The organism is Aquipseudomonas ullengensis (assembly GCF_014174475.1).
Classification (GTDB): domain Bacteria; phylum Pseudomonadota; class Gammaproteobacteria; order Pseudomonadales; family Pseudomonadaceae; genus Aquipseudomonas; species Aquipseudomonas ullengensis.
Map to the genome: position 1 here is coordinate 1 of NZ_JACJUD010000010.1, position 47172 is coordinate 47172.

Here is a 47172-nt window from a genome sequence, read left to right on the forward strand (position 1 = left end):
TACCTGACGGATTACTACAACCATCAACGACCACACAGCTACAACGGATACAGAACGCCAGCGGAAACCGAATCACTGGCCGGATAAACCTAAACCAGTGTCCAGTTCTCGTTGACCACAACAGTCAGTTCAGGCGAAGAAGCTGCGTGGCCACGGGACGTCCTCCCCTCACCCCAACCCTCTCCCCAGAGGGGAGAGGGAGTCTCCAGTCGCTAGCGGCAGAGCAGCACCACCACCGCCACGGCCAATAGCAGCGATACGCTCTTCCAGAAAAGCAACGGGTTGCGTTCCAGCAGTGGCGCGCGGGTCTTGTTGAGGAAGGCTGCGCTGGGGTGGCGCAGCTCGTGGACGAATTCGGAAATGTCTTCGTAGCGCTTGTAGGGGTTGGGGTGGGTGGCCTTGCGCAGCACGTCGTCGATCCACGCCGGGACTTCGCGCTCGGTGTGCCGGGCGCTGTGGTAGACCAGTCGATTCTGCGCCGCCTGGCTGCGTGATTTCGCCACCTGTGCGCCATACGGCAGCTCACCGGTGAGCATCTGATAAGTGATCACTGCCAGGGAAAACTGGTCCGAACGTGGCGTGCCGCTTTCACCGAGGAAGTATTCCGGCGCGGTGTACTGCGCGGTGCCGAGCAGGTGGTCGCGGGCCAGTGGCGTGGTGATTTCCATCAGCCCGGCGACGCGGGTGGAGCCGAAGTCGATGATCTTCACCGTGCCGCTGCTGTCGATCATCACATTGTCTGGGCGCAGGTCCTGGTGCAGCATTTCCAGGCGATGGAAGGCGCGCAGGCCCTTGGCGATCTGTTCGACGATGCCGCGCACGGTTTCCAGGTCGGGTCTCGGGTGGTCGATCATCCACTGGCGCAGGGTCTGGCCTTCGACGAATTCACTGACGCTGTACAGGTAGTGGCGCTTGCGCGTCTGCGTGCAGGGCTTGAGCACGTGGGCGCTGTCGATGCGTCGGGCAATCCACTCCTCGGTGAGGAAGCGCTCCAGGTATGCCGCGTCGTGCTGCATGTCGATGGATGGGGTTTTCAGCACCACCGGCGTGTCGCCATCGCGCGCCAGGTACACGTGGCTGCGGCTGCTGGCATGCAGCTCGCGGACGATGGTGAAACCGTCGAACTCCATTCGCGCATCCAGCAACGGCGGGCAGGGCAATTCGCTGAGGGTCTGGTACAGCTCGCCGGCATCCTGCACCGGCAGCTCGTCGATGCGCACCAGCTGCGCCGTGAGGTTGTCCGTGCTGCCTCGGGCGTAGGCCAGGGCGACGATAGCGCGCGCGGCGGCGTCGAGGTCGGCGTGACTGTTGATCAACTCGACCATTTGCCGTGGGTCGAGGTGCTCGTGCACGCCATCGGTGGCGAGCAGGAACAGGTCGCCGACCTCCACTGGCACGGCGTGGTAGTCGAGCTCCAGTTGCGGGTTGATGCCCAGCGCCCGGCTCAGGTAGCTGACGTCCTGGCCGACCCACAGGCGATGGTCGTTGGTCAGCTGCTCCAGCGCGCCGCCGTGCAGGCGATAGATGCGCGCGTCGCCGCAGTGGAACAGGTGCGCGGTGGTGGATTTCAGCACCAGTGCGCTGAAGGTGCACACGTAGCCGCGATCCTGCTCGTAGCGGTACTGGCCCTGGCGCGTCTGCGCGTGCAGCCAGGAGTTGGTGGCGCTCAGCACGCGCTCGGCGGACTGCTTCACCGACCAGGCGTCTGAGGTGCAGAAGTAATCGGCAAGAAAACTGCTCACCGCGGTTTCACTAGCGATGTGGCTGACTTCGCTGCTGCTGATGCCGTCCGCCAGGGCGATGGCGATGCCCTTGGCGCCGAGCTGTAGCTCGGGCGGGATGTGCAGGCCGTGGAAGTCCTGGTTGCTGGGCTTGCGGCCCTTGTCGGAGTGCTGCCCGGTAGAAACGCGCAGTTGGCTGGGCATGGTTTCGCTCGGGCGCGGGTGGTGTAGGAGCGCGCTCTGCTCGCGAAGCCAGTCGCGGCAGAAGATCGCGAGCAGAGCTCGCTCCTACAGGGGGTTAGTTATAGGCGCGCTTGGCAGCGGTCTTCACGTGGGTGGTGTAGAGGGTCAGGCCGGTGAAGGCAATACCGCCGACCAGGTTGCCGAGGGCGGTGGGGATCTCGTTCCAGATCATGTAGTCCATCACCGAGAAATCGCCGCCCATGATCATGCCGAAGGGGAACAGGAACATGTTCACCACCGAATGCTCGAAGCCCATGTAGAAGAACAGCATGATCGGCATCCACATGGCGATGGTCTTGCCGCTGACGGTGGTGGAGATCATCGCGCCGACCACGCCCAGGGAGACCATCCAGTTGCACAGCATGCCGCGCAGGAAGATGGTCAGCCAGCCGGCGGTGCCGTACTCGGCGTAGCCCAGGGTACGGGCTTCACCGATGTGCGAGATCTTCTCGCCGATGGCGCCGGGGCCGGTGGAGAAACCGTAGGTGAAGACGAAGGCCATCATCAGGGCCACGGTCAGTGCGCCGGCGAAGTTGCCGGTGAACACCAGGCCCCAGTTGCGCAGTACGCCGCCCACGGTGACGCCCGGACGCTTGTCGATCAGGGCCAGCGGCGTCAGCACGAACACCCCGGTGAGCAGGTCGAAACCCATCAGGTAGAGCATCACGAAGCCGACCGGGAACAGCATGGCACCCACCAGCGGCGAGCCGGTCTGCACGCTGATGGAGATGGCGAATACGGCTGCCAGGGCCAGGATCGCACCGGCCATGAAGGCGCGGATCAGGGTGTCGCGGGTCGACATGAAAATCTTCGACTCGCCGGCGTCGACCATCTTGGTGACGAATTCGGCAGGGATCAGGTAGGACATCGGGGGTACTCGCTGTGTCGTTCGGGGTGGCCGCTCGCGGGCGAGCGGCCAGGAGGGTGCAGTTCTATGCGGTGACGCCGATTTCCACGGCATCGCCGTTGAGGCGCACCGGCCACACACGCAGGCGCTGCTCGGGGTATTCCAGGCAAGTGCCGTCGGCCAGGCGGAAGTGCTGCTTGTACAACGGCGAGGCGATCACCAGATCCCCCTTGAGCTGGCCGACGATGCCGCGGCCGATGACGTTGGCGCCGGATTTCGGGTCGCGGTTCTCGATGGCGAAGAGTTTCTCGCCCTCGAGCGTCTGCGGCAGGTGGAAGAGGGCGATCTGCTCGCCATCGAGCCAGGCGACCACGCCCGAGTTGGCGACCAGGTCTTGCGTGCTGCACAGCGGTTGCCAGGCAGTAGCCGGCAGGGATTGAGCGCGTACGGCGTTGGGCTGGCTCATCAGAGCACCTCCTCGAAGACGGGAATCAGGTGGAGTTCGCTGGCAGAAATGGGACGGCGTTGGCCGCGTTCCTTGACGAAGTGAATGTCCGGATCGGCGCGTTTGTCGTTGACGAAGGTGCGGAAGCGTTTGAGTTTTTCCGGGTCCTTGAGCGCGTTGGCCCACTCGCATTCGTAGCGGTCGACCACCAGTTGCATCTGCGCTTCCAGTTCGCCGGCCAGGCCCAGGCTGTCGTCGAGGATCACTGCCTTGAGGTAGTCCAGGCCGCCTTCCAGCGACTCGCGCCAGACCGAGGTGCGCTGCAGCTTGTCGGCGGTGCGCACGTAGAACATCAGCACGCGGTCGATCAGGCGGACCAGCGTTTCGTCATCCAGGTCGGTGGCGAACAGCTCGGCGTGGCGCGGACGCATGCCGCCGTTGCCGCATACATAGAGGTTCCAGCCCTTGTCGGTGGCGATCACGCCGATGTCCTTGCTCTGCGCCTCGGCGCATTCGCGGGTGCAACCGCTGACCGCGAACTTGATCTTGTGCGGCGAGCGCAGACCCTTGTAGCGGTCCTCCAGGCGCAGCGCCATGCCGACGCTGTCCTGCACGCCATAGCGGCACCAGGTGCTGCCGACGCAGGATTTCACCGTGCGCAGTGACTTGCCGTAGGCGTGGCCGGTTTCAAAGCCGGCGGCGATCAGCTCGGCCCAGATGTCCGGCAGTTCGTGCAGTTGCGCGCCGAACAGGTCGATGCGCTGGCCGCCGGTGATCTTGGTGTAGAGGTCGTATTTCTTCGCCACCGCGCCGATGGCGATCAGCCCGTCCGGGGTGACCTCGCCGCCGGGAATGCGCGGCACCACGGAGTAGGTGCCGTTCTTCTGCATGTTGGCCATGAAGGTGTCGTTGGTGTCCTGCAGCGGCACCAGCGTGGGGTCGGTGATCGACTGGTTCCAGCAGGACGCGAGGATCGAGCCCACCGCCGGTTTGCAGATGTCGCAACCGGTGTGGCCACGGCCGTGATGGGTCAGCAGCTCTTCGAAACTGATGATGCCTTCCACTCGCACGATGCCGTACAGCTCCTGGCGGGTGTAGGCGAAGTGCTCGCACAGGCTCTTGTCGACGGCCACGCCGCGGGCGCTCAGCTCGTGCTCGAAGACCTGCTTGAGCAGTGCACTGCAGCCGCCGCAGCCGGTGCCGGCCTTGGTCACGGCCTTGAGGTCGCCGAGGTCGGTGATGCCGGCGTCGACCTGGCAGCACACCGCGCCCTTGCTGACGTTGTGGCAGGAGCAGATGGTCGCGGTGTCCGGCAGGGCGTCGGCGCCCAGGGTCGGCGCGCCATCGGACAGCGGCAGGATCAGGCTGGACGGCTCCTGCGGCAGCTTGATGCCGTTTTGCGCGTACTGCAGCAGGGTGTCGTAGTAGCTGTTGTCGCCGACCAGTACGGCGCCGATCACATGCTGGCCGTCGCCGGAAACGACCAGGCGGCGGTAGCTGGCGCTGGCCTCGTCGATGAAGCGGTAGCTCTTCGCACCAGGGGTGGCGGCGTGAGCGTCACCGATGGAGCCTACATCCACGCCGAGCAGCTTGAGCTTGGTCGACATGTCGGCGCCGGTGAACGGCTCGTGGGCCTGGCCGACCAGTTGCGCGGCGAGGTTGCGCGCCATGGTGTAGCCGGGGGCGACCAGGCCGAACACGCTGCCGTTCCAGGAAGCGCACTCGCCGATGGCGAAGATCGCCGGGTCGCTGGTGCGGCAGTCGTTGTCGATCACCACGCCGCCGCGCGGGGCGACTTCCAGGCCCGAGCTGCGGCCCAGGGCGTCCTGCGGGCGGATGCCGGCGGAGAACACGATCAGGTCGGTTTCCAGGTATTCGCCGTCGTTGAAGTTCATCCGGTAGGCGTATTCCTCACCGATGACGATGTCCTGGGTGGCGCGCGACAGGTGCACACCCACGCCCAGGGCTTCGATGCGTGCACGCAGTGCGGCGCCGCCGTCGACATCCAGCTGCACTGGCATCAGCCGTGGGGCGAACTCGACCACGTGGGCTTCGAGGCCGAGGGATTTCAGCGCGTTGGCCGCTTCCAGGCCGAGCAGACCGCCGCCGACCACCACGCCACGGCGCGCGCTGCTGGCGGCCGTGCGGATGCCGTCGAGGTCGTCGAGGGTGCGGTAGACCAGGCGCGAATTGCCCTCGGCGCCCGGAATCGGCGGCACGAACGGGTAGGAGCCGGTGGCCAGCACCAGGCGGTCGTAGGCGCGGCGGCCGTGATGGGTAACCACTTCCTTGCGCTCGCGGTCGATCTCCAGCACCTGCTCGCCAAGGTGCAGGTGCACGCCGTTGCGGGCATACAGGTCGGCGTCGCCAAGGGCCAGGGCTTCGGCATCCTTGCCGCCGAAGTATTCGGAGAGGTGCACGCGGTCGTAGGCACGTTGGCGTTCTTCGCCATACACATGGATCTGGTACTGCGCCAGCGCGCCGCGCTCGATCAGTTGCTCGACACAGTGGTGGCCGACCATCCCGTTGCCGATGACGATCAGTGTTTCGCTTTTGATCGGAGTGACGATGGAGTTCATAGCCTGTCCTCGGTGGAAGCCGCTGCCGGGGCAACGCGGTTTAAAAAGCACAAAAAAAGCGCCTGGAGCTGGTGGGCAGCTCCAGGCGCCTTTGCCTGGTATTCAAGAATGTGTGGAGTGAGAGCCAGGGCCACGTTGCCCGGTTCACTCGTCTCGTGCCTGTGCAGGCTGTTGGTCGGCGGTGACCAAACGAGATGCACCGCCTGAAGGTCTGGCGGGCTTTGACAGGGCAATAGCAGATTGCGTGCCAGAGTTTTGGTTGGGTAGTTTCAAGTGGGGCGGGTGGGGTGCTGCAGCGCTTGTGTGGTGGGCTTTTGCGGTGATTAGCGCCAGGTGGTGCGCGGTTGTTTTTTGCGGTCTCTTTGGGGCTTTGTTTGGGGTGGCGAGCTGAACCAGAAGGGTGCGCAAGGGGTGTGCATTCCCTTTTTTGGGGCGATTCGTGCTGGGCGGAGCTCCAGCTTCCTCGTCGTCCTCGCGAAGGCGGGGGCCCAGGGCCGGCAGCTCGATTTATTCCGTATCACCGAGTCGGCTAGAGCCTTTCTGGTTTCCCGCCTGCGCGGGAACGACGGGGTGGGTATGGAAAGTTGCGCGGGAGCGTTGCGCTTCTCCGCGATAAAGCCCCTACGCAGAGCGTGGGAGCGATCATCGAGTGTGGGAGCCATCATGGCCGCGTGGATAGAACCCTCTCCCTCTGGGGAGAGGGCAGGGCGAGGGGGCAGGCCGTGCAGCTCGGGAAGAATGCTGTGGCCGATGCCCGCGTTCGGGTAGGGCGGGTGAAACCCGCGAATGCCCCTAGTTAAGCCGGTAGCGGGCCAGTTCCTGGTGGCTGAGCACGCGCATTTTGCTGGGTTCGATGCGTTGCATGTCGTCTGCCAGGCTGGCGGGGATGTTCATCTCGCGGAAGTAGGCTGCGGCGTTGTAGTGGGCGCCGGAATAGTTGCGTGCGGCCATGGCCGAGTCACCCTGGGGGAAGTAGGGGCGGTGAATGCCGACGTAGCCTTTCACGGTTTTCTTGTGCCCGGCGGCGAGCAGGTAGACGCACGTGCCCTGGCACACGCCGGTAGAGGGCACCAGGGCATCGAAACCGGTTTCGCGCAGCAGGCGACCCATGCGGATGGCCTCGGGCACGGCGCCGCCAATGCTGTCGAGCATGAGGATCTTCTGCGCGAACTTGCCGGGGTTGGCGCGCAAGCCCTTGAGCAGCGCCTCATAGTCGCCGGGGGATATTTCCTCGGACACCTTGGCCACCAGGATCAGGCCGATGCTCGGGTGCTTGACGGGCTCCACCTCGACCTTGGCCAGGGCCGTGGTTGAGCAAAGGGCGATGAGGCAGGCGAGTGCGCTGCGAAGTGCGGTACTGATCATGAAACGGGCGAATCTCTGACGAAGGCGGTGGAAGGCGCAGAAGATACCTGCCTCGGCGCCTTTGTGCACCGCTGCGTCGGCCCGGCAGTCGAGCTCACCGACCAGCAACCGCCGTCCGCAGCAAGCGCTCCAGCTGCTCATGCTCCCAGCGACTCAATAGCTGCACGGGGTCTGTGCCAAAGCGCTGCCAGGTGTCGGCGCCAGCGGCTCGGCCATCCGGCGCCTGGCACTCGGCGCAGTAACCGAGGGCAGTACCGTCGGTGCACAGCGTGAGCCGCCAGCCATCGATCAGCACCGCTATCTGGCCGTCATGGCATTGGCTGCAGCTTGTGTCCAGCACACGGGTGCCGAGCGCCACGTCGCGCAGTAGCTGGTACACCTCGCGTGCGCTGAGGGGCGAAGGGTTATTCACTCGGGACATTCCGGTGGGGCCATACACCGGCGGGATCGGCGTTTGTCGCGCGCCAATCCCGCCGTTGCTCAGGCGTGCGGCAAGGCTGGCGTGCGGGGCGGGATCAGGCGTTTCGAGCCGGTCGACTCATACGCCGCCGCCAAGCGCAGCAGGGCCGAGTCGTCGTAGGCGCGACCGGCGAAGGTCAGCCCGACGGGCATGCCGATATCCGCCATCACCCCCATCGGCACCGTGACCGTGGGCACGCCGAGGTGGCGGATGGCGAGGTTGCCGTTGGCGACCCAGATGCCGTTGCTCCAGGCAATGTCGGCAGACGCCAGGTTCACATCGGCGTCTGCCGGGCCCACGTCGGCGACGGTGGGGAACAGCACGGCGTCGAGGCCGAGGCCGTCCATCCACTCCTCCAGGTCGAGGCGTCGCGTCGCTTCCAGCCCGCGCAGGCCGTCCGCCAGGGTGGCGATCTGGTCCCAGGGGGTGATGCCGCGCTGCGCCATCTTCACGTATTCGTCCATGCCGGCGGCCAGCTCGTCTTCGCGATTGGGCAGGGTGCCCGGGTCATGCGGGAAGATCTGCGGGCCGTCAACATCGGCCAGTTGGTTGAGCTTCGGGTCGCCGTTGGCACGCAGGAAGTCATCGAAGGCCCAGCCGGACAGTTCCCACAGCTCGTCATGCAGGAACTCCCTGGACACCAGACCGCGGTTGTACACGGTCGGCGCGCCGGGACGGTCGCCTTCGCAGTTGGACACCAGCGGGAAGTCGACCTCCACCACTTCGGCGCCGGCGTCTTCCAGGGCCTTGCGGGCGGCTTCCCAGAGGGCGATCACTGTGTCGCGGGTGTGGATGCGCTGGCCGGTCGGGCCGCCGATGCCCGGCTTGTCGCTGGTTCCGGCTTCTTCGTCCTTATTGATGAACATGCGTGGCACGCCAAAGCGCTTGCCCGCCAGCGCGTCGGCCGTCGCGGCCAGTTCCAGGTAGGACGCCGGGCGCACCGAGGCGACGCTGGGGATCGGCACCCAGGGCTGCAGTCGCCACAGATCGCCGCGTTTGTCTGCGTCTTCGGCGACCACCACATCGAGTACTTCGAGCAGGTCGGCCATGGTCCGCGCATAGGGCACCACCACGTCCATGGTCGGTGTCAGCGGCCAGTTGCCGCGTACCGAAATCACCCCGCGCGATGGCGTGTAGGCGCACAGGCCGTTGTTCGAGGCCGGGCCGCGCCCGCTTGACCAGGTTTCCTCGGCCAGGCCGAAGGCGGCGAAGCTGGCAGCGGTGGCGGTGCCGGCGCCATTGGAGGAGCCGGAGGCGAAGGGTGCGGTGAGGTAATCCGCGTTATACGGGCTTTCCGCGCGGCCATAGACGCCGCGCTGCATGCCGCCGTTGGCCATGGGCGGCATGTTGGTCTTGCCCAGGCAGATGGCGCCGGCAGCGCGCAGGCGTTCGATGGTGAAGGCATCACGGTAGGCGACCAGGTCCTTGAAGGCCGGGCTGCCGGAGGCGGCGGTCAGGCCTTTGACCAGGTAGCTGTCCTTGGCCGTGTAGGGGATGCCATCCAGCGGGCCGAGGGTTTCGCCACGGGCGCGGCGGGCGTCGGCAGCCTGCGCCTCGGCGAGTGCCTCGGGGTTGCGCACCACCACGGCATTCAGCGCGGTGGCGGTAGCAGGGCCGTCGTAGGCGTCGATCCGGGCGAGATAGGCCTGGACCAGCTCAACCGCCGTGGTGCGACCGGATTCGAGCGCGGCGCGCAGTTCGGCAATGGAAACTTCGGTTACTTCAATCATGCTGTCACCGCTGACTTTTATGAATGTGGGCCACAAATTCTCGGGGGAGCAGGCGCTCGATCATTGCAAACGCGGCACGCCTATCACGCCTCGTCGCATGCTATGACGTGATGGCGCCGGGCTTGCAACCTGGGCCGATGAGGCTCCCCGGTGGGCTATTTTGCACCAAACAAGAGCGCAGCCGCTGCAGCGATTCGTTCGCCATCGCCTGGCCAGGAGGGCGGCGCGCCATTACTGGCCGTCACGCCGCCAGTTCCGTAATATCCGCAGCTTTTTGGCGGCGTGCCAGGCCGTTCTCTCGGGGGTGAAACATGCAAGTAAAACGTCTGCGCGCCGATGTGCTGGCCGGGCTCACCACCTCGTTCGCCCTGGTGCCCGAGTGCATTGCCTTCGCCCTGGTGGCTCACCTCAATCCGCTGATGGGGCTCTATGGTGCCTTCATCATCTGCACCCTCACCGCGCTGTTCGGCGGTCGACCGGGGATGGTTTCCGGCGCCGCCGGCTCGATGGCCGTGGTGATCGTCGCCCTGGTGGTGCAGCACGGCGTGCAGTACCTGCTCGCCACCGTGCTGCTCGGTGGTTTGCTGATGGTCGCGTTCGGCCTGTTGCGTCTGGGCAAACTGGTGCGCATGGTGCCGCACTCGGTGATGCTGGGTTTCGTCAACGGCCTGGCGATCATCATTGCCTTGGCCCAGTTGGAGCACTTCAAAGATGGCGAGGCCTGGCTCAGCGGTAATGCGCTGTACCTGATGCTCGGCCTGGTGGCGCTGACCATGGCCATCGTCTACCTGTTGCCGCGCCTGACCCGCAGCGTGCCGCCGGCGTTGGTGGCGATCCTTGGCGTGGGGCTGGCGGTGTACCTGCTCGGCCTGCCAACCCGCACCCTGGGCGACATGGCGCATATCGCCGGTGGCCTGCCGGCTTTTGCCCTGCCGGACATCCCCTGGAACCTCGACACCCTGCGCATCATTGCCCCCTATGCAGTGCTGATGGCCCTGGTCGGCCTGCTGGAAACCCTGCTGACGCTGAACCTGACCGACGAAATCACCGAGAGCCGTGGCTACCCGGACCGTGAATGCGTGACCCTGGGTGCGGCCAATATGGTGTCCGGCGTGTTTGGCGGCATGGGTGGCTGCGCGATGATCGGCCAGACCGTGATCAACCTCAGCTCCGGCGGCCGTGGCCGGCTTTCCGGCGTGGTTGCCGGGGTGATGATCCTGCTGTTCGTGCTGTTTCTCTCGCCGCTGATCGAGCGCATCCCGCTGGCCGCGCTGGTCGGGGTGATGTTCGTGGTGTCGCAGCAGACCTTCGCCTGGGCCTCGCTGCGGGTGCTGAACAAGGTACCGCGCAACGATGTGCTGGTGATCATCGCCGTGACCACCATCACCGTATTCACCGACCTGGCCACCGCCGTGCTCTGCGGTATCGTCATCGCCGCGCTCAACTTCGCCTGGCAGCACGCCCGCGAGCTGTATGCCGAGAGCCATCTGCAGGCCGACGGCAGCAAGCTCTACAGCCTGCACGGCACGCTGTTCTTCGCCTCGACCACTGCGTTTCTCAACCTGTTCGATACCGCCAACGATCCGGATCGGGTGACCCTCGACTGTCGCCACCTGAGCTTTGTCGACTACTCGGCCATCGCCGCGCTGAAAACCCTGCGCGAGCGCTACAGCAAAGCCGGCAAACACCTGCGCGTGCTGCACCTGTCCGAGCGCTGCAAGCAACTGCTCAAACGTTCCGGTGTGCAGCACGACTGAGTCGCGCGCTGGCCCACGCGCTTCCCGGCGCAACGCCCCGGCGTGTGTTGGCACGGGTGTATTCGAGGTTTTGCCATTCAGGAAAAAGGCTTTTGCGCGACCTGTGCGTTCTGCCAGGCCCTGTTGCTTGCGTAGGCTCCCGGCGACACCAAGAAAAACAAGGGAACTCACGATGAACCGGTTCATCCCGAACCTGCTGGCACTCGCAGTCGCTTTTTCCTCTCTGGAAGCCATGGCCGCCGCCGATCTGGTACTGGTCAACGGCAAAATCTTCACCGCCGACCGCGCCCAACCCCAGGTACAGGCCATCGCCGTGGAAAACGGCAAGGTCCTGCAAGTGGGCAGCAATGCCCAGATCAAGGCCCTGGCCGATGGCAGCACGCGGGTCATCGACCTGGCGGGCAAGCGCCTGATGCCGGGCCTGATCGACTCCCACTCCCACGCCATCTTCGGTGGCCTGGAACTGGCCTCGGCGAACATGGCCGACGAGAAGGTCGACCTGGCCGAGCTGGAAAAACGCCTGCGCACCTGGCGTGACGACGGCACCGCCCGGCATGGCGATGTGCTCAACGTGGGCGGCATGAGTTCCAGCTACTGGTCCCAGGCCGAAGACCTGGGCAAACGCTTCAACCAGGGCGAGTGGGCGCAAGAGCCGGTCGTGCTGGCCGGTAGCGACCACCACACCGGCTGGGCCAACCAGGTGATGCTCAAGCGCGCCGGCATCGACAAGGCGCTGATCGCCAGCCTGCCCAAGGCCGAGCGCGACACCATCGGCACCCTGAAAAATGGCGAGCCCAACGGCTTTGTCGTCGACGCCGGCTGGGACCGTGTGGCCAAGGTGCTGCCGGCGCCCAGTGATGCAGAGCTGCTGCGCGCTGCCGAAGCGGCCGTGCACTTCAACAACAGCCAGGGCATCACCGCCTGGATGGACCCAGCGGCCAACGCCGCACCGGGCGAGGCGGTGTTCAACCTCACGCCAACCGAGAAAAGTGTCGGCATCATCCCGGCCTACAAGGCCCTGGCCGAGAAGGGGGGCCTGAATGCCCACGTCGCGGCGCTGATGGTGGCCAACCCGAAAAGCCGCCCGGCAGACCTGGAGGTGCTGGAGAAAGTGCGTCAGCAGTTCCAGGGCGTGCCCAACCTGACCCTGCCCGGCATCAAGATCTTCGCCGACGGCGTGCTGGAGTTCCCGGCGCAGAGCGCGGCGTTGCTCAGCCACTATCACAACTCGGAAAAGCAGGGCGAGCTGCTGATCGACCCGGCCCACTTCGGTGAACTGGTCAGCGCCGCCGATGCCCGCGGCTGGCTGGTGCACATCCACGCCATCGGCGACCGCGCCGTGCGTGAATCGCTCAACGGCATCGAGCAGGCGCGCAAGGACCGGCAAAGCGGCGTGACCCACTCGATCACCCACCTGCAGCTGGTCAATCCGCAGGAATTCGCGCGCTTCAAACCGCTCGGGGTGATCGCCTCGATGCAGCTGCTGTGGGCTTCGGCGGATGACTACACCATGGACCTGGTCAAACCCTATGTGAGCGCCGAGGCGTTCCGCTACCAGTACCCGGCGCACTCGCTGCTGGCCCAGGGCGCGACCATTGCCGGTGCCAGCGACTGGCCGGTGTCCTCGCCGAGCCCGTGGTACGCCATCGCCCAGGCCGTGACCCGCGAAGGGCCGAAAGGCGTGCTCAACGCCGACGAGCGCATCGACCGCGAAACCATGCTCTACGCCTACACCCTCAACGCTGCCAAGGCCATCGGCCTGGAGCAGCAGATCGGCTCGCTGAGCGCTGGCAAGCAGGCTGACTTCGTGATCCTCGACCGCGATGTATTCAAGGTCACCGACGCGGAGCTGGCCGAGACCCAGGTGCTGTCCACCTACTTCGCCGGCCGTGAGGTGTACACCCCGGCCAAGTAAGCGCCCGCAACACCCACAACGCCACCTTGCCGCACTGCCGGCAAGGTGGCGTTGTGCTTTCTGGCTGGGGCAGGGCTAGCCGAATGCCAGCGGGGTGTTCCGCGTGTTGCTGGACAGCTTGCAGGCAACACCATATTTTTCGGTCTGGTCTTGTCTGGTGCTGCTTTCCCTTCAGCGGAAATTGCATTTGTCTGGGGTGGCTCTAGAAGTAGAGGCGGTTTAGCGTGGATAAGGGACGTTATCCGACATTTGTTCGGATGTTATGCGGCAGTGATGTAGATTAACTATGGAAAAGGAAATCAGCGTTGGAAGCTACGCTAAGACGATACACAGAAATCCCCTATGTCATAGATCTTTTACAGACAAGAGAGCTGACATTAGTTAATCCCAAAGCATGGGATGATCGAAATGATTCATTCTACATAGAGCAGTATGCGCGAGCAGCTGGAGTCTCAAGTACTTATGCTTTATGTCTGGCTGAGGCGCCGGAAACCTATCATCACTGGCGAGTTTTCTCACATGGCAGTGGAGGTGCATGCATCACCTTCGACAAAAGCAAAATCATAAAATATGCAACGAAGCATCATGGGGTTCGCGCCGAAAGCGTCCAGTACTGCACTATATCGGATCTTAGGGGCGAGCCTCCCCAAACCGAAGAGCTCCCCTTTCTAAAACGCTATGCGTATGCAGATGAAAAGGAATTTAGGCTTTTCTACGGAGCCAAGAGTAAAGGTGAGCCTATATATAGGATTCCAATTCCACTTTCGGCAATTGATCGAATAACGCTTAGTCCTTGGCTTCCAAGAGCTGTCGCCATTCATGTCAAGAGCACTTTGAAGTCAATAAATGGTTGCAGCAATCTGCGCATTTCTAGATCTACACTTGTTGAAAATGAAACCTGGAAAGAGTTTGCAGGAAATGGCATATAACAATGCAGCTCGCTGGGGCTGGCTAAAGCCAGCTCCTTAGCTCAATCGTTAGGTAACAGAGGCTAATCATGAGTCGCCTAGACACAAGGCTAGAAAGTGAAGGTGCTGAGTTCCTTGTTCTTGGTCAGCTACTGATTCACCGCATTCCTACCTATAAAACATATACAAACATGCCTGGGTACGATCTCGTTGCAACGAATCCAGAGAAAAATACATCTGCCCGCATACAGGTGAAAAGCCGTTGGAATACAGGGGCAATCGACTTTCCAATTAAAAGCTTTGATTGTGAATTTGTTGTCGCAGTTTTTCTTAATCGTGGCTCCAAAGATGGTCGGAAGGAAGTTATGGCCCCTGATTACTACGTTTTACCAGTAAGCCTCATAACCTCTTTACCCCGCAGCGCAAACTGGGGGAAAGTAAGCATGAAAAATGTAGCGGATTTAGATCGGTACCGAGAGGCTTGGCACCTAATATCATCATTCATGGAGTCTGTGACCTAAGTACTGGTTCAAGTCGCTCGTTTCGCTCACTCGGGCCGGCTAAATCCGGACCCTTAGCTTAATCATTAGGTGCTTGATGAAAATAGCAGCAGATTTCTTCAATGAAATGAAGCGCAATGAGTCGCGCGGTCGATGCCTTCATTTCGAACGCGGAGAGCGCTGTAATGAAATAATCAGTGCCCACTCAATTCAAAAAAGCAATCAATTGGGAGAGATAGCTGAAGCCGGTCATGTATACCGAATAACTGCTGAGATGTCGGTCCTGCGAGATAATAATTGGCAACCTGCGCCCCAAAAAATCGGATGGAAAAAAGCATCTACATTTTCCGGATTTTGCAAATACCACGACAATGAGCTTTTTAAGCCCATTGATAACTACCCTTTGGAACCCAATTCAGAGCAAGTAGCACTTTATGCTTATCGCTGCATGTGTCGAGAATATTTTACAAAAGAAAATGTCGCGACTTCATTAAAGAATTTTATAAATAATTCAGCGCTGCATGCGGAGCAAAAAAACTTTCTTGAGGCCTCTTATATGGGGCATTCACTCGGCTTTCAGCGCCTGCAGTATCACAAAAAATATTTCGATGCAGCGTTGCTTTCCAAAAGCTATAGTGAGTTTCAGTTCCTAACGCTGACATCTAATTCGCCTTGGCATCTACAGTTGTCAGGCGTGCTATATCCTGACTTCGATTTTCTCGGAGGAGGCCTACAAGATCTTGGCGACTTTAAATCACCATTGGATTTTATTACATTTTTTACCGCTCCTTTAGCTCAAGGGTGGTCATTCACTTTGTGCTGGCACGCAAGCAGTAATAATTCATGTGTAGCACTCGCAAGGTCTTTGGCGAGTGCGGTAAGTTGCGGAGCAAGCCCACAAGATGCATTGCTCAGATTCTCGTTCTCATGTTGTGAAAACCACGCATTTCGTATTACTTGGTGGGATAGTTTGCCTGTCTTGGCGAGAGAAGCCATTTTGAGCCGAGTAGCCTTAATGGCAGATCCAGAGGCTCCGGTACCGTCAGATTACTTAGCTAAAGGGTTAGAGGGAATAGCAGGCTGGGAAGTTGAAAATATATTCACTACGCTTACTGCTACCTCATGATTCGCACGCTAACAAACGTTTCAAATAGCTCATTTGGGCCAGCTAAAGCCGGTCTCTCGGTTTAATCGTTGGATAAAAAATGAATCTGACACTACGCACGGACGCAATCACCACCGCACTAGCCATTGCTTTCTTCATGGCAATCACTCTCGCGAAAGGCGATGTCCTTTTCATTGGCTACTGGTACTACGCAGCAGTCTTTCTAGGGATTTTTATTCTCTCTGCACTTGTAAAGGCAAAGCCTCTGTTTATCTCCGGCGCAGTTCTGGCTGCGGGGTTGGCTTTTGGTGTTTACATTCGTGCCAATTGGGTTCCGGTCACTACCAACGATCTACTGGCGCTAGGGCATGTCTTTTCACTGCCGGGCGCGGCGGTTGGTCTGCTGGTGTTCGGTGTTGTCAGCCGCTTTTCAACTCGCAATAAGCCAGCCCTTGCCTTTGCTGCTGGCTTCCTGGGGTTCGGGATAGGGTTTTTGGCGAATCAAGCCATTTTATGCAGCACTGTCTTGTACTGCGGTGCACTCCTGGGGGTCTGAGTGCACTCTGCCGAGCCGTCATTCTCACAGCAGCGCTTGCACTGGCCTGTAGGGGAATAAACCAGAGGCTCCGTGGCACCTGGGCTCCCGCCTGCGCGGGAGCGACGGCATGGTGGGTTTTCCCTAGGACACATTCTTGAGGTTGATCAAGTTCTGTCCCGCCGCCTGCAGCGCCTGGTAGCGGTGCACGCAGGCGATCGAGGCGTAGACGTTCTGCACGGTGGGGCTGTCGTTGGGCGGGCTGCTGCGCTGGATCAGGCGGATGATGTTGCCGGAGCTGCGGGCGATGACGAAGTAGGCGGAGTACATAGGGTGCCTCGCTGGCCGGGGGTTACCTGGCCGGGGTGTCGGGGTCAGGTGGTTCTGTGGCGTTCGAAGAAGCTCATCACCTGTTTTTCCGCGTCGTCGTGGGGCATGTCGTAGCGCTGCTGAACCAGCTTGGTCAGCTTTTGCGCGTCACCTTCGGACTTGATCAGTTCGTCCAGGGTCAGTTCGTCCCAGACGACCCGCGCCAGGCTGGCGAGGTGGCGCCAGTTTTTGCGGATGATTTCGGCGAGTGGCCTGCTCATTTTCTGGCTCCTTGGGGTTGCGTGAGTGGGTCTGCAATCAGCGTCGCAGTGATTGCCTTTGCGGTCGGTGCGCTGGCGCGCTTAGGCGGCTGGCTTGTTGCGGCCTTGGTGGATAAGCAGAGCGTTATCCACCCTACGGCGGCCTGAACTCCCTCTCCCTGCGGGAGAGGGTTGGGGTGAGGGGTTTGGCGAGTTTGGCGCTGCGGGTCAGAGCGGCCGGCAGCGCAGGGCTATGTGGTGTTCCTGACCGTCGTCGATGAGGGGGACTTCCAGGCCTTCGATCAATACGCCGTCCAGCTGCAACGAGGGCTCTGCGTCGGCCTGTTGCTGCACCTCGATACGGTACAGCGCGCTGCCGAAGCGGTAATCCAGGCTGAAGCCCGGCCAGTCGGCCGGCAGCACCGGTTGTAGGCGAAGGCTGGCGCCGCTGCGCTGCAGGCCGAGCAAGGACTCGACGATCAGCCGGTACATCCAGCCGGCCGCGCCGGTGTACCAGCTCCAGCCGCCGCGCCCGGCATGGGGCGCCACGCCATAGACGTCGGCAGACACCACATAAGGCTCGACCTTGTACTGCTCAATGGTCGCGGGATTGCCGTGGCTGACCGGGTTGATCAGGCGCAGCAGTTCCCAGGCGCGGGCGCTGTCGCCCAGGCCGGCGAAGGCCATGCTCGCCCACACGGCGGCGTGGGTGTACTGGCCGCCGTTCTCGCGCACGCCGGGCACGTAGCCCTTGATATAGCCGGGGTCGAGCGCGCCCTTGTCGAAGGGCGGGTCGAGCAGTTGCACCAGGCCCAGGTCGCGGCGCAGCAGATGTTGCTCCAAGGCGTCCATGGCGCTGCGCTGGCGCTCGGGTGCGGCGGCGCCGGAGAGCACCGACCAGCTCTGGGCGATGGAGTCGATGCGGCACTCCTCGTTACCCGCCGAGCCCAGTGGCGTGCCGTCGTCGAAGTAGGCGCGGCGGTACCAGGCGCCGTCCCAGCCGTGCTCTTCCAGGCTGATACGCAGCAGCGCGGCCTGTTCGGTGCAGCGCTGGGCGAAGGGTGCGTCGTCCTGGCTGTGGGCGATGGCGACGAACTGCTGCAACACCTCATAGAGGAAGAAACCCAGCCACACGCTTTCGCCCTGGCCTTGTTCGCCGACGCGGTTCATGCCGTCGTTCCAGTCGCCGCAGCCGATCAGCGGCAGGCCGTGGGCGCCGCGCGCCATGCCGTGTTCGATGGCGCGCACGCAGTGCTGGTAGAGGCTTTCCTGCAGGGACGAGGGTTGCGGCAGGTCGTAGTAGGACTCTTCGCCGGCATTCAGCGCACGGCCCTCGATATAGCTCACCGGCTCATCGAGTACGCCGTGGTCGCCGGTGATGCGCACATAGCGGCTGGCGGCCAGGGGCAGCCACAGGTAGTCGTCGGAGCAGCCGGTGCGCACGCCGCGATCCAGCGGTGGATGCCACCAGTGCTGCACATCGCCCTCGCTGAACTGGTGCGCCGCGCACAGCAACAGGTGCTGGCGGCTGGCGGCCGGGCTGGCATGGATCATCGCCATGCTGTCCTGCAACTGGTCGCGGAAGCCGTAGGCGCCGCCGGACTGGTAATAGCCGCTGCGCGCCCAGAAGCGGCTGGCGATCACCTGGTACATCAGCCAGCCGTTGACCATGACGTTGATGGCCGGCTCCGGGGTGTTGATCTGGATCGCGCCCAGGGTTGCGCGCCAGTGCGCGCGCACCTCGTCCAGTGCGCTGCTGGCCGCGCTGGCTCCGCGAAAGCGCTGGGCCAGGCGTGCGGCGGCCCTGGCGTCGTGGCCTGCACCGAGGCGGAAGACGACTTCCTGGCTCTCGCCATCGGCCAGCTCGAACGCCACCTGGATCGCCGCGCAGGGGTCCAGGCCGCCACCGGTGCGCCCGGACAGGCGCGGCTTGGCCAGCGCCGCGGGGGCATTCAGGTTGCCGTTGCGGCCGAGGAATTCGCTGCGGTCGCCGCTGACGCTGCGCGCCGGCGAGTCGACATCGAAGAACGCCACGCGACCGGGGAACTCGATGGAGTAGGCGTTGCGCGCGAACAGCGCGCCGCTGACCGGGTCCTGCTCGGTGATCACGTGCATCGCCGACTTCTCGCGCAGGTCGCCGAGCACCCAGGCCACGTAGCCGGTGGCGGACAGGCTGCGCTCACGCCCCGAGTGGTTGCGTACTTTCAGGCGCGAGAATTTGATCGACGCATCCAGCGCCACATACACCCACAGCTCGCTGTGGATGCCGCCTTCATCGTGCTCGAAAACGCTGTAGCCGAAGCCGTGGCGGGTGGTGTAGCTGCCCGTGCCGGGGCGCGGCAGCGGGGTGGGCGACCAGTAGTGGCCGGTTTCGTCATCGCGCAGGTACAGCGCTTCGTCGCTGGCATCGCCAACCGGCTCGTTGTGCCAGGGCGTCAGGCGGTACTCGTGGGCGTTTTCGCTCCAGGTGTAGGCGCCGCCGCTTTCGCTGAGCACCGTGCCGAAGTGCGGGTTGGCCAGCACGTTGGCCCAGGGCGCCGGGGTGCTGACGCCTTGGCCCAGACGAATGACGTACTCGCTGCCATCGGCGCTGAAGCCGCCGTACGGGTTGCCCAGCAACAGCGCCGGGTTGCTGGAGGGTGGGCTGGCTGACAGGCGCGGCGGGGTGCGCATCTGCTCCGCATCGAAACGCGGCAGCGCCGGCTCGCTGGAACGCCGGTGCACCTGCTCGGCCAGGCTGCCGTTGCTGTCGCTGAGCACCAGGCGCGCCACGGCGAGCATCAGCAGGCGGTCCTCGTTGGACAGTTGCTGGGCCGGGCGGACGAAGATGCCGCCCGGACGGTCGACCAGATTGGCCTCGCTGCCGGAAGTGACCAGCGCCATGATCTGGTCTTGCAGTTGCTGGCGATAGCCGACCTGGTCCTCGTTCCAGATCACCAGGTCCACCGCCAGGCCTTTTTGCCGCCAGTAGGCGTGGGCCTGCACCAGTTGCTGCACCAGCTCGATATTGGCCGGGTCGGCGATCTGCACCAAGACGATCGGCAGGTCGCCGGAAATCGCCTGGCCCCAGAGGTCGGACTGGTTGCGCTGGTTGCCGGTCAGCACGCTGGCATCGGCGCGCAGCGCGGCATTGGCGTAGAGGATCGAGGCGGCCATCTGCTCGAACAGGCGAGCATCGGCCAGCGAGGCGTTGAGTTGGCGCAGCAGCACCTGGCTGTGGGTCCAGGCCAGGCCGAACACGCGGTCGGCCAGGTGGCGGTCGCGGTATTTGTCGATCAGATGCAGGCAGCTGTCGCGGGTGTCGCCGACACCGGTGACCAGGTCGATGATGGCGGTCTGGCCGGGGTCCAGGGTGATGCGGCAGCGGATCGCCACAACCGGGTCGAGCACCGAGCCGGCGCTGCCGGACAAGCTGTCTACGCCTGCATCCAGTGCCGCTGGGTGGGCCACGCTGCGGCCACGGCCGATAAAGCGCGCGCGGTCGGTTTCGTAGGAAATCGCGTCGATGTCCACGCCGTGGGCCGCCAGCAGGTGACACATCCACGGCACGCTTTCCTGGCTGGAACGCGGCCGCCGCGAACACAGAATCGCTTGCAGCGACGGCAGCAATTCGGTCTGCACGAACAGCTTGCTGAAGGCCGGGTGCAGGGCGTCGGCGATGGCCGGGGCGAGCACCACTTCGGCGTAGCTGGTGAGCTCCAGGGTGCGCCGCACACGGGCGCGGTTGGTCAGGTGCAGGCGGCGCAGTTCGATGTCGTCTTCGGGTGAGACGACGATCTCGGTGTGGCTGTCGAAGTCGCGCTCGCGCACGCGGAATTCGGCGCGGGCGTCGGTGAAGATCGCCTCGTAGCCGGCCGTGCGGCGCAGCGTTGGCTGGTGCGCGGCGGACCAGAAGTCGCCGCTGGCGACATCGCGCAGGTAACAGAACATGCCCCAGTGGTCGCGGCTGATGTCTTCCTGCCAGCGCGTCACGGCAGTGCCGTTGCAGCGGCTGTAGCCACCGCCGGCGCTGCTGAGCATGACGTGGTAGCGGCCGTTGGAGAGCAGTTGCACGGCGGGGCGGCGGCGATCCGGGTCGCTGAACACCCGCAGCTTGGTTTCGGTGACCCGCGCGGCCGCATCGGCGGCGGGCGAGTGGGCGGCATGCAGGTACTGCGCGGCGGTTTTCGGGATGCGCTCCTGCAGCAGCAGGGCGGTGGCCTGGAACTGCGGGTCGGACTCGAAGCGCCGTTGCATCGGCCGGTCCAGCAGGACATAGACCAGCGCCAGCAGGCTCATGCCCTGGTGGTGAGCCATGAACGACTGGATCACCGCTGCACTTTGCCCGCGCGGCAGCCGCGCCGGGGTGTAATCGACTGCCTCGTACAGGCCGAAGGTGCCGGCCAGCCCCTGGCTGGCCAGGCGCTGCAGGTTCTTGCAGGCGGCTTGCGGGTCGACCATCAGCGCCAGGACCGAGGCGTAGGGCGCGATCACGATGTCTTCACCGAGCCCGCGCTTGAGGCCCAGGCCGGGGACGCCGAAGGCGCGGTACTGGTAATTGAAGTGCGCATCCTGGGTGTTGTAGCCAGACTCGGAAACGCCCCAGGGCAGGCCCAGCTGGTTGCCGTGCTCGATCTGCCTGGCTACGGCGGCGCGGCAGGTCTGGTCGAGCAGGGTGCCGGCGTAGTTGGGCATCACCAGCATCGGCATCAGGTACTCGAACATCGACCCGGACCAGGACAGCAGCACCGGCACCCCGGCGTTGCTGGTGAGCAGGCGGCCGAGGGTGAACCAGCCTTCCTGGGGCAACTGGCCCTGGGCGATCACCACGAAATTGGTCAGCCGCACCTCGGAGGCCAGCAGGTCGTAATAGGCGCTGTCCAGGCGGTTCTCCTCGGCGTTGTAGCCGATGGCGAACAGGTCGCGGCGCGGTTCGTAGAGGAAGCTGAAGTCCATCTGCGCCAGGCTGCCGGCGACGTGGGCGAGGCGCTCGGCACAGGCGATGCGTTCCCTGGCGCGGTGCTGCACCGCCTGCACCTGGGCCTGGCTGGCGTCGGGCCATTGCCGGCTGTCCAGTTGCGCCAGCTGGCGCCAGGTCCCTGCGGCAGGCTGTTCGCTGCTGTCCCGGGGCGGCAGGCAGAACAGGCTCAGCTCGCTGTGCAGGTCGTCGCAATGCGCCACCAGCGCCTGCAGCCAGCGCTCGGTTTCGCTGTCCAGCGCGGGCTGCAGGCTCTTGCGCAGCAGGCGGCTGTAGTCGAGCAGGCGTTGCAGGCGCTGGCAGGTGGCTTCCAGGCTTTGCGGCGCGGCGGCCTGGGCGGCGTCCAGCTCGCCTTGCAGCTCGCGCAGGGCATGTTCGTTGAGGCGCGCGCCGCGCACGGCGTCGTGCAGCAGGGCGAGGGTGTCGCTGAGGCCGGCAAACAGTTGCGGGCTGAGCAGGGGTTGCTCGGCCAGTTCCAGCAGGCCGGGGCGCAGGGTCAGCAGCAGGCCGGCCAGGTTGCCGCTGTCCACCGTCGACACGTAGTGCGGCGGCAGGGGCTTGAGCGTCTGCGTGTCGTACCAGTTGAAGAAGTGCCGGCGATGGCGCTCCAGGCTGGCCATGCTGGTCAGCGACTGGTCGAGGCGCGCCAGCAGGCGGCCGGCGCTCAGGTAACCGAAGTCGTAGGCGGCCAGGTGCGAGAGCAGGGCCATGCCCATGTTGGTGGGCGAGGTGCGGTGGGCGATCACCAGGCTCGGCTGTTCCTGGATGTTGTCGGGCGGCAGCCAGTTGTCCAGCGGGCCGACATGCTGGTCGAAGAAGGCCCAGGTCTTGCGCGCCAGGTTGCGTAGAAAGCGCAGGTCATCGTCGGACGGGGTGAAGGCCTGCCGCGCCGACGGCCGACTGAGCCACCAGGCGACGGCCGGGCCAGCCAGCCACAGCAGGAGTAACGGGCTGGCCACCGCCAGCACCCACGGCGTGTGCAGCAGCAGGGCGGCGCTGCCGAGTGCGGTCGCCGGGGCGACCCACATCAGCCGGTACAGGCCGGGCAGGTCGTTGCGGCTGCTGCGCTCCACTTCACGCGAGGGGTTCCATTGCAGCAGGCGCTTGCGGCTGACCAGCATGCGCCACAGGCTGCGGCTGATGGCGTCCAGGCTGAGCGCCGCCTCGAAGGGCAGCCACACCAGGCTCAGCAGGGCGCGGCTGAAATGCAGCGCGGCCGAACCCGAGGTGGCGTGCAGGTGCTGGCCGAGGGGAATGTCGTGGGGCTTGCGCAGCAGTTCCAGTAGGGCGCTGAGCAAGGGTTGGGTCAGCACCAGGGCGAGTACGGCCAGGGTCCAGGGCAGCGCCTGGTCGATGGCGAACCAGCCCCACAGCAGCATCGCCAGGAAGGCGGCTGGCTCCAGGCTGCGGCGCAGGTTGTCGAGGATCTTCCAGCGCGCCAGGGCATTCAGCCGGTTGCGCTCCACGCCGCCTTGCGGCTTCGGTGTCCACGGCAGCAGCCAGGGCAGCAGTTGCCAGTCACCGCGCATCCAGCGGTGGCGGCGCTTGCAGTCGGCGCTGTAGCGGGCCGGGTGTTCTTCGTACAACTGCACGTCGCTGAGCAGGCCGGAGCGGGCGTAGCAGCCTTCGATCAGGTCGTGGCTGAGGATGCGGTTATCCGGGAAGCAGCCTTCGAGCGCCTGCTCGAAGGCATCCACCGCGTAGATGCCCTTGCCGATGAACGAGCCGTGCTGGAACAGGTCCTGGTACACGTCGGAGACGGCGCGGGTATAGGGGGCGACCCCGGCGTCGCTGCCGAACAGTTGCGCATAGGGTGAGCGCGCGGTGCTCGGCAGGCTGATGCCGACCCGTGGCTGGAGGATCGCGTAACCGTTGCTGATGCGCCTCTGCACGGGGTCGAACACCGCCCGGTTGAGCGGGTGGGCAAGGGCGCCGACCAGTTGCCGGGCGACATCGCGCGGCAACTGGGTGTCGGTGTCCAGGCTGATGACGTAGTTCACCGGCGGCAGCGCGGTGATATCGCCGACGATCAGCGCGAAGTGATCCTGGCCCTGGCCGCGCAGCAGGGCATTCAATGCGGCGAGCTTGCCGCGTTTGCGTTCGTGGCCCATCCACACGCCCTCGGCGGGGTTCCAGCGACGTGGGCGATGCAGCAGGTAGAAGCGCTCGGCACCGCTTGGCGGGTACTTGAGGTTGAGCGCTTCGATCAGTTGGCGGGCCAGCTGGAGCAGGGCGGCGTCCTGGTCCAGCACCTCGCTGGGCGCATCCATGAAGTCGGTGAGCAGGGCGAAGTGCAGGTTGGCGTCGCGGTTGGCCAGGAAGCGTACCTCCAGGCCTTCGACCAGTTCCTCGATATCCCGCGCGCTGCCCATCAGCGTCGGCACCACCACCAGGCTGCGCGCCTGTTCGGGAATGCCGTCGCTGTAGTCCAGACGCGGCAGGATGTCCGGCGTCACGGTCAGGGTCACCAGCCAGTTGACCAGGCCCAGGGCCAGGCAACTGGTCATCAGCAGGGCCGGTATGCACAGCAGTACCAGCAGCGGGTCGCTGAGTCCGGCACTGCGTGCGGCGGCGAGGAACGGCCAGGCCAGTAGCACGCTGAGAATCAGTGCCGGGCCGAGGAAGAAGGCCAGCGGTGCACGGCGCAGCAGGCGCTGCCAGGCCTCGGCGATGGGCGGGCGCGCGCCGAGCTGTTGCTCCAGCTCGCCGAGGCCAGGACCCAGTAGGTAGAAACCGACATGGCTGGCGAGGCCCTGACTGGCCGCTGCCAGGTCGATGGCGCGGCGGGCGATGGCTTCTTCCGCGTGGCTGCAGTGTTTCGCCAGGCGCTCGACCACGTGGCGGTAGTGGTCGCGGGTGGCGAAATCCATGCTCGGGTAGATCGCCGCCGGGTCTTCGTGCAGCACCTGTTCGACCCGGCTCATGCTCTCGACGAAGCTGCGCCAGTCACTGGCGGACAGCTTGCGCAGGCTGTTGATGCTGTTGCTGATGGACACCTGCTCGGCGGCCTGCTGCTGGGCATCCAGTTGCACCAGGCGTTCGATGTTCAGCCCGCTTTCGCTGAGGGTCTGTTCGATCCAGGTCAGTGGCAGGATCAGCGCCGCGCTTTGTCCCTGCAGGCGCCGGGCCAGCTCGGCGACGAAGGAGCTGGTCAGCGGTGGTTGCGAGCGGGCCATGTCGGCGACGGTCAGCAGCACGCTTTTGGCATCGTGTTCGGCGGTGTCGCGCAGGCGGTCGGCCCAGTCGTTGGCCAGGTTGCGGTCGTCCCAGTTGGCCATTACCCGTGAGGCGACGCGGCGCAGGTTTTCGATCAGCGCCAGGCGCAGCATGATCGGGATCGCCCACAGCTCGCCGAGGGTCAGTGGCATGACCGACTGGTAGGACGCGACGAAGCGACTCAGGCTCTCGCTGTCGACCCGGCCGTCACCGTGGGAAATGGTTTCCAGGGCGATGTCGTAGACCCGTGGCAGACCGCTCGACGGACCGCTGGCCAGGCGCGGCAGTTCGCGGCTGTAGCCTTTGGGCAGGTGTTTGCGGGCGGTGCGGATCTGTTCTTCGATCAGGTAGAAGTTGTCCAGCAGCCACTCCGCCGCCGGGGTGGCGCGGCGGGTGTCCAGCGGCACGTCGCCGAGCATGGCGCAGCTGCGGACCAGCAAGGCTTCGTTGTCGGTCAGGCGAGTGAGCAGTGCGCCGGCAGCCGCGCGCGGGTTGAGCTGATGCTGTTTGGCCAATTCATGGCCGTGGTTGGCCATCTGTTCGGCGCTGAACAGTTCAGCCCGCAGGACGGGTTCGTAAGCAAACTTACGCGGTGAACTGCGCAGCTGCGAGAGAGCGCGGAGCCATGAGCTGGGCATTGTTTCCTTGACCGGCTACGTCGAGTTGCAGCGACCTGGCCTGAGTGAAGCGAGACAGGCAGCGGTCTGCCGGGTCATGCCGACGCGGCGTTGTGGGGTGAAACTCTGCTGCGCATGACGGTGCACCGGCGTCGGGTTGGCGTCTGTCCGTTAGCGCACATAGGGCGGGCTGGCCGTTCAATGGCGCGGGTTTGGCGGTAGTCGGTGTTGGCTCTGGTTGGGTTCGCTGACTACCCGCGGTGGCCCTGGGGGCTGGCTCGCTAAGCGTGCTGGCGCACCGACGCCCGGCCTGGTTCTGGCCATGGTGGCGCTCCTGTTATCGCGCCATTCGGTGCGATGCGGCCAGCGAGGTCACCATGAACAAGTCCAATGAGAGCAACCCCGGCAACGTCCAGCCCAAGCCCACCGGCCAGGCCAAAAAGGTGCAAGACGGCAACATCACCGTGCCGTTCAACAAGGTGGAGCGCAAACCAGAGCACAAGCCTGCGGCTAAACCCATGGTCGGCAATGTGGCGGAGCCGCCGGTGTCCAAAGCGCCGTTGGCCGAGCAGCGCTCCGAACGCGGCGACCGCCGTGTGAGCCCAGAGCCGCACACTTCGTGATCAGCTTCGGTGCCCCCGTGCGCAAGGGCCAGTGGCTGCAACAGATCGCTGCGGCCAAGGCGACCTGGGGCAAGCTCAGTGAGGTTGAGCTGCGCCAATGCCAGGGCCATGCGCCGACGCTGGCCGGCATGGTGCGCCAGTGCTATGCGATCAGCCACGAAGCGGCGGAAAAACAGGTCGACCGGTTTTTCGACAAGTATTGCGTCTAACCACCAGCGCCCGGGGCAGGGCGGCCTCGGGCGCTATGCGCGGCAACGCACCGACAGCGGGCGTGAGCGACTGCCATCGTCCTCTTCCCGGCCCCCGGCACATTCGCCGGTATCGGGACTGCGCAGAGGTCACCATGAGCAAGCCTACCGAACAGCGTTACCCCAGCGGCCCCGTCAGGGTCGGTGAGCAGAAATCCGGAAGCCCACGCCAGCCGTTCTACAAGGCCAAAGAGGTCATCCATGACCCGGTTCCAGCTCCCGCCAACGAGGCCGGCAAACCCCCGCTGCGTGCGGCCAGGGGCGATGACGACCTGATGAGCCAGGAACCGAAAAAATCGTGATGCCGGATAGCGATGCCCTCGAAGGCAGTGTTGCGCTGTCTCAAGAGACGCAGGGCGCGCTTGCCGACACCGCGTTGCAGGCACACCAGCCCGAAGATCGCCGGATGAACACCTGGCAGGCCGGCTATCCACGGCCGCTGCACCAGCGCGAGCGCGATAGCTGGCTGAAGCTGAAACACCAGGAAAGCCGGCCTCAACAGGCCGTGGCGCCGATGCCCGAGGTTGATTCACCGCTCAGTGGCCCAACCTGATTGTGTAGGAGCCAGCTTGCTGGCGATGCTGGTCGGCGCCGATGGGCAGCGGATCGCCAGCAAGCTGGCTCCTACAAAGGCGGGATCTCCGCCGAGTGCGAGGCGGACGGCTGGGGCGCCATTCGGGCAGCCCAGGCGCTGGAATCAAGCCGTGGCAGCCGCCATGTCGATGTCTTTATAGAGCCCCGATGAGGCTTTGATCACTTCCCGGGCGATGGCGGTTTCCCGCTCGCTACGGGTGTCTGCCAGCAGCACCACGTCACCCTGACTAGCGGCATCGCTGACCTGTGCGCAGGTGCGTTCGGCATGCTTGCCCGCGTCGCTGCCGGCGCCGATCACGCTGCCGAGGAAGCCGCCGATGAGGGCGCCCCAGCCGGGCAATATCAATGGCGTGATCAGCGGGCCGGTGCTGAACAGGCTGATGTGGTTGATCAGCAACACCACTTCCGCCAGGGCGCCAAGGCCGATGCCGATGCTGGCGCCGATTCCACCAGGGATCAGCACGTCCTGCAGCGTCCGGTTGCTCCTGGTGTCTGGCGCGGGCGGGGCATCGGCATCGTCGGCGATGATCTGCAGGCGGTCGCTGTGCAGGCCACGGCGCACCAGTTGCAACAGGGTGTCTTCGGCGGGAGCACGGTGGGGGAAAAAGCCCCATACGGTGTGGTGGTAGCTATCCATGGTGATGCTCCTGAGCGTAAGCCGATGCCGAGTGTCGAGGCTGTTAGCTTGGAGCGTGGCGCAACCGCCAGTCTGTGCGCTCGCGTACGCAGGGGCGCAATAAGGCTCAGGCCGCCGCCCGAGGTTGATTCACCGGCTCAACCTGACCCTGTAGGAGCGAGCTCTGCTCGCGAAGCTTTTGCGCGGGCGGGTTCGCGAGCAGAGCTCGCTCCTACCGGTTGCCGCGCCACACACCGCGCGTGGGTTGTGGTTGAACCCAACCCTGTAGGAGCCAGCTTGCTGGCGATGCTTGTCGGCGCCGATGGGCAGCGGATCGCCAGCAAGCTGGCTCCTACAGGTTCCCGGGCCACACAACCCGCAGCGAAGCCCATCCCGGGCGACGGTCTACGGACTGCGGCGCGGCTTACATCAGCTGGTCGATCAGGATCGCGTTGCTGTAGATCAGGCTGCCGTCGCTGGCGCGGTGGCCAACCAGGTGGAACTGGCCGCGCTGGTCGCTGGGGCGCAGGTAGACGCGCAACTGGCAGTCGGACAGCGGGCCGCACTCCTCGGGTAGCTGCAACTCCAGAGTGTCCATGTCGACATCGACCATGACCTCTTTTCCCTGGGTTTTCTGCAGGTGTTCTTCCGCCTGCTCCAGGTGCTTGTGATCGACGCCGTTGATGTAAAACTCGATGAGTCCCAGCGGCGTGGATTTTTCTGCGTTGCCGGTTTTGCACCAGCCTTCGATGCTGAAGCTGCTCATGGCGAGGCCTCCTGAAATGATGGCGTGGCACTGCCATGCCCTGCCTGTTAAGGGTGGACAGCCATGGCGGCGAGCTGATTCAGCGTTTGCGATGAGTGGCAGGTGAGCCGGGAGGGCGCCTGCGCCTAGGGCAGCAATTGCCAGACCTCGGCATTGGCCAGCTCCTTGACGCTGGCATGCCGCACCGCCCCGTGGATGGGGGTGAGCGCGTAGCTGCTGGCCGACTCGAAGGTGGCCGAGTAACGCACGCCGCTGAGCCGGTGCAGGTAGAGCAGCTGGGCGTTGATGGGCTGGGCGCGCTGGGTTTCGCTCATACCGTTCATTGCGTGGCCTGCGGCGGTGTCGGATAGGCCTCGATCCTGAGCCGGCCACTGCCGCGCGTCTGTACGCCATCGAACCCAATGGCAGGTCGGTGCGTCAGCGAACGCTGCCCGGTATTGGCTGAAAAAACCCTGCTATGCGCGGCAACGTACGGACGTGCGTGTGTACGGCTGTCATGGTGACTTCCCGAGCCCCGCCATTTGCGCGCGCCCGTGTGCTTTTCTGTGGAGGTCATGATGAGCGTGCCTATTGATCCGAATGTGCCGACCGGTCCGCCGGAACCGCCTGTGCCGGGTTTCACCGAGCCGGATACCGACCAGCCCGATGATGCAGAACTCCCCGAGCAGACACCGCAGGACGACCCGTTGGACAGCGACCTGAGCCCTGGGAGGGGCAATGGCGCCCTCGGCGAGCCAGAGCCGTCATGAGCCTGCCCAGCGTCGAACAGCTCAAGGGCCAATGGCAGCAGCACCTCGGTGCGGCCAAGGTGTCCTGGGGCAACCTGATCGACGACCAGCCACTCTGCGCCGCCGGTCGTGCGCAACGCCTGGCGGGCTTGCTGCAGGCGCGTTACGCCTTCTCCCGGGATGACGCCGAGGCGCAGGTAAAGCGTCTTTTGGCCACGCACAAAGGCTGATCTGAGCCAGGCCAGCTGCCGTTTCGTCAGATGCAGTGGGCAGGGCACCTGGGGTTTTCAGCGACGTTTCGACACGGGTACCCATGGCGCCAACGGAGCCAGGCTAGAGGGAGAAACACAATGAAAGCCTATTCCCGCGCGTTACTGATCGTCCTTGGCATTGTCCTGGCTCTGCTGACCCTGAGCGGCCTGGTTACCATCTGGAACCTGTCGCAGGAGCTGGTTGAGGCGCGCCAGCAGTCCCAGGCCTGGAAAATCTACGCCCTGGGCCTGCCCACCCATAGCCTGCAGGCAGTCCAGGGCATGGCCGATGCATGCCGCTACGTACCCTGTTGCCTGGCTGCGGGTGCAGCCCACGGATTACCGAACACCTTTGCCGTGCTGGGTGCGCACTTCAGTGCCACCCGGTTGGCAGTCGAACTGCATGAGCACGTGCCTGGCAGCGCCGTTGAACAACTGCCCAGGTTGAGTTTTTGATTCCGGGAATGCTCGGCAGCGGCGATGGAGAGGTGCGATGACTTATCGGGTGCTGATCGTCACGGCGGATGCCGGCGATTGCAGCGGGTTGCAGGAGATGCTTGGGCAAGCCCGAGACGGGCCTTTCAGCAGCGAACGGGTGCGGTTGTTGTCCGCCGCCCTGGCGCGCTTGCCGGCGGGGGGGATTGATGCGGTGCTGCTGGACCTGTCGTTGCCCGACAGCCAGGGCATCGACACCTTCCTGCGCTTGCATGCAGCCGCCTCGTCGATACCGATCCTGACTCTGTGCGCCCTGGAGGACGAGGCCCTGGCGCTGCAGGCCCTGGACTGCGGCGCCCAGGGCTATTTGCTCAAGGGGCAGTTCGCCAGTTACCTGGTGGCCCAGTCACTGCGCAACATCATCCAGCGGCAAAACCTGGAGGAGCGCCTGAGCCAGGAGCGCGCGCGGGCGGAAATCACCCTCAACTCGATCAGCGACGCGGTCATCGGCACGGACATGCTGGGCAATGTCGACTACCTGAATATCGCCGCGGAACACATGACCGGCTGGCTGCGCGAAGAGGCCCGCGGCCATCACATCGACCAGGTCATGCACCTGGTCGATAGCGAAACCTCGGCGGTGGCGGTGAACCCGGTTGGCCTGGTGCTGCGCCAGAACCAGCCGATGGGCATGACCGCCGGCACGGTGCTGGTGCGCCGCGATGGCAGCAATGTGGCGATCGAGGACTCTGCCGCGCCGATTCTCGACCCCAGCGGGGAAATCAGCGGGGCGGTGGTGGTGTTCCACGATGTCACCGAGGCGCGGGTGATGGCCATGAAAATGGCCTATCTGGCACAGCATGACTTTCTTACCCGGCTGCCCAACCGCGTACTACTCAATGACCGGATCGCCCAGGCCATCAGCCTGGCCGAGCGCAGCGGCAATGCCATTGCGCTGATGTTTCTCGACCTCGATCACTTCAAGTACATCAACGACTCCCTCGGCCACGCGGCTGGCGACCAGTTGCTGCAATTGGTGGCGCAGCGCCTGTCGGCCTGCGTGCGCAACTCGGACACGGTGAGCCGTAGCGGTGGCGACGAGTTCGTCGTGCTGCTGGCCGAGGGGCGCGACATGCAGGACGCCGGCCTGACCGCGCAGAAGATCATCGCCGCCCTGTCGGCGCCTTACGCCATCGACCAGCACGAGCTGCACATGACCTGCAGCATCGGCATCAGCGTGTACCCGGCCGATGCCGAGAGCGCCGAAGCGCTGCTGAAGAACGCGGACACCGCCATGTACCACGCCAAGGAAAGCGGGCGGAACAACTACCAGTTCTTCAAGCACGCGATGAACGTGCGCGCGGTCGAGCGTCAGGTGATCGAGAGCAGCTTGTGGCAGGCTCTCGACCGGCACGAATTCATCCTCCATTACCAGCCCAAGCTGAACCTCAAGACCGGTGCCGTGACGGGCGCCGAGGCGCTGGTGCGTTGGCAGCATCCGCAATGGGGGCTGACCCTGCCGGAGCGCTTCGTGCCGGTTGCCGAGGAGTGCGGGCTGATCGTGCCGCTCGGGCGCTGGGTGCTGCGCGAGGCCTGCCGGCAAACCCGGCGCTGGCAGGAGCAAGGGCTGGAACTGGCGTCGATTGCGGTGAACATCTCGGCGCTGGAGTTCCGCCATGCAGATTTCGTCGCCGGGGTGCAGCTGATCCTCGCCGAGACCGATTTGCCGCCGCAGTGCCTGCAACTGGAAATCACCGAAAGCGTGCTGATGCGTGATGCCGATATCAGCAGCGGCATCCTGCAGCAGCTCAAGGACATTGGCGTGCAACTGGCGGTGGATGATTTCGGCACTGGTTATTCCAGCCTGAGCTACCTGCTGAAGTTCCCCATCGACGTGCTGAAGATCGACAAGTCCTTCGTGCATGCCATCAACGCCAACACCGGCATCATCGCCAGCGCGATGATCGCCATGGGCGCCAGCCTGCATTACAAGGTGGTTGCCGAAGGGGTGGAGAGCCAGGCGCAGCTGGTGTTCCTCAAGCGCGAGCAGTGCGATGAAGGGCAGGGCTACCTGTTCAGCCGTGGCCTGCTGAGCGAGCAGTTCGCCCGGCTGTTTCTGCACAAGAGCGTACCGCTCGACTGCTGACAGGGGCCTTCAAGCCAGGCTGGGAGGTGGCGGCGGGTGCGGGCTGAGCAGCCGTGCGTAGCCCTGGTTCAGCGCGCCATAGCACTCGCAGGCGGCGGCTTCGAGGCCAGGGCGGTCGAGGATGGTGATCTTGCCGCGGCTGTAGTGGATCAGGCTGCGCACCTGCAGGGCACCGGCGGCAATGGTCACGCCGCTGCGGCGCACGCCCAGCATGTCGGCGAGAAACTCGTGGGTCAGGGTGAGGTGATCGGAATGTGCGCGGTCATGGCTCATCAGCAGCCAGCGCGCCAGGCGCGGCTCGACCGCATGGAAGTGAGCACAGGCGACGTTCTGCGCCAATTGCATCGTCAGCACATAGAGGTAGCGCTTGAGCGCGCGCAGCAGGTGCGGGGACTCGCGCAGTGCCTGGCCGAGCCGGGCCGTGCTGATGCGCAAGGCCCGGCCGCTGCCCTGAACCACCGCCCGGTTGGGTGCCACATCGAGGCCCAGCACCAGGGTGGCGCCGAGCATGCCTTCGTTGCCGATCAGGCACAGCTCCAGCGGACGATGCGGGCCCAGGGTGGTGACCAGGGAGATAAAGCCGTCGAGCGGGAAGTACAGATAGTCGTAGGTCTGGCCGGGTTCGCAGAGCGTGTTGCCGAACAGCAGCTCCACCGTTTCGCAGTGCGCCAGGACGCGTTCGAGCTCCTTGGGCGGCAGGGCGTTGAGCAGCAGGTTGACGACAGGTGTTGGGGGTGCAGCTGGCATGCGCGAGGCCTGCAGCACGAGTCAGCCGAGGTGGCGCGGGAAGGGTGCCAGGCAGTCCCGTGGGCGCAGTGTGCACACCTGCTGCCGTGCGCTCTGTTCGCTAGGCCACGCAGGCCGGGATTGCGCGGCTGGGGGCGGTCTCAGGTGGCCGGGTGCTTGGGGATGTAAGGCAATAGCCGATCGGTTTCCTTCTTCACCACGGCGTAGCACTCGCAACTCAGTTGTTCGAGTTTCTGCCGGTCGAGCACGGTGATATGCCCTCGGCTGTACTCGATCACACCCTGGCGTTGCAGTTTGCCCGCCGCCTCGGTGACACCCTCACGGCGCACGCCGAGCATGTTGGCGATCAGCTCCTGGGTCATGGTCAGCTGGTTGCTTGGCAGGCGATCCAGCGACAGCAGCAGCCAGCGGCACAACTGCTGGTCGATCGAGTGATGGCGGTTGCACACCGCGGTTTGCGACATCTGGGTAATCAGCGCCTGGGTATAGCGCAGCATCAGAACTAGCAACTCGCCATGCCGGTTGAACTCATCTTTCAGGTGCTGGCCAGGCAGCCGATACGCGTGCCCGCCGCTCTGCACGATGGCCCGGCTGGGCGTGCTCTCGCCGCCCATGAACAGGGCGATGCCCACCAGCCCTTCATTGCCGACCACGGAAATCTCCGCCGAGGCACCGCTTTCCATCACATACAGCAGGGAAATGATCGAGTCGGTCGGGAAGTAGACATGGCGCATCGTATCGCCGGACTCGTACAACACCTTGCCGAGTGGCAATGCCACCCGCTCCATGTGCGTGAACAGGCGTTCTTGCACGTCTCCAGGCAGGGCCGCCAGCAGATGATTTTGCTGCGGCATGCAGGGTTCTGCCATTTCAGTCCCCTTTTGATAACTGATATAGGCATTAAATTGACTATACGCCGCTGCAGTATTCGCTCTGTTCGCTACCGCACATAAGGCTTTTTCGTGATGAGGTGGGGAGGGGGTTATCGCGGGGGATTTCGAGGCTGGGCTGGGCGTCTGGGCAGGCCGCATCACACCCCAGCGGGAAGCATCGCGCTGGTCACTGGACAGCTTGCGGGCAAAATCATACTTTTCAGGCTGGTCTTGTCCGGTGTCGTGCCCTATTCAGCAGATGTTGTGATTGTTTGAAGAGGGCTGGAAGTAACAGCGACTTGGTGCTCGACAAGGAAGGTTATCCAACATTCTGTTGGATCTTATGCGGCAGTGATGTCGTCTAATAATAGTTAGGCATCAATTGTGCTCATCAGATTTTCGGTGTTTGAAATTGACAATGATTCGGGGCACAGCGCTGGAGCCTTGGTGGCAGCCCATGCACTAAGAGATGAGGGTGACCTTACTGTTTCAGAGCACAGGGAATTGCGCATCGCTCTAAAATGGTTTAATGAAAACTTGCCGATACCTGAAACCTTAAATGACATAGAACACCGCAGGGCAATATCTTGGTTCAAGCCAGGGGCCGAAGAAGCAATAAAGAAAATGTGGCTCCTAAAAGATATACTTGAGCAGCACGGGATTTATATAAAAGTTCTTCGAACAGAAGATCCGGGAACAGTACTGCATGACGACTCATGGCAGGTTATCGCCAAGCCACATAAAGGGCAGCGGTTCTGAATCGAAAACCGCATGCCTAACAAGTGGTTAAAATCGTTCGCTTCGCTCACTGGGACGGGCTCAAGCCCGCCCCTTAACCAAACGTTATACGGTATGAGTCATGGCCGGCATCGACATATTTCCCCCGCTAACACCAGAGCTAAATGTACGCTGCATTAAAAAGTCGTTGAGCTTTTATACAGAGCTACTCGGCTTCTCGATTTGCTTCGAGCGCCCAGAGGATGGCTTTGCAACCATCGAACTTGACGGTGCTGTTCTCATGCTTGAACAGATAGAAGAATTGGCGCCACAAAATGATCCATGGATCCCCGCAGAGCTTGAATACCCCTTTGGTCGAGGCATAAACTTCCAGATAACCGTTAAAAATCTTGATGGTATATACCGTTGCTTAACGGATAACAGCTATCCAATCCAGTTGCCACTAGAGCAAAAATCATATCGAGTTGGTGGTCAGTTCGTTAGCGTTAGGCAATTTATGATCATTGACCCAGATGGCTACTTACTCAGGCTAAACAGCCTTGCCAATGTAAACGCTGGTGCGGCCCAGGTATAACAGCTGGTTCAAACCGTTCGCTTCGCTCACTGGAACGGGCTAAAGCCTGTCCCTTAACTAAACGTTAGATGCATTGCCCCACCGCACGTCGCGCCCGCTTGCCCTCATGAATACCATGTAATACATTGCATTCAATAGTATGGAGGGCATTCCTATGAGCGTCACAACCGTCCGGCTACAGCCTGAACTCGAAGAAAATCTTGGAGCCATGGCCGAAAAGCTTAACCGGAGTAAAAGCTGGCTTATTAATCAGGCGCTTAGAGAATTCTTTGAGCGTCAGGAGCTAGAACAGACCCGCTGGCAAGAAACGCTGCAAGCGATGGAGTCCGTAGCACAGGGCAAGGTCGTGTCCGGTGAGGCAGTAAATGCCTGGCTCCAGAGCTGGGGCAGCGCAAATGAACTGCCGCCACCTAAGGCGAGCCAATGAAGCTGGTCTACTCAGAAGAGTCCGTGGCCGATTTGGTTCGTCTCCGAGCATTCATTGCTGAGAAAGATCCCCTTTCTGCCGCACGTTTAGCAACAGAGCTCATTGCTCGCATCGAGAATCTTCGCCTGTTCCCAACAATGGGCCGCGCAGTGGAGTTAGCTCCAGACCCAAAGGTTATTCGTGATGCAATTTTCGGGAAATACGTAATTCGGTACGCTACGCATGCCGAAGCTGTCGTGATTCTCCGTATATGGCACCACTATGAAGACCGCATGCAAAGCATCTAACTACTGGTTCAAGTCGTTCGTTTCGCTCACTGGGGCGGGCTAAGCTGACCCCTTAACCCTGAGGCAGGAAGCCGCGATGCTCGTGACCAAGCCATGGCGAAAATATATATTCATCGCTTTTATGTGTTCGCTCCCGGTTGCGATCGTCGCCGTAATATCAATCTTCATGTACTCATCGCTTGAGTCGGAGTGCCATGTGAGTAACGTATTGCAGGGGCAAATGCGAGTGAATTTATCTAAGTTGGAGTTGCAGTCAGCTCGCCCTGGTCGTGGGGTGTGTCCAACCTTATTCTTTTATATGAGGGATGACGGTGTGGCTGGTTGCGCAGAAGGCTTTGAACATAAATTTCGTGGCCCTGAAGTTTCTTTTGGCAGTTGCGGCTGATTGTAAGCTTCTAACAACGTATATGGACTCTCCCCTCAAGCAGTGGACCGACGTGTCGCCCAGCCGCTGGCGATAGCAGGTGGATTGAGCCCCTGGGAAGCAGGATCGACGGCCCGAACCGGCCGGCGCATGGCGCGATAGCAACTATCCTTCGCTGCAGCGATCCCTTGCATCAGGGCTGTCGAAGCGCACGCGAGTCGACGTCCTTTCCCTCTGCTGCCAACCAGGTGCCGGTCTATGCACAAACTCTGGAGAAAGTATTTGGCGCTGCTGGATAACGACCTGTGCACGAAAGTCTTCGATAACTTCAAGAACCTGCTGGTCTGCGCCTTGCTGTTCGCCGCCGGGACGGAAGCCCTGCATGGCGACCATCGGTTGTTCATGGGCCTGTGGGTATCGAACCTGACCGGCTGGGGCTTGATCATCGTTTCGGCGCTGCTGTTGCTGCTGAACATCAGCGATGGCCTGCACCGGCTGGCCAAGTTGCGTTACCACCGGGTGTTGCAGGTCATCCTGTGTTTGCTCTATCTCGTGCTCGCCGTGCGGGTGGTGGAGATCGTCTGGAGCTTTCGCGCGGAATAGCACGCGGGGCGGTTGAATGCGCTTGCGCCATCACCGCTGCCGGTCGCCGCAGGGCTTGGTCGAGGCCATACGTGCCGTGCAAAGCTGCAATCCGCCTTTGCAGCCCTGTCTATTCAACCGGGTGCAACGAGGCTCGAAGATGGCTCCTGACTTACCAGGAGTCATTGCCATGACCCGCCTCGATTTACCCCACGTCGACCTCAACCTGCGGGTCGTGTTCGATCTGCTGATGCAGGAACGCGACCTTCGCCGCGCCGCCGAGCGCCTGTTCCTCGCTCCTGCGCAGGTCAGTGGCGCGCTGGCGCGCCTGCGCCGGCAGTACGACGATCCACTGTTCGTGCCCGCCGGCCCGTATTTGCAGCCAACTCCGCGCGCCTTGGCGCTGACGGCCATCGGCCAGATAGCGCCCTTCGATCCCTCCATCAGCCGCGAGGTGTTGCGCATCGGTATGAGCGACGATGCCGAGCTGGGCCTGCTGCCGCAGTTGCAGCGCCACCTGCACGCCGTGGCGCCCCATGTAGTGCTGGTGGTGCGCCGTACGCAGCACCAGACACTGGCCCGTCAGCTGAATGCCGGGGAGATCACTGTCGCCATCGCCTATGTCGGCGAACTGCCGCCGGGCATCCGCCAGCGTCGCTTGCGTCGCAGTCGCTCACTGTTGTTGCGCGGAGATGGACAAGGCGCGCCGCTGAGCCTGGTCGACTATGCCGCCCGGCCCCATGCCCTGGTCTCCGGCGTCGGTGACCTGCATGGGTTTATCGACGACGAACTGCGCCAGCGCGGCCTCAGCCGTGAGGTGCGCCTGGTGGTTCCGCAGTTCCACGGTCTGGCTGGGTTGCTACGCGGCAGCGCGATGGTGGCCAGCGTGCCGGATTACACCGCGCCGGCGCTGCTGGCAGAAGGCGGTGTGCGGGTCGAGGAACTGCCATTCGCGGCGCCGCGCTTTGACCTGTCGATGGCCTGGAGTGCCAGTCGCGAGGTCGAACTGGCGCCGGTGCAGCGCTGGCTGCGCGAGGCAATCAGCACTTGCCTGGGCGAGGTGGCAGAAGAGGGCGTCGAGATCGCGTGAGCGGCTGCGCGCAGTGGCGAAAAAGGCTGTTCTGAGCAGCGTTCGCCCGTTACCGCTCAACCGCGCTGTCTTGGTATTGTGGCTAGGCTTTGAACCTGCTTGGCCACCTGCCTGCTGCGCACCTGAGGAGACGCTGTGAGTTTCGACTGGAACGATATTCCGCTGCTGATTGCCCTGGCCCGTGACGGCAGCATGAGTGCGGCGGGCCGTGCGCTGGGCATCGACCCCTCGACCATGAGCCGGCGCCTGGCCGCCGCCGAGACAGCGCTGCAGACGCGCCTGTTCATTCGCGACAACGCCGGCTATCACCCCACCGAAGCCGGGCTGGTGTTTCTCAGTTACGCCGAGCGCGTGTCGGGCGATGTGAAGAGCATGCTGCTGGACACCTGCAGCGAGGCCGAAGGCATCTCCGGTGCGGTGCGCATTACCTCCATCGACTTTCTCTTCAGCCACTGGCTGGTCGACCACATGCCGGCGTTGCTGGAGCAATACCCGCGCTTGCAATTGCAGTTGCTGGTGGGCAACCAGGCGCTGTCGTTCACCCGGCGCGAGGCGGATTTCGCCCTGCGCCTGGCTCGCCCGCAGGACGATGCCGCGCTGGTGATGCGCAAGGTTGGCGACATCGGTTTCGCCGTCTACGGTGCCGAGCGCTTCGCCAACATTGCCCGCGAGCAATGGGCCGAGCAGCCCTGGCTGGCCTACGGCGAGGAGCTGGCGGAGATGGCCGAGATGCGCTGGTTACGCGAGATCGCACCGCACGCGCATTACCCGATCCGCGTCAGCAGCGTCAGCACCCTGGTACACGCCTGCCAGACCGGCGTGGGCCTGGCCCTGTTGCCGTGCATCCTCGGCGAGCGTAACGGCTTGCGCCGCCTCAGCGCTGAGGTGGAAGTGCTGCGCGAGGTCTGGCTGCTGAGCCACCGCGATGCCGGCAAGATCGGCCGCTACCAGGCCGTCAGCAATTGGTTGAAGCAAGTCTTCGAGCAGGAAGCGGCGCCCCTGCGTGGCGAGCCACGCCAGCCAGCCCCGCCGATATGACACGCCCATGCACGGTTGCATAGGCACTGTGCAGCCCTGTGCGTTCAGCTGCGCCGCGATTCCCGTCATGCTTGGCCGAACGGGCCCCGAACTGCCATGGAGAGCGTGATGCTCACACTGATCCACAACCATCCGCTGATTATCGCCGTGGCGCTGCTGCTGGCCGACCTGGCCGCCTGGCGGCTGTTGCCGGCGCAGGCCAAGGCACTGCGTGTGGCGCTGCGGCTGGGCTTCTTCCTGGCCTACAGCCTGGTGATCATCGAGGCCGGCATGAGCCCGCTGCAGCCGCCACCCTGGAGCGATGCGGCGCTGAACATGATGGGCTCGGTACTGGGCATCGCCTGGTGGCTGCTCTGCGCGCGTACCCTGACTGTGGTGCTCGGCGTATTGCTGATGCCGCGCAGCGGGCACACCGGGCGCCTGCTGCAGGATGTGCTGGGCGCGGTGATCTTCCTGGTGGCGGTTGTCGCGGCCGCGGCCTACGTCATGCAGTTGCCGGTGAAGGGCCTGTTGGCCACCTCCGGTGTGGTCGCCATTGTCGTCGGCCTGGCGCTGCAGAGCACCCTGGGTGACGTGTTTTCCGGCATCGTGCTGAACACCACCAAGCCTTATCGCCTGGATGACTGGATCTCCATCGATGGCACCGAGGGCAAGGTGATCGAAATCGACTGGCGCGCCACCCACCTGCAAACCAGCCAGGGCGGCACGGTGGTGATCCCCAACTCGGTGGCGGCCAAGGCCAAGGTGCTCAACCTCAACCGGGCCGCCGATGTGCACAGCATCAGCATCACCTTGTCCGTGCCGGCCCAAGTACGCCCGCGCCTGGTGCTGGATGCGCTGAACAAGACCCTGCAAGGCGTCAGCGCACTGCTGCCGACACCCAAGCCCAAGGTCACCATCAAGAGCTCCGACCTCACGGCGGTGGAGTACGAGGCCAGTGGCTTCGTCACGCCCGGAACCAGCAAGGATGAGGTGCGCAACCTGCTGTTCGACCTGGCCCATCGCCACCTGGAAGCCGCCGGCATCCTGCGCGGTGCGGACGTGAGCGACGTGCCGAAGAGCCGCCCGCGCAGCCTGCTGGACGATGTGAAAATCTTCCGTTCGCTGGATGCCGAGGAAAAGGATCGGCTCAGCCAGCAGATGGTTGCGCAAACCTTCAGCGCCGGTCAGGTGGTACTGGAGCAGGGCGAAACCACCGATTACCTGTTGGTGATCGGCACCGGCGTGGTCTCGGCGGCAGTACCCGATGGCGACAGCTTCATCGAGGCCGGGCGCATGGGCCCGGGGGAAATCATGGGCGAGGAGGGCGTGACCCTGGGGGCGGCGTCCCAGGCACGGTTTACCGCGCTGACCTCCAGTGTGATCTACCGCATCGACAAGGCGATGATCGAAGACTGCCTGCAGCAGCGCGAAGAAGTCGCCAGCGCCCTGAGCAAACTGCAGACCTTCCGCCAGGAGGCCAGCAGCTCGTTGTTGGTGCATAAGCCGGCTGCGATCAAGAAGGGCGGGTTCCTGAGCTGGTTGCAGCGTTCCTGAGGGCGCCGTTCCAGCAGCAGCCTTTTTAGGCGCGAACCCAGCGTTGGCGGGTCCAGCCGCTCAACGCATCGACTACAAACACCAGTATCAGCATGGCCAGGATGACCGTGCTGGCCTGCGCTTCCTGGAACAGGCTGAGGCTGACGTAGAGCATCTGCCCCAGGCCGCCGGCCCCGACGAAACCGAGCACGCTGGCCATGCGGATATTGTTTTCCCAGCGGTACAGCGAGTAGGCCAGCAGCTGCGGCCAGAGGTTGGGCAGGGTGCCGTAGCAAAACGCCGCCACCTGGCTGCCGCCCTGCAGGCGAATGGCCTCGGCAGGGGCCGTGGGTGTGTTTTCCAGGGCTTCGGCGAATAGCCGGCCGAGCACGCCTGCGGTGTGCAGGGCCAGCGCCAGGGTGCCGGCGTTGGGGCCCAGGCCGGCGGCCAGCACCATCAGGGCCGCCCACACCAGTTCCGGGATCGCCCGCAGGCCATTGAGCAGCAGGCGGGTAACGCCTTGCAGCGGTCTGCCGAAACGCCCGGCGGCCGGCAGCGCCAGGAGCAGCCCGAACAGGGCGGCAAGCAGGGTGCCGATGGCCGACATGGCGATGGTCTCCAGCGCGCCACGGCCGATGGCCAGCAGGTGCGTACCACTCAGGTCAGGCTGCAGGAAGCGCGCAACGTAGGCGCCCATGTGCTTGAGATTGCCCGCTTCGCCGAGGGCGAGCAGGTCCAGGCTCAGGTAGGCGAAAGATGCGACCACGGCAGCGAGGATCGCCAACAGTAGGGCGATGTTGCCCAGGCTCTTCATGCCAGCCTCCCGCGCAGCAGGCGACTCAGTGCATCGGCCAGCAGTACCAGCAGGAGGAAGGTCAGCAGCATGCTGGCGACTTCGCCGCCGGCGAACATGCGCATGGACAGGTCGATCTGCTGGCCTAGCCCGCCGGCACCGACAAAGCCCATCACCACCGAGGCGCGGATCGCGCATTCCCAGCGATACACAGTGTAGGAGGTCAGCTCGGCTGCAGCGTTGGGTAGGATGCCGTAGACGAAGGCGGCCAGGCGCCCGCTGCCGCTCTGCAACAGGGCATGCATGGGGCGCTGGTCCACCGATTCGAATATCTCGGCATAGACCTTGCCGAGCATGCCGGCGTAGGTGATGGCGATGGCCAGCACGCCGGCGGTGGGGCCGAGGCCGACGGCGCGAACGAACAGCAGTGCCCAGACGATCTCTGGCACGCTGCGCAGGAAAATCAGCAGCCCGCGTACCGGCCAGCGCAGGGCCTGGCCCAGGCGGCCAGGCTGGCCACCGCGAGAGGCGGCCGACAGTGACAGGGCGCGGCTGGCGGCTAGGCCGGCGGGAATGGCCACCAACAAGGCCAGGGCCATGCCGGCGGTGGCGATGGCCAGGGTCTGCAGGGTGGCATCCAGCAGCAGATCGAGAAACTCGGGGGTGTGAGCGGGCGGCCAGAAGGCCGCGACGAAGCGGCCCATCTCGCTCTGGCTGTCGGCCTGCAGCAGCACGCCCAGGTCGAGTTCGGCGAGCTGGATGCCCGGCCACAGCAGGGCAACCGCCAGCACTGTCAGCAACAGGCGGGGCAGAGCGGCGGGGTCGCGGTTAGCGCGGCTCAGCATGAGGCCAGCCCCCGCGCTGTCCGGTCCCGCTGTTGTAGGAGGGGCCTCGGCCGCGACCCACGCAGCACAGAGGCGTAGCGGGCAAGACGGGTATCGCAAGTCAGCATCGTGGAATCTGCAGGCTCAGGGTGACTGCCGGCATTTGCGGCGATACCAGTTGCTCATTGGCATACAGCGCATCGAGCAGGGCCTGGTCGACCTCGGCAGCAGGGCGATCGAAGACGATGTGCCCTTCGCGTACGCCGACGATGCGCGGGAAATGCGCCAGCGCCAGGTCCACCGCGTGCAGGCTGGCGACCAGCGTCACGCCGCGTGCCTCGGCGTGCCGGCAGAGCACGTTCAGGCAGTGGTCGGCGAGCACCGGGTCCATGGCCGACACCGGCTCGTCGGCTAGCAGCAGCTCCGGGTCCTGATACAGCGCACGGGCAATGCCGACCCGCTGCAGCTGGCCGCCGGACAGCTGCTGGCACTGGGCGAACAGCTTGTCGGTCAGGTCCAGCCTGGCCAGCACCTCGCGGGCGCCAGGAATATCGCTGGGGTGCAGCAGATTGAGCAGGCTGCGGCCCAGGCCCCATTGGCCGAGCTTACCGGCCAGCACGGCGGTGACCACCCGCTGCCGTGGCGGCAGCGGCGGCGCCTGGTGGACCAGGCCGATGCGTGTGCGCAGGCGCTGGCGCGCACGGGCGGAGAGCTGCCAGGGCTGCTGCCCCAGCACCTCTACCGCTCCTGCGCTGGGCATCAGGGCGCTGGCCAGCAGGCCGAGCAGGCTGGATTTGCCGGCGCCGGACGGGCCGATAATGGCGACCCGCTCACCGGCGTCGATGCTCAGGTCCACGCCGCGCAGGGCGTGAACCCCATTGCCGTGCTGCAGGCTGGCGCCGGAAAGGCGCAGGCTCATTTCAGCAGGTCGGCGGCGCGAGCGGCGTCCTCGATGCCCTTGTAGTTTTCCGGCTTGGTCTCGATGAAACGGCTGGCGGCCTGCAGGTCGAGGATCGCCTTGTGCTCGGGATTGGCCGGGTCGAGGGCGAGGAAGGCCTGCTTGATCTTCGCGGTTAGGGCCGGGTCGAGGGTGCCACGCACGGTCCAGTTGTAGTCGTAGTAGGTCGGGGTGGTGGCGAAGACCTTGACCTTGCTGGTGTCGACCTTGCCGGCAGCGACCAGTTTTTCCCACACGCTGGCGTTGAGCACGCCGCCGTCGACCTTGCCGGCCTGCACCCAGGCGGCGGTGGCGTCATGCGCGCCGGAGTAGCCGATGCGGCTGAAGTAGCTTTCCGGCTTGATGCCGTCCTGCAGCATGAAGTAGCGCGGCATCAGGCTGCCGGACGTGGAGGAGATGGAGCCGAAGGCGAAGGTCTTGCCCTTGAGATCGGCCAGCGACTTGACGTCCGGGTTGGCGGTGATGAACTTGCTGGTGAACTGGGCGTCCTGCTCGCGCTGTACCAGCGGGATGGCGTTGCCGGTTTTCAGATGCACCTGGACGAAGGTGAAGCCGCCCAGCCAGGCCAGGTCCAGACGGTCGGTGGCCAGGGCCTCGACCACGGCCGGGTAGTCGGCCACCGGAACGAACTCGACCTTCATGCCCAGTTCTTTCTCCAGGTAGGCGCCCAGCGGCTTGAACTTGCGCAGCAGTTCAGTGGGGGCTTCGTCCGGGATGGCACTGACTTTCAGCACGTCGGCGGCATGCGACAGGGTGGCGGACAGGGACAGGGTGAAAGCGGCGGCGAGCGCCAGGGTGCGCTTGAGCATGAAGATTCTCCGGTTCAATAGCGGAAAAGGTTCGAAGGGGCGGGCCAAGGGCCGCGCTTCGTCAGGGTAGTAGAACGGCGGCGATTATATGGGCGCAGGCGTGAAAGAGCAGCTTTGCTAGAATCCGCGCCTGTTTCCGATTTGCCGAGAGCCTGACCGATGAGCGAGCCGATCCGCCTGACCCAGTACAGCCATGGAGCCGGTTGCGGCTGCAAGATTTCCCCCAAGGTGCTGGAAGTGATCCTCGCCGGTAGCGGCGCGCAGAACCTCGACCCCAAGCTGTGGGTGGGCAATGCCTCGCGTGACGATGCGGCGGTCTACGCCCTGGACGACGAGCGTGGCGTGGTCTCCACCACCGACTTCTTCATGCCCATCGTCGACGACCCCTATGATTTCGGCCGCATCGCCGCCACCAATGCGATCAGCGATATCTACGCCATGGGCGGCGACCCGCTGATGGCCATCGCCATCCTCGGCTGGCCGGTGAATGTGCTAGCGCCGGAAGTGGCGCGCGAGGTGATCCGTGGTGGCCGCGCGGTATGTGACGCCGCAGGCATCCCGCTGGCCGGTGGCCACTCCATCGATGCGCCCGAGCCTATCTTCGGCCTGGCCGTGACCGGCGTGGTCTACAAGAAGCACATGAAGCGCAACGACACCGCCACGGCTGGCTGCCAGCTGTACCTGACCAAACCGCTGGGCATCGGCATCCTTACCACCGCCGAGAAGAAGGCCAAGCTGCGCGCAGAAGATGTCGGCCTGGCCCGCGACTGGATGTGCACCCTGAACAAGCCTGGCAGTCGCTTCGGCAAACTGGCCGGCGTGCAGGCCATGACCGACGTCACCGGCTTCGGCCTGCTCGGCCATCTGGTGGAGATGGCCGACGGCGCGGGCCTTACCGCCCAGCTCGATTACGCCGCCGTGCCGCGCCTGCCGGGCGTCGACTACTACCTGGCCGAGGGCTGCGTGCCGGGTGGCACGTTGCGCAACTTCGACAGCTATGGCGAGAAGATCGCACCGATCAGCGACGCGCAGCGCGACCTGCTGTGCGACCCGCAGACCAGCGGCGGCCTGCTGGTGGCCGTCAGCCCCGAGGGCGAAGCCGAGTTTCTGGCGGTGGCCGCCGAACTGGGGCTGCAGCTGGCACCCATCGGCCAACTGGTCGAGCGACAGCGCCACGCGGTAGAGGTGCGGTGATGCGCGACAACACCAGCGACTACCGCGAGCTGTTCCTCAGCGATGTGCCGATGATGGACATGCGCGCCCCGGTCGAATACGCCAAGGGTGCCTTCCCCAATACGGTCAGCCTGCCGCTGATGACCGACATCGAGCGGCAGAGGGTGGGCACCTGCTACAAACAGCACGGCCAGCAGGCGGCCATCGAATTGGGCCACCAACTGGTCTCGGGGCAGATCAAGGCCGCGCGCGTCGAGGCCTGGGCGGCCTTTGCCAAGGCCCACCCGCAAGGCTACCTGTACTGTTTTCGCGGCGGCCTGCGCTCGCAAATCGTCCAGCAATGGTTGAAAGAAGCGGGTATCGACTATCCACGGGTCATCGGCGGCTACAAGGCCATGCGTACCTTCCTGATCGAGGCTCTGGACCGGGCGATGGCCGAGTGCGACTTCGTCATCGTCGGCGGCATGACCGGCACCGGCAAGACCGAGGTGGTGGCGGCCCTGGCCAACAGCATCGACCTGGAAGGCCACGCCAACCATCGCGGCTCCAGCTTCGGCAAGCGCGCTACCGGCCAGCCCGCGCAGATCGACTTCGAGAACCAACTGGCCATCGACCTGCTCAAGCGTCGCGCACGTGGGCAGCAGCAGTTCGTGCTGGAGGACGAGAGCCGCCTGATCGGTACGTGCTCGCTGCCGCTGCCACTGCACCAGGGCATGCAGCGCTACCCATTGGTGTGGCTGGAGGACAGTTTCGACGGTCGCGTGCAGCGCATTCTCAAGGACTACGTGATCGACCTGGCCGGCGAATTCCTTGCCGTACATGGTGAAGAACAGGGTTTCGCGCGCTTTGCAGAACGGCTGCTGCAAAGCCTCGACAACATCCTGAAACGCCTCGGCGGCGAGCGCCACGCACGCCTGCGCGAGCGCATGCAGCAGGCGCTGGACGAGCAGCTCCGCAGTGGTGCGGTGGAGTTGCACTGCGGCTGGATCGAGGCGCTGCTGAGCGAGTACTACGACCCCATGTACGTCTACCAACGCGATAGCAAGGCGGCGCGCATCGAGTTCGCGGGTGAAGCCGAGGCGGTCATCGCCTATTTGGCAGAGCGCCAGTTGCAGCGCTAGCGCGAAGGAACACCAAGAGCCGGGCTGGCGCAGGCCACTTCGCCATCCGCCCTTGGCCGCTTTTTGCCGATCAGCGAGCTGCGGTCGATTGGGCAACGGCAATCCAACCTGTAGTCAGCGCAGCTGTAGCTGACCGTTTGCCTTGATGCGCTGAGATTCCACTTCGGGCCAGCCTGCGGCTATTCCAGTTGCACCCCGTGGCCGCAGTTGTCGAAGCGCTGATAGCTCCAGGGCGCGTTGACGTGGATGTCGGAGCCGGAGTTGCCGACCCTGGTCGAGCATCTGATCCGCAGCTTTATGCCCGACGCCCGCGCGACCATCGAGCAGGTGGCCGACTGCATGATGTTCAGCACGCGCAAGCTGCAACGCCTGCTGGCCGATGAAGGCACGACTTTCCAGGAACTGCTGACCTCGGCCCGGCAGTTCATGGCCTGCCACTACCTGCAGGATTCCACCATCAGCATTGCGCAGATATCCGACCTGCTCGGCTACAGCAGCCAGAGCGCATTCAGCCGCGCGTTTCAGCAGTGGTACGGGCAGAGTCCGAGGGCGTGGCTAAAGCAGCAGGTGCTTGGCGTTAGAGGGAGGCGGGATAATCAATAGTGGTTGTGGCGGAGAGCTGCACTGTCGGAGTGGGAGAGTCCTGCAGCGGAACAAGGCCGATAACGTTTGGTTAAGGGGCCGGCTTTAGCCGGTCCCGAGTGAGCGAAGCGAACGACTTGAACCAGTTGTTATGGCTTACCGCTCCCAGATGGGCCTAATTTCTTTGCCTGTTACTAGGGTGTGTAGTGCACACATTGCTTCGTGTATTTTTACGGTGACTTCTTTTATGGAGTGGAGTTTTACTTCCTCTACTGTGGTTTTTAACGATCCTCCGCGTGAGGAGGCAAAAGAAAGCATGACTTTCCCCGTTTCTTGATCTGTGGTTATTGCGTTGTGAGCATACTTGTTTCGTGCTTTTTGAGCGGACTGGAGCTTTGCAATAACCGACTTGTAATTTTTTATATTGGGATACTGAGGGGCTAGCTTTTCGCTGAGCGCGCTTATTATGTCTATTTTCTGTTGAAAATTACTGCTTGCTACCATTATGACGGCTCGATAATCAAGAGCCGCCTCGTATCCTGCTAGCTTGCTGATAGCTATGTTCACGCTCGATTCTAGTGTGCCCCATAGGGTCGTTACTCGTCCGAGTTCAAGGAGATATTCATTCGGGGCAGGCCAATTATCTTTGAATGTTGGAATGCTCATTTTGTTTTAGCCATAACGTTTGGTTAAGGGGCCGGCTTTAGCCGGTCCCGCAGTGAGCGAAGCGAATGACTTGAACCATTTGTTAGGCGTTGCCTATAAAAGGGTTGTTGAGGTCGTATGAGGACTCAGCAAGAAC

General features: G+C 63.8%; 45 protein-coding genes. 25 read left to right on the top strand and 20 right to left on the bottom strand.

The features are described 5' to 3' along the window. Positions 1-212: 212 nt before the first annotated feature. The 7 genes from H3H51_RS20845 to H3H51_RS20875 form a co-directional block, all read right to left on the bottom strand. Positions 213-1925, bottom strand: a complete 1713-nt coding sequence (locus H3H51_RS20845) for a bifunctional protein-serine/threonine kinase/phosphatase (protein ID WP_183091011.1) — start codon at positions 1923-1925, stop codon at positions 213-215. Positions 1926-2019: 94 nt separating this feature from the next. Then, complete coding sequence (locus tag H3H51_RS20850) at positions 2020-2832, bottom strand: formate/nitrite transporter family protein (protein ID WP_183091012.1); 813 nt, start codon at positions 2830-2832, stop codon at positions 2020-2022. Positions 2833-2896: 64 nt separating this feature from the next. After that, the gene (nirD, locus tag H3H51_RS20855; protein ID WP_183091013.1) at positions 2897-3277 is read right to left on the bottom strand and encodes a nitrite reductase small subunit NirD; all 381 of its coding nucleotides are present in this window, start codon (positions 3275-3277) and stop codon (positions 2897-2899) included. Beyond that, positions 3277-5835, bottom strand: coding sequence for a nitrite reductase large subunit NirB (gene nirB / locus H3H51_RS20860; protein ID WP_183091014.1), 2559 nt, complete (start codon positions 5833-5835; stop codon positions 3277-3279). The genes nirD and nirB overlap by 1 nt, the downstream gene beginning before the upstream one ends. A gap of 792 nt (positions 5836-6627) precedes the next feature. Continuing rightward, complete coding sequence (locus H3H51_RS20865; RefSeq protein ID WP_183091015.1) at positions 6628-7200, bottom strand: COG3904 family protein; 573 nt, start codon at positions 7198-7200, stop codon at positions 6628-6630. A gap of 94 nt (positions 7201-7294) precedes the next feature. Further along, on the bottom strand, positions 7295-7612 hold the full coding sequence (locus H3H51_RS20870) for a DUF7693 family protein (RefSeq protein ID WP_456237009.1): 318 nt from the start codon (positions 7610-7612) through the stop codon (positions 7295-7297). A gap of 68 nt (positions 7613-7680) precedes the next feature. Beyond that, on the bottom strand, positions 7681-9390 hold the full coding sequence (locus H3H51_RS20875; RefSeq protein WP_183091017.1) for an amidase: 1710 nt from the start codon (positions 9388-9390) through the stop codon (positions 7681-7683). Between the two features lie 311 nt (positions 9391-9701). Here H3H51_RS20875 and H3H51_RS20880 point away from each other — a divergent pair, with 311 nt between their 5' ends. The 6 genes from H3H51_RS20880 (at position 9702) to H3H51_RS20905 (ending at position 16131) form a co-directional block, all read left to right on the top strand. Next, a complete protein-coding gene (locus tag H3H51_RS20880) occupies positions 9702-11147 on the top strand; it encodes a SulP family inorganic anion transporter (RefSeq protein WP_183091018.1) in 1446 nt (481 codons plus the stop codon). A gap of 172 nt (positions 11148-11319) precedes the next feature. Next, positions 11320-13062 carry an amidohydrolase gene (locus H3H51_RS20885; protein WP_183091019.1) on the top strand — a complete coding sequence of 581 codons (1743 nt, stop codon included), beginning with the start codon at positions 11320-11322 and terminating at the stop codon, positions 13060-13062. A gap of 305 nt (positions 13063-13367) precedes the next feature. Next, positions 13368-13991, top strand: a complete 624-nt coding sequence (locus tag H3H51_RS20890) for a DUF2971 domain-containing protein (RefSeq protein WP_183091020.1) — start codon at positions 13368-13370, stop codon at positions 13989-13991. A gap of 68 nt (positions 13992-14059) precedes the next feature. Beyond that, positions 14060-14491, top strand: coding sequence for a hypothetical protein (locus H3H51_RS20895; protein WP_183091021.1), 432 nt, complete (start codon positions 14060-14062; stop codon positions 14489-14491). Between the two features lie 76 nt (positions 14492-14567). Then, positions 14568-15596 carry a hypothetical protein gene (locus H3H51_RS20900; RefSeq protein WP_183091022.1) on the top strand — a complete coding sequence of 343 codons (1029 nt, stop codon included), beginning with the start codon at positions 14568-14570 and terminating at the stop codon, positions 15594-15596. Between the two features lie 79 nt (positions 15597-15675). Beyond that, complete coding sequence (locus H3H51_RS20905) at positions 15676-16131, top strand: hypothetical protein (protein WP_183091023.1); 456 nt, start codon at positions 15676-15678, stop codon at positions 16129-16131. A gap of 123 nt (positions 16132-16254) precedes the next feature. Here the strand turns inward: H3H51_RS20905 and H3H51_RS20910 are convergent, their stop codons facing one another. The 3 genes from H3H51_RS20910 to H3H51_RS20920 form a co-directional block, all read right to left on the bottom strand. Then, positions 16255-16440, bottom strand: a complete 186-nt coding sequence (locus H3H51_RS20910) for a hypothetical protein (protein WP_183091024.1) — start codon at positions 16438-16440, stop codon at positions 16255-16257. Positions 16441-16484: 44 nt separating this feature from the next. Further along, a complete protein-coding gene (locus tag H3H51_RS20915) occupies positions 16485-16700 on the bottom strand; it encodes a CsbD family protein (RefSeq protein ID WP_183091025.1) in 216 nt (71 codons plus the stop codon). Positions 16701-16907: 207 nt separating this feature from the next. Further along, positions 16908-25490, bottom strand: a complete 8583-nt coding sequence (locus H3H51_RS20920; protein WP_183091026.1) for a GH36-type glycosyl hydrolase domain-containing protein — start codon at positions 25488-25490, stop codon at positions 16908-16910. A 356-nt stretch (positions 25491-25846) separates the two neighbouring features. Between H3H51_RS20920 and H3H51_RS20925 the strand changes: the two genes are divergently transcribed. From H3H51_RS20925 to H3H51_RS20940, 4 genes are all read left to right on the top strand, one after another. Next, positions 25847-26092: a hypothetical protein gene (locus H3H51_RS20925; RefSeq protein WP_183091027.1), complete on the top strand. Its 246-nt coding sequence runs from the start codon at positions 25847-25849 to the stop codon at positions 26090-26092. Then, entirely contained in the window at positions 26089-26301 is a 213-nt protein-coding gene (locus H3H51_RS20930) for a CsbD family protein (protein WP_183091028.1), read from the top strand. Before H3H51_RS20925 ends, H3H51_RS20930 begins: the two co-directional genes overlap by 4 nt. A gap of 134 nt (positions 26302-26435) precedes the next feature. Next, positions 26436-26642 (top strand): hypothetical protein, encoded by a 207-nt coding sequence (locus tag H3H51_RS20935; RefSeq protein WP_183091029.1) that lies wholly within the window; start codon positions 26436-26438, stop codon positions 26640-26642. Further along, entirely contained in the window at positions 26642-26893 is a 252-nt protein-coding gene (locus H3H51_RS20940) for a hypothetical protein (protein ID WP_183091030.1), read from the top strand. Before H3H51_RS20935 ends, H3H51_RS20940 begins: the two co-directional genes overlap by 1 nt. Positions 26894-27037: 144 nt before the next feature. Here the strand turns inward: H3H51_RS20940 and H3H51_RS20945 are convergent, their stop codons facing one another. The 3 genes from H3H51_RS20945 to H3H51_RS20955 form a co-directional block, all read right to left on the bottom strand. Further along, entirely contained in the window at positions 27038-27571 is a 534-nt protein-coding gene (locus H3H51_RS20945; protein WP_183091031.1) for a hypothetical protein, read from the bottom strand. Between the two features lie 403 nt (positions 27572-27974). After that, entirely contained in the window at positions 27975-28316 is a 342-nt protein-coding gene (locus tag H3H51_RS20950; RefSeq protein WP_183091032.1) for a hypothetical protein, read from the bottom strand. A 125-nt stretch (positions 28317-28441) separates the two neighbouring features. Further along, on the bottom strand, positions 28442-28630 hold the full coding sequence (locus tag H3H51_RS20955; RefSeq protein ID WP_235981445.1) for a hypothetical protein: 189 nt from the start codon (positions 28628-28630) through the stop codon (positions 28442-28444). A gap of 243 nt (positions 28631-28873) precedes the next feature. Between H3H51_RS20955 and H3H51_RS20960 the strand changes: the two genes are divergently transcribed. The 4 genes from H3H51_RS20960 to H3H51_RS20975 all read left to right on the top strand — a co-directional run bounded on the left by H3H51_RS20960 (position 28874) and on the right by H3H51_RS20975 (position 31876). Next, on the top strand, positions 28874-29065 hold the full coding sequence (locus H3H51_RS20960) for a hypothetical protein (RefSeq protein WP_183091034.1): 192 nt from the start codon (positions 28874-28876) through the stop codon (positions 29063-29065). After that, positions 29062-29274, top strand: a complete 213-nt coding sequence (locus H3H51_RS20965) for a CsbD family protein (protein ID WP_183091035.1) — start codon at positions 29062-29064, stop codon at positions 29272-29274. The genes H3H51_RS20960 and H3H51_RS20965 overlap by 4 nt, the downstream gene beginning before the upstream one ends. 120 nt (positions 29275-29394) lie before the next feature. After that, on the top strand, positions 29395-29751 hold the full coding sequence (locus H3H51_RS20970; RefSeq protein WP_183091036.1) for a hypothetical protein: 357 nt from the start codon (positions 29395-29397) through the stop codon (positions 29749-29751). Positions 29752-29788: 37 nt separating this feature from the next. Beyond that, positions 29789-31876, top strand: a complete 2088-nt coding sequence (locus H3H51_RS20975; protein ID WP_183091037.1) for a putative bifunctional diguanylate cyclase/phosphodiesterase — start codon at positions 29789-29791, stop codon at positions 31874-31876. Between the two features lie 9 nt (positions 31877-31885). On the opposite strand, the gene H3H51_RS20980 is transcribed toward H3H51_RS20975, so the two are convergent. Both H3H51_RS20980 and H3H51_RS20985 read right to left on the bottom strand, forming a co-directional pair. Beyond that, positions 31886-32623 (bottom strand): Crp/Fnr family transcriptional regulator, encoded by a 738-nt coding sequence (locus H3H51_RS20980; protein WP_183091038.1) that lies wholly within the window; start codon positions 32621-32623, stop codon positions 31886-31888. Between the two features lie 140 nt (positions 32624-32763). After that, on the bottom strand, positions 32764-33492 hold the full coding sequence (locus H3H51_RS20985) for a Crp/Fnr family transcriptional regulator (RefSeq protein ID WP_183091039.1): 729 nt from the start codon (positions 33490-33492) through the stop codon (positions 32764-32766). Between the two features lie 405 nt (positions 33493-33897). On the opposite strand from H3H51_RS20985, the gene H3H51_RS20990 reads away from it, so the two are divergent. The 8 genes from H3H51_RS20990 (at position 33898) to H3H51_RS21025 (ending at position 40131) form a co-directional block, all read left to right on the top strand. Beyond that, positions 33898-34254, top strand: a complete 357-nt coding sequence (locus tag H3H51_RS20990; protein ID WP_183091040.1) for a hypothetical protein — start codon at positions 33898-33900, stop codon at positions 34252-34254. Positions 34255-34354: 100 nt separating this feature from the next. After that, complete coding sequence (locus H3H51_RS20995) at positions 34355-34807, top strand: bleomycin resistance protein (RefSeq protein ID WP_220791118.1); 453 nt, start codon at positions 34355-34357, stop codon at positions 34805-34807. 154 nt (positions 34808-34961) lie between these two features. Continuing rightward, positions 34962-35234, top strand: a complete 273-nt coding sequence (locus tag H3H51_RS21000; RefSeq protein ID WP_183091041.1) for a CopG family ribbon-helix-helix protein — start codon at positions 34962-34964, stop codon at positions 35232-35234. Next, the gene (locus tag H3H51_RS21005; RefSeq protein ID WP_183091042.1) at positions 35231-35521 is read left to right on the top strand and encodes a type II toxin-antitoxin system RelE/ParE family toxin; all 291 of its coding nucleotides are present in this window, start codon (positions 35231-35233) and stop codon (positions 35519-35521) included. Before H3H51_RS21000 ends, H3H51_RS21005 begins: the two co-directional genes overlap by 4 nt. Positions 35522-36143: 622 nt before the next feature. Then, positions 36144-36488 carry a hypothetical protein gene (locus tag H3H51_RS21010; RefSeq protein WP_183091043.1) on the top strand — a complete coding sequence of 115 codons (345 nt, stop codon included), beginning with the start codon at positions 36144-36146 and terminating at the stop codon, positions 36486-36488. 169 nt (positions 36489-36657) lie between these two features. Further along, complete coding sequence (locus H3H51_RS21015) at positions 36658-37557, top strand: LysR substrate-binding domain-containing protein (protein WP_183091044.1); 900 nt, start codon at positions 36658-36660, stop codon at positions 37555-37557. A 135-nt stretch (positions 37558-37692) separates the two neighbouring features. Next, positions 37693-38595, top strand: a complete 903-nt coding sequence (locus H3H51_RS21020; RefSeq protein WP_183091045.1) for a LysR family transcriptional regulator — start codon at positions 37693-37695, stop codon at positions 38593-38595. 108 nt (positions 38596-38703) lie between these two features. Next, entirely contained in the window at positions 38704-40131 is a 1428-nt protein-coding gene (locus H3H51_RS21025; RefSeq protein ID WP_183091046.1) for a mechanosensitive ion channel family protein, read from the top strand. A 25-nt stretch (positions 40132-40156) separates the two neighbouring features. Here the strand turns inward: H3H51_RS21025 and phnE are convergent, their stop codons facing one another. From phnE to H3H51_RS21045, 4 genes are all read right to left on the bottom strand, one after another. Next, entirely contained in the window at positions 40157-40924 is a 768-nt protein-coding gene (gene phnE, locus H3H51_RS21030; protein WP_183091047.1) for a phosphonate ABC transporter, permease protein PhnE, read from the bottom strand. Beyond that, positions 40921-41748, bottom strand: coding sequence for a PhnE/PtxC family ABC transporter permease (locus tag H3H51_RS21035; RefSeq protein WP_183091048.1), 828 nt, complete (start codon positions 41746-41748; stop codon positions 40921-40923). Before H3H51_RS21035 ends, phnE begins: the two co-directional genes overlap by 4 nt. A 100-nt stretch (positions 41749-41848) precedes the next feature. Beyond that, a complete protein-coding gene (locus tag H3H51_RS21040) occupies positions 41849-42646 on the bottom strand; it encodes a phosphonate ABC transporter ATP-binding protein (protein ID WP_183091049.1) in 798 nt (265 codons plus the stop codon). Beyond that, positions 42643-43494 (bottom strand): putative selenate ABC transporter substrate-binding protein, encoded by an 852-nt coding sequence (locus H3H51_RS21045; protein ID WP_183091050.1) that lies wholly within the window; start codon positions 43492-43494, stop codon positions 42643-42645. Before H3H51_RS21045 ends, H3H51_RS21040 begins: the two co-directional genes overlap by 4 nt. 159 nt (positions 43495-43653) lie before the next feature. Here H3H51_RS21045 and selD point away from each other — a divergent pair, with 159 nt between their 5' ends. The 3 genes from selD (at position 43654) to H3H51_RS21060 (ending at position 46391) form a co-directional block, all read left to right on the top strand. Further along, positions 43654-44688 carry a selenide, water dikinase SelD gene (gene selD / locus H3H51_RS21050; RefSeq protein WP_183091051.1) on the top strand — a complete coding sequence of 345 codons (1035 nt, stop codon included), beginning with the start codon at positions 43654-43656 and terminating at the stop codon, positions 44686-44688. Continuing rightward, positions 44688-45788: a tRNA 2-selenouridine(34) synthase MnmH gene (gene mnmH, locus H3H51_RS21055; protein ID WP_183091052.1), complete on the top strand. Its 1101-nt coding sequence runs from the start codon at positions 44688-44690 to the stop codon at positions 45786-45788. Before selD ends, mnmH begins: the two co-directional genes overlap by 1 nt. Before the next feature lie 261 nt (positions 45789-46049). Next, entirely contained in the window at positions 46050-46391 is a 342-nt protein-coding gene (locus tag H3H51_RS21060; RefSeq protein ID WP_235981446.1) for a helix-turn-helix transcriptional regulator, read from the top strand. Between the two features lie 135 nt (positions 46392-46526). Here H3H51_RS21060 and H3H51_RS21065 read toward each other — a convergent pair whose 3' ends face one another. Beyond that, a complete protein-coding gene (locus H3H51_RS21065) occupies positions 46527-46937 on the bottom strand; it encodes a hypothetical protein (RefSeq protein WP_220791119.1) in 411 nt (136 codons plus the stop codon). Positions 46938-47172 lie beyond the last annotated feature (235 nt).

Bases quoted from the DNA above. Each gene is read 5' to 3' on its own strand.
- nirB (WP_183091014.1), bottom strand. From the start codon at position 5,835: ATGAACTCCATCGTCACTCCGATCAAAAGCGAAACACTGATCGTCATC.
- H3H51_RS20885 (WP_183091019.1), top strand. From the start codon at position 11,320: ATGAACCGGTTCATCCCGAACCTGCTGGCACTCGCAGTCGCTTTTTCC.
- H3H51_RS20865 (WP_183091015.1), bottom strand. From the start codon at position 7,200: ATGATCAGTACCGCACTTCGCAGCGCACTCGCCTGCCTCATCGCCCTT.
- H3H51_RS20970 (WP_183091036.1), top strand. From the start codon at position 29,395: ATGAAAGCCTATTCCCGCGCGTTACTGATCGTCCTTGGCATTGTCCTG.
- H3H51_RS20875 (WP_183091017.1), bottom strand. From the start codon at position 9,390: ATGATTGAAGTAACCGAAGTTTCCATTGCCGAACTGCGCGCCGCGCTC.
- H3H51_RS20920 (WP_183091026.1), bottom strand. From the start codon at position 25,490: ATGCCCAGCTCATGGCTCCGCGCTCTCTCGCAGCTGCGCAGTTCACCG.
- H3H51_RS20965 (WP_183091035.1), top strand. From the start codon at position 29,062: ATGAGCCTGCCCAGCGTCGAACAGCTCAAGGGCCAATGGCAGCAGCAC.
- H3H51_RS20950 (WP_183091032.1), bottom strand. From the start codon at position 28,316: ATGAGCAGCTTCAGCATCGAAGGCTGGTGCAAAACCGGCAACGCAGAA.
- phnE (WP_183091047.1), bottom strand. From the start codon at position 40,924: ATGAAGAGCCTGGGCAACATCGCCCTACTGTTGGCGATCCTCGCTGCC.
- H3H51_RS21005 (WP_183091042.1), top strand. From the start codon at position 35,231: ATGAAGCTGGTCTACTCAGAAGAGTCCGTGGCCGATTTGGTTCGTCTC.
- H3H51_RS20845 (WP_183091011.1), bottom strand. From the start codon at position 1,925: ATGCCCAGCCAACTGCGCGTTTCTACCGGGCAGCACTCCGACAAGGGC.
- H3H51_RS21045 (WP_183091050.1), bottom strand. From the start codon at position 43,494: ATGCTCAAGCGCACCCTGGCGCTCGCCGCCGCTTTCACCCTGTCCCTG.
- H3H51_RS20955 (WP_235981445.1), bottom strand. From the start codon at position 28,630: ATGAGCGAAACCCAGCGCGCCCAGCCCATCAACGCCCAGCTGCTCTAC.
- H3H51_RS20915 (WP_183091025.1), bottom strand. From the start codon at position 16,700: ATGAGCAGGCCACTCGCCGAAATCATCCGCAAAAACTGGCGCCACCTC.
- H3H51_RS20900 (WP_183091022.1), top strand. From the start codon at position 14,568: ATGAAAATAGCAGCAGATTTCTTCAATGAAATGAAGCGCAATGAGTCG.
- H3H51_RS20980 (WP_183091038.1), bottom strand. From the start codon at position 32,623: ATGCCAGCTGCACCCCCAACACCTGTCGTCAACCTGCTGCTCAACGCC.
- H3H51_RS20925 (WP_183091027.1), top strand. From the start codon at position 25,847: ATGAACAAGTCCAATGAGAGCAACCCCGGCAACGTCCAGCCCAAGCCC.
- H3H51_RS20940 (WP_183091030.1), top strand. From the start codon at position 26,642: ATGCCGGATAGCGATGCCCTCGAAGGCAGTGTTGCGCTGTCTCAAGAG.
- H3H51_RS21040 (WP_183091049.1), bottom strand. From the start codon at position 42,646: ATGAGCCTGCGCCTTTCCGGCGCCAGCCTGCAGCACGGCAATGGGGTT.
- H3H51_RS20895 (WP_183091021.1), top strand. From the start codon at position 14,060: ATGAGTCGCCTAGACACAAGGCTAGAAAGTGAAGGTGCTGAGTTCCTT.
- selD (WP_183091051.1), top strand. From the start codon at position 43,654: ATGAGCGAGCCGATCCGCCTGACCCAGTACAGCCATGGAGCCGGTTGC.
- mnmH (WP_183091052.1), top strand. From the start codon at position 44,688: ATGCGCGACAACACCAGCGACTACCGCGAGCTGTTCCTCAGCGATGTG.
- H3H51_RS21010 (WP_183091043.1), top strand. From the start codon at position 36,144: ATGCACAAACTCTGGAGAAAGTATTTGGCGCTGCTGGATAACGACCTG.
- H3H51_RS20880 (WP_183091018.1), top strand. From the start codon at position 9,702: ATGCAAGTAAAACGTCTGCGCGCCGATGTGCTGGCCGGGCTCACCACC.
- H3H51_RS21035 (WP_183091048.1), bottom strand. From the start codon at position 41,748: ATGCTGAGCCGCGCTAACCGCGACCCCGCCGCTCTGCCCCGCCTGTTG.
- H3H51_RS20995 (WP_220791118.1), top strand. From the start codon at position 34,355: ATGGCCGGCATCGACATATTTCCCCCGCTAACACCAGAGCTAAATGTA.
- H3H51_RS20910 (WP_183091024.1), bottom strand. From the start codon at position 16,440: ATGTACTCCGCCTACTTCGTCATCGCCCGCAGCTCCGGCAACATCATC.
- H3H51_RS20960 (WP_183091034.1), top strand. From the start codon at position 28,874: ATGAGCGTGCCTATTGATCCGAATGTGCCGACCGGTCCGCCGGAACCG.
- H3H51_RS21025 (WP_183091046.1), top strand. From the start codon at position 38,704: ATGCTCACACTGATCCACAACCATCCGCTGATTATCGCCGTGGCGCTG.
- H3H51_RS20905 (WP_183091023.1), top strand. From the start codon at position 15,676: ATGAATCTGACACTACGCACGGACGCAATCACCACCGCACTAGCCATT.
- H3H51_RS20975 (WP_183091037.1), top strand. From the start codon at position 29,789: ATGACTTATCGGGTGCTGATCGTCACGGCGGATGCCGGCGATTGCAGC.
- H3H51_RS21015 (WP_183091044.1), top strand. From the start codon at position 36,658: ATGACCCGCCTCGATTTACCCCACGTCGACCTCAACCTGCGGGTCGTG.
- H3H51_RS20850 (WP_183091012.1), bottom strand. From the start codon at position 2,832: ATGTCCTACCTGATCCCTGCCGAATTCGTCACCAAGATGGTCGACGCC.
- nirD (WP_183091013.1), bottom strand. From the start codon at position 3,277: ATGAGCCAGCCCAACGCCGTACGCGCTCAATCCCTGCCGGCTACTGCC.
- H3H51_RS20985 (WP_183091039.1), bottom strand. From the start codon at position 33,492: ATGGCAGAACCCTGCATGCCGCAGCAAAATCATCTGCTGGCGGCCCTG.
- H3H51_RS20945 (WP_183091031.1), bottom strand. From the start codon at position 27,571: ATGGATAGCTACCACCACACCGTATGGGGCTTTTTCCCCCACCGTGCT.
- H3H51_RS20935 (WP_183091029.1), top strand. From the start codon at position 26,436: ATGAGCAAGCCTACCGAACAGCGTTACCCCAGCGGCCCCGTCAGGGTC.
- H3H51_RS21000 (WP_183091041.1), top strand. From the start codon at position 34,962: ATGAGCGTCACAACCGTCCGGCTACAGCCTGAACTCGAAGAAAATCTT.